This window comes from Rhizobium sp. BK060, assembly GCF_014193145.1.
Lineage (GTDB): Bacteria > Pseudomonadota > Alphaproteobacteria > Rhizobiales > Rhizobiaceae > Rhizobium.
In genome coordinates this window covers 1-56964 of the sequence record NZ_JACHYW010000012.1, presented here as the reverse complement: position 1 = coordinate 56964, position 56964 = coordinate 1, and the positions used below count along the sequence as shown (strand labels likewise).

At 60.1% G+C, this 56964-nt stretch carries 50 protein-coding genes and 7 pseudogenes; 30 read left to right on the top strand and 27 right to left on the bottom strand.

Annotation, left to right across the window (positions count from 1 at the left end; translation table 11 throughout):
• Window position 1 precedes the first annotated feature (1 nt).
• Window positions 2-1189, top strand: a complete 1188-nt coding sequence (gene uxuA, locus FHT71_RS14950; protein WP_183720591.1) for a mannonate dehydratase — start codon at window positions 2-4, stop codon at window positions 1187-1189.
• A gap of 7 nt (window positions 1190-1196) precedes the next feature.
• On the opposite strand, the gene FHT71_RS14945 is transcribed toward uxuA, so the two are convergent.
• Window positions 1197-1607, bottom strand: coding sequence for a response regulator (locus tag FHT71_RS14945; protein ID WP_132590300.1), 411 nt, complete (start codon window positions 1605-1607; stop codon window positions 1197-1199).
• 419 nt (window positions 1608-2026) lie between these two features.
• Window positions 2027-2671 carry a class I SAM-dependent methyltransferase gene (locus FHT71_RS14940; RefSeq protein ID WP_183720588.1) on the bottom strand — a complete coding sequence of 215 codons (645 nt, stop codon included), beginning with the start codon at window positions 2669-2671 and terminating at the stop codon, window positions 2027-2029.
• 417 nt (window positions 2672-3088) lie between these two features.
• On the opposite strand from FHT71_RS14940, the gene FHT71_RS14935 reads away from it, so the two are divergent.
• From FHT71_RS14935 to FHT71_RS14925, 3 genes are all read left to right on the top strand, one after another.
• Window positions 3089-8566, top strand: a complete 5478-nt coding sequence (locus tag FHT71_RS14935) for an alpha-2-macroglobulin family protein (protein WP_183720585.1) — start codon at window positions 3089-3091, stop codon at window positions 8564-8566.
• Window positions 8563-10644, top strand: a complete 2082-nt coding sequence (gene pbpC / locus FHT71_RS14930; RefSeq protein ID WP_183720582.1) for a penicillin-binding protein 1C — start codon at window positions 8563-8565, stop codon at window positions 10642-10644. Before FHT71_RS14935 ends, pbpC begins: the two co-directional genes overlap by 4 nt.
• Window positions 10645-10842: 198 nt before the next feature.
• Window positions 10843-11235, top strand: a complete 393-nt coding sequence (locus FHT71_RS14925; RefSeq protein WP_132590306.1) for a hypothetical protein — start codon at window positions 10843-10845, stop codon at window positions 11233-11235.
• A gap of 344 nt (window positions 11236-11579) precedes the next feature.
• Here the strand turns inward: FHT71_RS14925 and FHT71_RS14920 are convergent.
• The 4 genes and pseudogenes from FHT71_RS14920 to FHT71_RS14905 form a co-directional block, all read right to left on the bottom strand.
• Window positions 11580-12285, bottom strand: a pseudogene (locus tag FHT71_RS14920) (IS6 family transposase).
• A 316-nt stretch (window positions 12286-12601) separates the two neighbouring features.
• Window positions 12602-14590, bottom strand: a complete 1989-nt coding sequence (locus FHT71_RS14915) for a primary-amine oxidase (protein WP_183720579.1) — start codon at window positions 14588-14590, stop codon at window positions 12602-12604.
• A 66-nt stretch (window positions 14591-14656) separates the two neighbouring features.
• Window positions 14657-14833 carry a hypothetical protein gene (locus FHT71_RS14910; protein WP_165933107.1) on the bottom strand — a complete coding sequence of 59 codons (177 nt, stop codon included), beginning with the start codon at window positions 14831-14833 and terminating at the stop codon, window positions 14657-14659.
• On the bottom strand, window positions 14830-16275 hold the full coding sequence (locus FHT71_RS14905) for an APC family permease (RefSeq protein WP_183720576.1): 1446 nt from the start codon (window positions 16273-16275) through the stop codon (window positions 14830-14832). Before FHT71_RS14905 ends, FHT71_RS14910 begins: the two co-directional genes overlap by 4 nt.
• 114 nt (window positions 16276-16389) lie before the next feature.
• Between FHT71_RS14905 and FHT71_RS14900 the strand changes: the two genes are divergently transcribed.
• Window positions 16390-17475, top strand: coding sequence for an AraC family transcriptional regulator (locus FHT71_RS14900; protein ID WP_132590312.1), 1086 nt, complete (start codon window positions 16390-16392; stop codon window positions 17473-17475).
• A gap of 205 nt (window positions 17476-17680) precedes the next feature.
• On the opposite strand, the pseudogene FHT71_RS31675 reads toward FHT71_RS14900, so the two are convergent.
• From FHT71_RS31675 to FHT71_RS14885, 4 genes and pseudogenes are all read right to left on the bottom strand, one after another.
• Window positions 17681-17818 (bottom strand): annotated as a pseudogene (locus tag FHT71_RS31675) (IS6 family transposase); the annotation flags it as partial.
• A 169-nt stretch (window positions 17819-17987) separates the two neighbouring features.
• A complete protein-coding gene (locus tag FHT71_RS14895; protein ID WP_132590314.1) occupies window positions 17988-19232 on the bottom strand; it encodes a Zn-dependent hydrolase in 1245 nt (414 codons plus the stop codon).
• A 10-nt stretch (window positions 19233-19242) separates the two neighbouring features.
• Entirely contained in the window at window positions 19243-19887 is a 645-nt protein-coding gene (locus FHT71_RS14890; protein WP_132590316.1) for a TenA family protein, read from the bottom strand.
• A 1-nt stretch (window position 19888) separates the two neighbouring features.
• Window positions 19889-20731 carry a BtpA/SgcQ family protein gene (locus tag FHT71_RS14885; RefSeq protein ID WP_132590318.1) on the bottom strand — a complete coding sequence of 281 codons (843 nt, stop codon included), beginning with the start codon at window positions 20729-20731 and terminating at the stop codon, window positions 19889-19891.
• A 35-nt stretch (window positions 20732-20766) separates the two neighbouring features.
• On the opposite strand from FHT71_RS14885, the gene FHT71_RS14880 reads away from it, so the two are divergent.
• Window positions 20767-21666 carry a ribokinase gene (locus tag FHT71_RS14880; protein ID WP_183720764.1) on the top strand — a complete coding sequence of 300 codons (900 nt, stop codon included), beginning with the start codon at window positions 20767-20769 and terminating at the stop codon, window positions 21664-21666.
• A 24-nt stretch (window positions 21667-21690) separates the two neighbouring features.
• On the opposite strand, the gene FHT71_RS14875 is transcribed toward FHT71_RS14880, so the two are convergent.
• Genes FHT71_RS14875 through FHT71_RS14850 form a run of 6 tightly spaced genes read right to left on the bottom strand, consistent with a single transcriptional unit; the run spans window position 21691 to window position 27388 of the window.
• A complete protein-coding gene (locus tag FHT71_RS14875) occupies window positions 21691-22461 on the bottom strand; it encodes a glutamine amidotransferase (protein ID WP_132590322.1) in 771 nt (256 codons plus the stop codon).
• A 32-nt stretch (window positions 22462-22493) separates the two neighbouring features.
• The gene (locus FHT71_RS14870; RefSeq protein ID WP_132590324.1) at window positions 22494-23561 is read right to left on the bottom strand and encodes a phosphotriesterase; all 1068 of its coding nucleotides are present in this window, start codon (window positions 23559-23561) and stop codon (window positions 22494-22496) included.
• A gap of 7 nt (window positions 23562-23568) precedes the next feature.
• On the bottom strand, window positions 23569-24570 hold the full coding sequence (locus tag FHT71_RS14865) for an ABC transporter permease (protein ID WP_132590326.1): 1002 nt from the start codon (window positions 24568-24570) through the stop codon (window positions 23569-23571).
• The gene (locus tag FHT71_RS14860; protein ID WP_132590328.1) at window positions 24567-25382 is read right to left on the bottom strand and encodes an ATP-binding cassette domain-containing protein; all 816 of its coding nucleotides are present in this window, start codon (window positions 25380-25382) and stop codon (window positions 24567-24569) included. The genes FHT71_RS14865 and FHT71_RS14860 overlap by 4 nt, the downstream gene beginning before the upstream one ends.
• Window positions 25379-26329 carry a substrate-binding domain-containing protein gene (locus tag FHT71_RS14855; protein ID WP_132590330.1) on the bottom strand — a complete coding sequence of 317 codons (951 nt, stop codon included), beginning with the start codon at window positions 26327-26329 and terminating at the stop codon, window positions 25379-25381. Before FHT71_RS14855 ends, FHT71_RS14860 begins: the two co-directional genes overlap by 4 nt.
• Before the next feature lie 36 nt (window positions 26330-26365).
• Window positions 26366-27388, bottom strand: a complete 1023-nt coding sequence (locus FHT71_RS14850) for a LacI family DNA-binding transcriptional regulator (RefSeq protein ID WP_132590332.1) — start codon at window positions 27386-27388, stop codon at window positions 26366-26368.
• 384 nt (window positions 27389-27772) lie between these two features.
• Between FHT71_RS14850 and FHT71_RS14845 the strand changes: the two are divergent.
• From FHT71_RS14845 to FHT71_RS14830, 4 genes and pseudogenes are all read left to right on the top strand, one after another.
• Window positions 27773-28000 (top strand): annotated as a pseudogene (locus tag FHT71_RS14845) (penicillin-binding protein 1C); the annotation flags it as partial.
• A 69-nt stretch (window positions 28001-28069) separates the two neighbouring features.
• On the top strand, window positions 28070-30571 hold the full coding sequence (locus FHT71_RS14840; protein ID WP_132590334.1) for a heavy metal translocating P-type ATPase: 2502 nt from the start codon (window positions 28070-28072) through the stop codon (window positions 30569-30571).
• 9 nt (window positions 30572-30580) lie between these two features.
• The gene (gene cueR / locus FHT71_RS14835) at window positions 30581-30976 is read left to right on the top strand and encodes a Cu(I)-responsive transcriptional regulator (protein ID WP_007799852.1); all 396 of its coding nucleotides are present in this window, start codon (window positions 30581-30583) and stop codon (window positions 30974-30976) included.
• 63 nt (window positions 30977-31039) lie between these two features.
• Window positions 31040-31333, top strand: a pseudogene (locus FHT71_RS14830) (sigma factor); the annotation flags it as partial.
• A 187-nt stretch (window positions 31334-31520) separates the two neighbouring features.
• On the opposite strand, the gene FHT71_RS14825 reads toward FHT71_RS14830, so the two are convergent.
• From FHT71_RS14825 to FHT71_RS14815, 3 genes are read right to left on the bottom strand one after another with little or no spacing between them, the layout of a single operon-like run.
• On the bottom strand, window positions 31521-32159 hold the full coding sequence (locus FHT71_RS14825) for an NrsF family protein (protein ID WP_183720573.1): 639 nt from the start codon (window positions 32157-32159) through the stop codon (window positions 31521-31523).
• Window position 32160: 1 nt separating this feature from the next.
• Window positions 32161-32697: a sigma-70 family RNA polymerase sigma factor gene (locus FHT71_RS14820; protein WP_183720570.1), complete on the bottom strand. Its 537-nt coding sequence runs from the start codon at window positions 32695-32697 to the stop codon at window positions 32161-32163.
• A gap of 37 nt (window positions 32698-32734) precedes the next feature.
• Window positions 32735-32887: a hypothetical protein gene (locus FHT71_RS14815; RefSeq protein ID WP_183720567.1), complete on the bottom strand. Its 153-nt coding sequence runs from the start codon at window positions 32885-32887 to the stop codon at window positions 32735-32737.
• Between FHT71_RS14815 and FHT71_RS14810 the strand changes: the two genes are divergently transcribed.
• The 4 genes from FHT71_RS14810 to FHT71_RS14795 all read left to right on the top strand — a co-directional run bounded on the left by FHT71_RS14810 (window position 32886) and on the right by FHT71_RS14795 (window position 35392).
• Window positions 32886-33173, top strand: a complete 288-nt coding sequence (locus tag FHT71_RS14810; protein ID WP_007799846.1) for a DUF2282 domain-containing protein — start codon at window positions 32886-32888, stop codon at window positions 33171-33173. The genes FHT71_RS14815 and FHT71_RS14810 overlap by 2 nt on opposite strands.
• A gap of 64 nt (window positions 33174-33237) precedes the next feature.
• A complete protein-coding gene (locus FHT71_RS14805) occupies window positions 33238-34119 on the top strand; it encodes a DUF692 domain-containing protein (RefSeq protein WP_132590339.1) in 882 nt (293 codons plus the stop codon).
• Window positions 34116-34898, top strand: coding sequence for a DNA-binding domain-containing protein (locus tag FHT71_RS14800; RefSeq protein WP_183720564.1), 783 nt, complete (start codon window positions 34116-34118; stop codon window positions 34896-34898). The genes FHT71_RS14805 and FHT71_RS14800 overlap by 4 nt, the downstream gene beginning before the upstream one ends.
• Window positions 34895-35392 (top strand): DoxX family protein, encoded by a 498-nt coding sequence (locus tag FHT71_RS14795; protein WP_132590341.1) that lies wholly within the window; start codon window positions 34895-34897, stop codon window positions 35390-35392. Before FHT71_RS14800 ends, FHT71_RS14795 begins: the two co-directional genes overlap by 4 nt.
• Window positions 35393-35505: 113 nt before the next feature.
• Here the strand turns inward: FHT71_RS14795 and FHT71_RS14790 are convergent.
• Window positions 35506-35853, bottom strand: a pseudogene (locus tag FHT71_RS14790) (AhpC/TSA family protein); the annotation flags it as partial.
• A 127-nt stretch (window positions 35854-35980) separates the two neighbouring features.
• On the opposite strand from FHT71_RS14790, the pseudogene FHT71_RS32350 reads away from it, so the two are divergent.
• From FHT71_RS32350 to FHT71_RS14760, 7 genes and pseudogenes are all read left to right on the top strand, one after another.
• A pseudogene (locus FHT71_RS32350) lies at window positions 35981-36369 on the top strand (hypothetical protein).
• A gap of 93 nt (window positions 36370-36462) precedes the next feature.
• Complete coding sequence (locus tag FHT71_RS31665) at window positions 36463-36654, top strand: hypothetical protein (protein ID WP_246718011.1); 192 nt, start codon at window positions 36463-36465, stop codon at window positions 36652-36654.
• A 48-nt stretch (window positions 36655-36702) separates the two neighbouring features.
• Window positions 36703-36894 (top strand): RES family NAD+ phosphorylase, encoded by a 192-nt coding sequence (locus FHT71_RS31660; protein WP_348649306.1) that lies wholly within the window; start codon window positions 36703-36705, stop codon window positions 36892-36894.
• A 498-nt stretch (window positions 36895-37392) separates the two neighbouring features.
• Window positions 37393-37882: pseudogene (locus FHT71_RS14775) on the top strand (tyrosine-type recombinase/integrase); the annotation flags it as partial.
• 343 nt (window positions 37883-38225) lie between these two features.
• Window positions 38226-38765 (top strand): sigma-70 family RNA polymerase sigma factor, encoded by a 540-nt coding sequence (locus FHT71_RS14770; protein WP_183720561.1) that lies wholly within the window; start codon window positions 38226-38228, stop codon window positions 38763-38765.
• A complete protein-coding gene (locus FHT71_RS14765; protein WP_132590345.1) occupies window positions 38752-39519 on the top strand; it encodes an anti-sigma factor in 768 nt (255 codons plus the stop codon). Before FHT71_RS14770 ends, FHT71_RS14765 begins: the two co-directional genes overlap by 14 nt.
• A gap of 19 nt (window positions 39520-39538) precedes the next feature.
• A complete protein-coding gene (locus FHT71_RS14760; RefSeq protein ID WP_132590347.1) occupies window positions 39539-40255 on the top strand; it encodes a Bax inhibitor-1/YccA family protein in 717 nt (238 codons plus the stop codon).
• A 137-nt stretch (window positions 40256-40392) separates the two neighbouring features.
• Here the strand turns inward: FHT71_RS14760 and FHT71_RS14755 are convergent, their stop codons facing one another.
• From FHT71_RS14755 to repA, 3 genes are all read right to left on the bottom strand, one after another.
• Window positions 40393-41526 (bottom strand): RHE_PE00001 family protein, encoded by a 1134-nt coding sequence (locus FHT71_RS14755; RefSeq protein WP_183720559.1) that lies wholly within the window; start codon window positions 41524-41526, stop codon window positions 40393-40395.
• Window positions 41527-41694: 168 nt separating this feature from the next.
• On the bottom strand, window positions 41695-42678 hold the full coding sequence (gene repB / locus FHT71_RS14750) for a plasmid partitioning protein RepB (RefSeq protein WP_132590351.1): 984 nt from the start codon (window positions 42676-42678) through the stop codon (window positions 41695-41697).
• Window positions 42675-43871, bottom strand: coding sequence for a plasmid partitioning protein RepA (gene repA, locus FHT71_RS14745; RefSeq protein ID WP_183720556.1), 1197 nt, complete (start codon window positions 43869-43871; stop codon window positions 42675-42677). Before repA ends, repB begins: the two co-directional genes overlap by 4 nt.
• A 200-nt stretch (window positions 43872-44071) precedes the next feature.
• On the opposite strand from repA, the gene cobF reads away from it, so the two are divergent.
• The 5 genes from cobF (at window position 44072) to FHT71_RS14720 (ending at window position 48394) form a co-directional block, all read left to right on the top strand.
• Window positions 44072-44839 (top strand): precorrin-6A synthase (deacetylating), encoded by a 768-nt coding sequence (gene cobF / locus FHT71_RS14740; protein ID WP_132590355.1) that lies wholly within the window; start codon window positions 44072-44074, stop codon window positions 44837-44839.
• Between the two features lie 66 nt (window positions 44840-44905).
• The gene (cobG, locus tag FHT71_RS14735) at window positions 44906-46270 is read left to right on the top strand and encodes a precorrin-3B synthase (protein WP_183720553.1); all 1365 of its coding nucleotides are present in this window, start codon (window positions 44906-44908) and stop codon (window positions 46268-46270) included.
• Window positions 46271-46272: 2 nt separating this feature from the next.
• Window positions 46273-46905: a precorrin-8X methylmutase gene (locus FHT71_RS14730; RefSeq protein WP_132590359.1), complete on the top strand. Its 633-nt coding sequence runs from the start codon at window positions 46273-46275 to the stop codon at window positions 46903-46905.
• Window positions 46902-47633 carry a precorrin-2 C(20)-methyltransferase gene (locus FHT71_RS14725; RefSeq protein WP_183720551.1) on the top strand — a complete coding sequence of 244 codons (732 nt, stop codon included), beginning with the start codon at window positions 46902-46904 and terminating at the stop codon, window positions 47631-47633. The genes FHT71_RS14730 and FHT71_RS14725 overlap by 4 nt, the downstream gene beginning before the upstream one ends.
• Window positions 47630-48394: a precorrin-3B C(17)-methyltransferase gene (locus FHT71_RS14720; protein WP_183720548.1), complete on the top strand. Its 765-nt coding sequence runs from the start codon at window positions 47630-47632 to the stop codon at window positions 48392-48394. Before FHT71_RS14725 ends, FHT71_RS14720 begins: the two co-directional genes overlap by 4 nt.
• Here the strand turns inward: FHT71_RS14720 and FHT71_RS14715 are convergent.
• The gene (locus FHT71_RS14715) at window positions 48358-49128 is read right to left on the bottom strand and encodes a cobalt-precorrin-6A reductase (RefSeq protein WP_132590365.1); all 771 of its coding nucleotides are present in this window, start codon (window positions 49126-49128) and stop codon (window positions 48358-48360) included. The genes FHT71_RS14720 and FHT71_RS14715 overlap by 37 nt on opposite strands.
• Here FHT71_RS14715 and cbiE point away from each other — a divergent pair.
• A complete protein-coding gene (gene cbiE, locus FHT71_RS14710) occupies window positions 49127-50359 on the top strand; it encodes a precorrin-6y C5,15-methyltransferase (decarboxylating) subunit CbiE (RefSeq protein ID WP_183720545.1) in 1233 nt (410 codons plus the stop codon). The two genes, FHT71_RS14715 and cbiE, sit on opposite strands and share 2 nt — an antisense overlap.
• A gap of 10 nt (window positions 50360-50369) precedes the next feature.
• Window positions 50370-51131 (top strand): precorrin-4 C(11)-methyltransferase, encoded by a 762-nt coding sequence (cobM, locus tag FHT71_RS14705; RefSeq protein WP_183720542.1) that lies wholly within the window; start codon window positions 50370-50372, stop codon window positions 51129-51131.
• A 19-nt stretch (window positions 51132-51150) separates the two neighbouring features.
• On the opposite strand, the gene FHT71_RS14700 is transcribed toward cobM, so the two are convergent.
• Complete coding sequence (locus tag FHT71_RS14700; protein ID WP_183720539.1) at window positions 51151-51963, bottom strand: TIM barrel protein; 813 nt, start codon at window positions 51961-51963, stop codon at window positions 51151-51153.
• Between the two features lie 691 nt (window positions 51964-52654).
• Between FHT71_RS14700 and FHT71_RS14695 the strand changes: the two genes are divergently transcribed.
• The gene (locus FHT71_RS14695; protein WP_132590373.1) at window positions 52655-53428 is read left to right on the top strand and encodes a response regulator transcription factor; all 774 of its coding nucleotides are present in this window, start codon (window positions 52655-52657) and stop codon (window positions 53426-53428) included.
• Window positions 53429-53549: 121 nt separating this feature from the next.
• On the opposite strand, the gene FHT71_RS14690 is transcribed toward FHT71_RS14695, so the two are convergent.
• Window positions 53550-54506: a sterol desaturase family protein gene (locus FHT71_RS14690; RefSeq protein ID WP_183720537.1), complete on the bottom strand. Its 957-nt coding sequence runs from the start codon at window positions 54504-54506 to the stop codon at window positions 53550-53552.
• A 253-nt stretch (window positions 54507-54759) separates the two neighbouring features.
• Here FHT71_RS14690 and FHT71_RS14685 point away from each other — a divergent pair, with 253 nt between their 5' ends.
• Window positions 54760-55662, top strand: a complete 903-nt coding sequence (locus FHT71_RS14685) for a DMT family transporter (protein WP_132590377.1) — start codon at window positions 54760-54762, stop codon at window positions 55660-55662.
• A 16-nt stretch (window positions 55663-55678) separates the two neighbouring features.
• On the opposite strand, the gene FHT71_RS14680 is transcribed toward FHT71_RS14685, so the two are convergent.
• Window positions 55679-56347, bottom strand: coding sequence for a response regulator transcription factor (locus tag FHT71_RS14680; RefSeq protein ID WP_132590379.1), 669 nt, complete (start codon window positions 56345-56347; stop codon window positions 55679-55681).
• Window positions 56348-56964 lie beyond the last annotated feature (617 nt).

The following is a 56964-nucleotide window of genomic DNA, read 5'->3' as shown; positions in this document are numbered from 1 at the left end:
AATGTTGGAGAGTTGGCGCTGGTTTGGACCACAGGATCCGGTCACATTGTCCCATGCTCGTCAGGCCGGCGCGCGTGGCATTGTAACCGCCCTCCACCACATCTATGACGGCCGGGTCTGGAGCTCCGACGACGTCGCCGAACGCATGGCGCTCGTAAAAAATGCCGGTATGGTCTGGTCGGTCTGCGAGTCCATCCCTGTCAATTCGGCTATCAAACTGCGAAACGAAAACTGGCGCCGTTATGTCGACGCGTGGAAGCAGAGCCTTGCCAATCTCGGCAAAGGCGGCGTGCCGGTGGTCTGCTACAATTTCATGCCCGTCGTGGACTGGACGCGCACAAACCTTCTCTACCCGACCCCCGTCGGCGGCTTGGCGCTTCGCTTCGACATGATCGACTTTATTGCCTACGACGTCTTTGTTTTGAAGCGTGCTGCAGCCGAGGAAAGCTACAAGACCACGCTCGTCGAGGCGGCGCGTGAGCGACTGGCAGGTATGAGCGAGGAGACTGTGGAAACCCTCGAAAGGAATATTATCGCGGGTCTACCCGGCGGCGAGGACAGCCACACGCGCGAAACCATTCGCACGCATATTGCAGCGTTCGACGATCTCTCGGAGGCCGATATGCGCAGCAATCTGGTCGAGTTTCTGAAAGAGGTCGTGCCGGTGGCGGCCGAAAACAACGTGCGCCTGGCAATTCACCCGGACGATCCGCCGTTCTCGCTGTTTGGGCTGCCGCGCGTCGTATCAAAGTCCGAGGACATCGAGACCATCCTCTCAGCAGTCAATCACACTGCCAACGGTATAACCCTTTGCGCCGGCTCCTACGGCTCACGCCACGGAAACGACGTCGTCGGTATGGCGAGCCGTTTTGCCGAGCGCATCCACTTCGCGCACCTGCGAAATGTTACGAAGGAACCGGATGGCTCCTTCATCGAATCCGAACACCTCGGTGGAGACGTCAACATGGTCTCGCTGATCTCGGTGCTGCGCCGAGAGGAGCGCCGCCGGGCCGCTGTCGGCAGAGCAGACAGTGTCATTCCGATGCGCCCCGACCATGGCCACCTTTTGATCGATGACCAGGCGAAGAAGGTCAATCCAGGCTATTCCTGCATCGGCCGGCTCAAAGGATTGGCGGAGCTCAGGGGCGTGATTGCCGCGGTGGATCAGTTGGACGTTCAGGCTGCGTGAGTGCGCACTACCGTTCTGCCACGGCACGCGCCTCGAGCGCATGCCTTAGCGAGCGTTGCACGATCGCGGGTGTTGTCGGCTTGCTGACGATGCTCAGCGCCCCCTGAACTCGTCCGGCGACCGCTTCCGGGTTGCCGGTCATGAAAACTACCGTCACGCCGAATTCCTCGACGAGACGCCTGCCGATTTCGGGGCCTGTCGCCCCGTCTGCCAAGTTGACATCGACAAACGCGATATCTGCCATCGGCGCCAGCCTCAGCGCTTGCTCCTTGTCGGTTGCAAGACCGATCACGTCGAGCCCCATGTCCTTGACAGTCGATTCAAGGTCGATGGCAATGAGGAACTCATCCTCAACGATCAAGACGCTTTGACTGGCAACCCGGTTTGTCCGTGGTTTGCTTTCGACGTCGCTGTCCATGTATCGTCCCTTGTTCTACTCTTTTCACCGCGCTGGATATGCCCAACTGCAGGTTGGCGAAGAGGTAACGGCGCTTGGGCCGATATGTTCCGGGTTGGAGCGAAATAGTTCATGGTCAAATCACTGTTAACATTGACAAATCGTTAACAGCAAGCCGCAGCGCACGTAAGATCCGATGGATTTTGCCGGGATATCAACCGTTTGTCTCAAAGGTGAAAGCGGGTTCGCTGCGGAAATTGCGCGGAGAAGGCGTGCCTTGCGCTCTGGCGGGCTCCCATGAATGTCGGCTTGAGCTCCTCGATCTTCAGCTCACAATCAACCCCTCGCAATGCAAGTTCACCCCCCGAGAAGCAGCAACCGCTTTCGCTTTACGGCGTGCGGCACGCTCAGCGGGGATCATCGTATGAAGGAAGCGGTTCTTATCTCACGACGATCATTGATTTCGGAAGGCCGAAAAACTTCTCCCAATGCAGCTCGGCGTCCGGAAAGTACCGGCGCATCTCCGTTGCTGTGAGCAGTTGTGTCGACAATACCTCGTCGAGAGTTTGGGGCTTTGGCCAGCCCCAAGTGTGGCCTAGCGGCCACCATATTGCGGCCTTGTAGCGCAAGGGTAGGGGCAAGAACTGCATTCCCGGCAACAACCAGTGAGGCTCTACCGGGAAATATCGATAGGGGGTTTGGATAAGGTACCGCGGCGCCATCTTTCTGGCGACATGGGCAAGCTTTGACCATGCGTGATGGCCACCCACATGTTCGATCAGGCTGTTTGAAAATACCAAGTCAAAAGTCTGATCGGTAAGCAGGCGATCAGCTTCGCAGGCATCGCCCCGAATCGTAGTAAGTCTTCCCGCCTGTTCGTCGATGTCCAGATTGACGATTGTAACCTGAGGCGGTTGGAATGGCGCTTTGAGCCACCAGTTTCTGGTCCCGCCGAGGTCGAGGATTTTCATGCGAGGGAGATCAGGCATGAGCTTGAGCATCATTTCCCAGCGCTTCAGTCTGATGCGGGCTGACAGTGATCGATCGCCATTGACGAAAAGATTGCGAGCTGCGGCAACGTCCATTTTCTAGCACTCCCTCCAGAATGATGCCGAAGCTAGGGTAGCTCGCCGAAAACAGGACGTCGCCTTAGCTCATTGGATGAGTGGGGAGGATACAAACTATGGCGGAAACACCTTCTGTGGTCTGACAGCGTAATTCTGGGCTAATGAAAACGCCCAGCGGTGGCGCGGGGGCAGTGTGATCTGGCGTGCCTTGAGCTGGTCGCTCAAGCACTTGGTTCGAACTGAGCATTCCGTCGTCACTGCTGACCCTTTCTGGCACCTTCAATCAAGCAAATCAAAGGCCGGCACCTCAAGCCTATGTGAGCGCGCAACGGCACCGTGCGCCCCATTCCGAAACAACGCTTTGGCCGAGTTGACAACCGGTTGTGGAGTGCGGAGAGTGCACCCCGGACCAGCGCCAGCACCTTGGGGGGACCTATGTCTGTACGCGCGTTTTTCACCATTGCCGCCGTTGCTCTCGCATCGATCACCGCAAGCCTTCCCGCGTTCGCGGCAGACACGAGACGCGAGATCCAGACGATCCAGGACGCCGATTACTTCGGCTTCGATCTGCGGACCGAACAGAACCTTACGCTCGATCAGTGCAAGGCGTCATGCATCGGTGACAAGTCCTGCAAAGCCTTCACCTACAATCCGAAGGTGAAGTGGTGCTTCCTGAAGTCCGATTTCAAGACGATGAACGCCTTCCCGGGCGCCATCGCCGGCAAGATCGTCGAGACCACCGCCGCAAAGCAGGAGCCGGATATCGGCCCCGCCCCCCGCCTCAGCTTCCTGTCCGGCGATGTCATCCAACAGGCGCGCAACGACAAGGCCAACCTTGAAGTGGCCGACGATCAACAGGGCCAGAGCGCCGACAGCCTGATCGCCAACGGCCGCCTCGACCTGACGGCAGGCAATGTCATCGACGCTGTAAAGTCCTTCCGCAGTGCGCTCGCTCTTTCCCCCGACAACGCCGATCTCTGGCTGGAAATGGCACGCGCCGCCGACAGCTTCGCCAAGACCGACGACAACAACGGCAGCGAAATCTACGGACAGGCGGTACTGGCCGCAGTGAACGGCTATGAGTTGACGCGGACAACCTCGCGCCGTGCCGAGGCGCTTTCGGTGCTCGCTGCCGCGCTCGACAAGAACACCAATTATCGCGCCGCCCTCAACGCCTACAAGGCGAGCCTGGCACTGGTGAACTCAAGGGAGATCCAGGCCGCGTTCCTGCAGTTGAAATCGACTGAAGGCTTCCGCATTACCGAACATACAGTCGATGCAGACAGTGCCAATCCGCGCGCCTGCGCGACATTCTCCGAAACCCTGGTCAAGACCCTGGATTACACGCCCTTCGTGACATTGAACGGGGCTGCCCCCAAGGCGCTCGAAACCAAGGACAAGCAGGTTTGCGTCGAGGGGCTGACCCACGGCGAAAATTATAAGATCACCTTCCGCACCGGCCTGCCCTCTTCGGTCGACGAAGTCCTCGAGGCCCCCGTCAGCCTCGATATCTACGTCAAGGATCGCACCGCCAGCGTGCGCTTCACTGGTGACAGCTTCGTCCTGCCGTCGACGGCGCGACGCGGGATCCCGATCGTTTCCGTCAACATGACGTCGGCCAATCTCAAGCTCTACCGCGTCGGTGATCGTGGCATCGCACCGCTGTTGACGAGTTCGCAGTTCCTGACCCAGCTCGACGGCTACAGCGCACAGCGGATCGAAGACGAGAGCGGCGAACTGGTCTGGCAAGGCTCGATCGATGTTGCCAACGATCTCAACAAGGACGCCGTCACAAGCTTCCCGGTGGATGAGGCACTGCCCGAGCGCAAGCCCGGTGTCTATGTGTTGACGGCAACGGCACCGAACGCCCCGGACCAGGACTGGAATGCGCAGGCGACGCAATGGTTCGTCGTTTCCGATATCGGCATCACGACGTATGCCGGGACGGATGGCCTCAACGTGTTCACCCGCTCACTCGCCTCGGCAAAGCCGATCGCTGGCGTTGAGCTGCAGCTCCTGGCGAAAAACAATGAAGTGCTCGCAACCGCAACGACGGATGAGCATGGTCGGGCGACTTTCACGGCTGGTCTGATGCGTGCAACGGCCGCCCTGACGCCTGCTGTTATCACCGCCAGGAAAGGTGACGCCGACTACGTCTTCCTCGATATGACGCGCGCGGGCTTTGATCTCTCCGATCGCGGCGTCACTGGCCGTGCTTCGCCCGGCGCCATCGATATCCTGAGCTGGACAGAGCGCGGCATCTATCGCGCCGGCGAGACTGTGCATGCTGCAGCGCTTGCCCGCGACACAGATGGGAATGCCATCGAGAACCTGCCGCTGACCTTCATCTTCCTGCGCCCCGATGGCGTCGAGGAGCGCCGGATCGTCAGCCAGACCAGCAATGTCGGCGGCTATGCCATCGACGTGCCCGTTCAGGAAAACGCCATGCGCGGCACCTGGACGATCAACATTCACACCGACCCGAAGGGCTCGCCGATTGCGACGAAAACCTTCCTTGTCGATGACTTCGTGCCCGATCGCACGGACATGGAGATCAAGACCGAGGCGAAGGTCATCGGTCCGGAAACACCCGCGACAATCAGCATCAGCGGCAAGTATCTCTATGGCGCACCGGCTGCGGGGCTCTCGCTCGAAGGCGATGTCGTGATCAAGCCGACCCGCCAGGCAGACGCCTTCCCCGGCTACTTCTTCGGCCTCGCCGACGAGGAGGCCAGTGAAGACACACGCCAGACAATCGAAGGCCTCCCCGAGCTTGACGAGAATGGCGAGGGTATTACCGAGCTGACTGTCGGCGACCTACCGGCAACGACGCAGCTTCTCAATGCCACCGTCTATATCCGGATGCAGGAAGCCGGCGGTCGCGCCATCGAGCGTTCGCTCGTTCTTCCCGTCAAGAACCAGGGCCCGATGATCGGCATCAAGCCGGAATTCTCGGGTGACCTCGGCGAAAATTCGATCGCCAACTTCACCGTCATCGGCGTTGGCGCCGACAGCGAGAAGCAGGCGATGAGCGGTCTGCGCTGGAGGCTTTACAAGCTGAACCGCGACTACCAATGGTATCGCGACGGAACGGCCTGGAAATATGAGCCGATCTACACCGCCGAGCAGGTTGCAAACGGCAATGTCGATGCGTCTCTCGACGGAGCAAAGATATCCTCTCCCGTTGCTTGGGGGCGCTACCGCCTCGAAGTCGAAAGCACTGAGACCGACGGCCCTGCTTCAAGTGTGGAATTCGATGCAGGATGGTTCGTCCAGGCAACATCGACGGAGACGCCTGACGGGCTTGAGATCGCGCTGGACAAGGACAGCTACAAGATCGGCGAGACGGCAAAGCTGAAGGTCTCGTCGCGCTATGCGGGCGAATTGATGATCGCAGCCGGCACGGAAAATCTCGTCGCCGTCCAGAACGCGTCAATTGGCGAGAATGGCGGCGAGGTCGATATTCCGGTCACCTCAAATTGGGGTGCCGGCGCTTACGTCACCGCCACATTGTTCCGCCCCGGCGACGCCCAGGACAGCCACATGCCGATGCGCGCCATTGGCGTGAAATGGCTGAAGGTCGACCCGGCAGAGCGTGCGTTGCTGGTTGCGATCGCCGCACCAGAAAAGATGCTGCCGCGCGCTCCGCTGCCGATCACCCTTGCCGTTGCCGGTGCGGGCGCCAACGAGGACGCCTATGTGACCGTTGCTGCCGTCGACGTTGGGATTCTCAATCTGACGCGATACGAGCCGCCGAACCCCGAAGACTGGTATTTCGGCCAACGCCAGCTCGGTCTCGAGATCCGCGACCTCTACGGACGGCTGATTGACGGCTCGCTTGGCGCCACCGGTAAGCTCAGGACGGGTGGTGACGGAGGTGCCGTAGCACTTCAGGGGAGCCCGCCGACGCAAAAGCTGGTTGCCTTCTTCTCCGGCCCCGTGAAACTTGATGCCGAGGGCAAGGCGAATGTCAGCTTCGACATTCCGCAGTTTAACGGCACAGCTCGCGTGATGGCAGTTGCCTGGTCCAAGGCCGGCGTTGGCCATGCGATGAAGGATGTCATCATTCGCGATCCGGTCGTCGTAACGGCTAGCCTGCCGCGCTTCCTCGCACCCGGAGATAGGTCCGAGCTTCGCCTCGATATTGCCAATACCGACGCGCCAGCAGGCGACTTTAAACTGACCGTTGCCGGCAGCGACGCGGTGGGCGTTGACGAGGCTTTGCAGACGATCCATCTCGAGGCCGGTGCGAAGTCAGCCCTGACACTCGCCGTCACTGGCAAGCAGCCGGGCAATGGCAGCATTTCGATCAATCTCTCTGATGCAGCGGACCTGTCGCTGGATCAGACCGTGGACGTCACCGTGCGACCAGCTGTTCTGCCGATGACCGAACGCCGCGTGCTGGCGCTCAATCCATCCACCAAGCTGACAGTCGACAAGGCGTTGTTGGCAGACAGCGTGCTGCCAGGCGCCTCCGTCAGCGTCAGCGTCACGCGTTCGGCCGCCTTCGACATTCCCGCTCTGCTGATGTCGCTCGACCGCTACCCATTCGGCTGCGCCGAGCAGACGACGAGCCGTGCCCTGCCGCTGCTTTATCTGAGCGAACTTGCCAAGCAGACCGGGCTTGAAGATGACGCCGATGTCAAGAAACGCGTTCAGGACGCAATTTACCGGGTCCTTTCGTATCAAGCCTCGGCCGGAAGCTTCGGCCTCTGGGGGCCTGATAGCGGCGATCTCTGGCTCGATTCCTATGTCACCGATTTCCTGACGCGCGCGCGCGAACAGAAATATGACGTACCGGATCGCGCTTTTGTGCAGGCGCTGGAGAACCTTCAGAACGCGCTGAGCTATGACGTCAATGTCAAGGATCAGGGCGACCAGATCGCCTATGCACTTTATGTTCTCGCCCGCAACAAGAAAGCCGCAATCAGCGATCTTCGCTACTATGCCGATACGATGATCAACGATTTCCCCACGCCACTTGCCAAGGCTCATATCGCCGCGGCGCTGGCGCTTTATGGCGATGCAACCCGCTCGAAGAACATCTTCGTCGACGCTTTGCAGATGTCGGAACAGTCGATGGTTACGCGCGTCAATTTTTCGAGAACGGACTATGGCTCGATCCTGCGGGATGGCGCTGCAATCCTTGCTCTGGCGGCCGAAAGCCGGCCCGTCCCGCCCGTGGTGCCGGAACTCGCGAAGGCTGTCGCCAAGGAATGGAACCGCAGCAAATATACGAGCACCCAGGAACAGGCCTGGATGCTGCTTGCCGCGCGTGCCATCCAGGGCGGCGACGATTCGATCAAGATCGACGTCAACGGCGCGCTGCACAACGGCGCCTATATGGCGAAGATGACCGGCGACGCCTTGATGGGCAACGCACTCACGCTCACCAACCAGACCGGCGAGCCCGTCTCGGCTGTCGTCACGACGGTGGCCGCTCCCGTCGCGCCGCCGCCTGCAGGCGGCGATGGCTTTGCCATCGAGCGCACCTACTACACGATGGACGGCGAGCAGGCGAATGTCACCGAGGCGAAGCAGAACGAACGCTATGTTGTCGTCCTGCACATCACGGAAAGCAACAACTGGCCGTCACGCATCGTCGTCACGGATCTGCTGCCGGCCGGCTTCCAGATCGACAATCCAAGCCTTGTTGACAGCGCCCAACTGACGAATTTCGACTGGATCGGCGAGGTGACCGCCGCCCATACGGAATTCCGCAACGACCGTTTCGTGGCCGCGTTCAACCGCTCTGCGGACGACAATCGCGAAATCAACGTCGCCTATGTCGTACGCGCGGTCACGCCCGGCACCTATGATCATCCCGCAGCCGTCGTCGAGGACATGTATCGGCCGCAGCTTTCTGCGCGTACGGCGACCGGCAAGATGGAGGTCACCGCAGCGCCGAAATGAAAGCGAAGAAGAAGCTCGCGATCGGAAGCGTCGCCGGCATCCTCCTTGCCGGCGTCGGGCTGGTCTTGATCGACGCCGCCGACCGGGCCTATCCCCCGCCGCTCGACAGGGCAGACACGGTCTCTGCGGAAGTGATCGACGCGGATGGTCAATTGCTGCGCGCCTTCGCAACCCCCGAAGGTCTCTGGCGTCTGAAGACCCTTTCGGCCGATGTCGATCCGCAATTCCTCAAGATGCTTGTCGCTTACGAAGACCGGCGGTTCTACACCCATGCCGGTGTCGATGTGCAGGCAATCGGACGCGCCGCGGTACAACTCGTCACCAATGGCCGCATCGTCTCCGGCGCATCGACCCTATCGATGCAGGTCGCCCGGCTCATCGAGCCACGCCAGGGCCGCTCGCTGTCTGCGAAGCTTCTCCAGATGGCCCGCGCCATCCAGATTGAGAGACGCCTGTCCAAGGAGCAGATCCTCGATCTCTATCTGACGCATGCGCCCTATGGCGGCAATCTCGAGGGCGTACGGGCGGCAAGCCTTGCCTATTTCGGGAAAGAACCACGGCGGTTGACGGTCGCCGAAGCCGCCCTCCTTGTGGCGCTGCCGCAGTTGCCGGAAAAGCGTCGCCCGGACCGTAACTTGGCGGCCGCCGAGGCGGCGCGCAAACGTGTCCTGGAACGTGTCGCCGTCGCCGAGGCTGTCGGTGCGGGAGAAGCCGAGCGTGCAGAAATCGTGCCGGTGCCGTCTCAACGCCTGCAGCTTCCGGCGCTCGCACCGCATGTGGCCGAAGCAGCACGCCGCAAGGATCCGAAGACACGCCAATACCAGACCACCCTGAAGAAGCAGGTGCAGGCAGGATTGGAAGCCGTTGCGAGCGCCTCCGCCCTGAAACTCGGCCCGAAGCTGTCGATCGCCATGGTTATGGCCGATGCACAGACGGGCGACATTGTCGGCGAGGTTGGCTCGGCCGACTACTTCGACGCCAGCCGTTCGGGCTGGATCGACATGACACGCGCCAGCCGCTCACCGGGTTCCACGCTGAAACCGTTCATCTATGGCCTCGCGTTCGAAGAAGGTCTCGTAAGCCAGGAAACAATCATCGAGGACCGACCGGCTGATTTTTTTGGCTACCGCCCGCGAAATTTCGACATGAGCTATCAGGGCGATGTCACGGTGCGCGAAGCGCTGCAATTGTCCCTCAATGTCCCGGCGGTAAAGCTGCTCGACGCCGTCAATCCGGCAAAGCTGCTCATCCGTTTTCGCCATGCCGAGGTGCGTCCGCTATTGCCCCCGAACGAAACACCCGGCCTGGCAATCGGTCTCGGTGGCCTCGGCGTCACGCTGAAGGATCTGGTCCAGCTCTACACCGCGCTCGCCAACCGCGGCCAGCCTGTGCGCATCGGCGATGGCGTTAACGACCGGCCTGGCAAGATAAATGGCGAGGGCATGCTTGATCCGGTGGCCGTCTGGAATGTCGCCGATATCCTCTCGGGCGTCCTTCCGCCGGCCGGCGCGCCAAAACGGGGGATCGCCTACAAGACGGGGACCAGCTACGGCTATCGCGATGCCTGGTCCGTCGGTTATGACGGACGCTACGTGCTCGGGGTCTGGGTCGGCCGCCCCGACAATGGCGCCGTGCCGGGATTAACGGGCTACGGCACTGCGGCCCCCATCCTCTTTGAAGGCTTTGCAAAATCAGGGATCGCGACGACGCCCCTCCCCCGTCCGCCATTGGGAGCAATGCGGATCGCCCAGGTCGAGCTGCCGATCAGCCAACGTCGCTTCGCCATCAATCCAAGTGGCCTGTTGGCAACTTCCGGCCGCGAACCGGCGCCGCAGATCGTCTATCCGCCCGAGGGTGCGCATGTCGAGCTTGGGGCAAAGAGCGGCGATCTCTCGCCCCTGACGCTGAAACTGCAGGGCGGACGAGCCCCCTTCCGCTGGCTCGCCAACGGCAAGCCTTTGCCCGATATCTCCCGCCGTCGCACCAATCAGTGGATGCCAGATGGCGGCGGCTACTCAAAGCTCACCGTGATTGACGCAATGGGCAGGGCAGCAAGCGTCGGCGTCTTTGTCGATTGACCGACAAACTCGACCGTCGGGGTTAGGTGACTACATCCAAGGGTGTACGTGCCTTCAAAGATAAGTTGCGCCTATATTAGCTGAGCCTAAATCGGATGATTGCATTGGCTTTGATCACCGATCGTAGTCGGTTTTTCCTTGTTTGCGTTGTCTTCGTCCAACACTGCATCGTCCTGGTGCGGCTAAAAAGAGGTGAGCATGAGCAACAGCGAGGAGCCGCGGTGGGAGCTCGACGACGAGCTCAAGACCTTGTCGATCACCTTTCCGACAGATCCACCGGTCGCGTTCGTACTTGACGCAGATTCGCTATCAAGGCTCATCGACAGTGTCGGTCAAATCAGGGCAGAGATGCCCCCGCCGCACCAGGAGACTTGGAAAGGCGGCCAGATGGTCAATGCCGTGCTCGATCCTCGTTGGTATTCGGAACCCGACGCGTTGCTTGGAGAATCGCTTCTCCACATTCGTGACCCGCGCTTTGGGTGGCTGCACTATGCCCTGCCCCGAGAATCCGCCAGGGCTCTGGGAATCCTCTTGGTGCACCAGGCTGATGATGTGCCTGATGACGAACAAGAGCAGCCTCGCAAGAACTGATCTCTTCACCGAATGGTAGGCCCACTTACCGCTTTTGTCTGAAGTGTAATCAACGCCCGGTCGTGCTTTTATAATCTGGCAAGATGCGGAATTTGTTTCGAGTAGTATTTCAGTATCTGCCATTATCCTTGCAGTTGACTATGGCCTGCCCTCCGGCAGGCCATTTGTCTTTGTGCAGGCTTCTCCCGCCAAATTTGCCGAACTTTCCGCTTGACCTTCCAGTTGCTGGAAAGTTCATAAGGTTCTCCACTGCCTTGTCAGGCATTGGAGAATCGCATGGATAGCAACACGGCGGCAGCGTGAACTTAATGCCGCGCAGTAAATATTTGTATTGGCGGCTTGGTTCAGGCGGTACGAATAGGCGCGATTTGACGCCACGCTGCCAGGGCGGTTGCTCGCAGTTCGCGATGGTGGGCGCAGGGAACTTCGCGGCGAGGAATTCGAAAGAGATTGGCGATCGGGTCGTGGATCGAAACGAAGCGCTGAACCTGCCGAGCTGACTTGAAGCGCTTCATGATCCTTTCCCTGCGTCGAACCGGCTGACGAGAGTTTTCCGCCCGATTATTCAGCCCCTTGTGCGAGCGATGCTCGACGCCGGGCATGATCTGGCGCTTCGCTGCACCGTAGGATCGAAGCTTATCGGTGATCATCGCGCGGGGCGAACGGCCTTGCCCTTTCAGAAGCTTTCGGATCAAACGCTTTGCGGCCTTGGCATTGCGGCGGCTTTGCACCAGACGTCAAGGACGATGCCGTCCTCCTCGACGGCGCGCCAGAGCCAGTTCTTCTTGCCCGTGAGGGTGATGACGACCTCATCCAGGTGCCATTTGTCATCGAGCCTGTCGGCCGATCGCTTCCGAATATCATTGGCAAAGTGTCTGCCGAATTTCTCAGCAAAGAGCCTCGCGGACCGTTGACAGACGATGACGCCACGCGCTGCCAGCATATCCTCGACCATCTGCACTGAGCGGAATAGAGCCACACTGCATGGGCAATCACGTCCGCCGGAAACCGATGGCAACGATAGAGACGATCACGTGCAATTCTGGTCATAGAACCGGATCCCACATTGTCATCGCTTCTCTGTTAACGTTACAGCGCCGGCCTGGGAGGCTTGCGCCTGGCCGACCGCGCCCGTCCGTGCCCATCTTGCTGAAGACGATCCCTCCGCAGTTCGGGCAGCTGCAGGCAAGCTCATGCACAATCGTCTCGCTCGGAATGGCCCGAGCTCTTTTGCAAGGGCGAAGCTTCGGTTCATCGCCGAAGCAATTGAGTGGAATAGAGAACCTCTGACTACCGCCGCTTCCGCAGCGCGGTTCTTTGCATCTATTGAATTATAGACGAATTTCATCCAGTCAATTTGTGAACTTTACTCGTGGCAGCAGGAGCCGATCCCGGTGTCTTTAGCAACAAGTTGTTCGCGATTATCGACGCTGCGCGCGTTCTGGTCGGCGGGTAGGTCCATCGCAATGTTGGCGGCGAAGAAACCGTTCGGCTTTAGCGCAAAGCCCGCATATTCCGTCGGCATGATCGGAAAATCCTCGGGCTTGCAGACATGCGTGTGACCAAAGGAATGCCAGAGAACGATGTCGGCGTTCTCGATCGGGCGGTTCTGTTGGATATAGGCCGGCAGACCGTCGCCGCCGGCATGCACGTTCGGGTAATCGCCGCTCGCATATTTCTCCTTCTCATCAAAAGCGGTCACCCAGATGTGTTTCTTGGCAAAGCCGCCGCGCTGAGCAACGGTTGACTCCGGCTGGGCGAGCATGATCGGCGACGGCATGATGACAATCTTGTAGCCGGGCGCCTTGCCGACGCTGTTTGTTAAATTCGGGTTCTGCACCTTCCAGTAACGGCCGGTTTCGCCATTGGCGAGGGCGGGTGAGTCGAGTTCCCGCTTCAGTACGCGCGTCTTGGTGTCGAAGACATTGCCGTAGGGATTATCGTCGCCCCAGGGACGGGCCACGAAATCATGTTCGGTGACGGTGTTGCCGCCGCCGTCGACATCCATGTGGAGGCGCGCGTTGAAAAAATGCTGGTGGGTCGGACCTCCGAGATTGTCATCGACCATGCCGCCCCATTGATAGGTCTCGCCTGGTGCCAAGGCTGCGGTCTGAATGATGCCTGTCAGCTTGGCCTCCAACTGGATCGTACCATCCTGATAGAGGTACCAGTAGAATCCGTAATCGTAATTCCCGACTGTAGCGAAGAACGAAATGACGAGCCGGCGCGAGCGGCGCACCTCGAAGATGCCGTTGCGGAATTCGTAATGCTTCCAAAGGATGCCGTAATCCTCCTCATGCATGCAGATTGCATTCTTCATCAGGAACGGCTGACCGAAATCGTCCGCTGCCGGCACATCGAAATAGTGGATATGCCCCAGGCAGTCACAGCCGAGCGCCAGGCAGTTAGCAAGGCGGCCGAGACCGTATTCACCGGCATCGAAGGCGCTCTTCCAGTAATGGTTGGCGGTCGGGTCGGCATAGGGCACCACCATTTCAGTGACGCTTGCACGAAAGATCACCGGCCGGTGCTTGCCCTGATCTTTGATGCCGAGCTCGTGCAGCACAAGACCCTCACGTGGTGTGAAGCCAATGCGGAAACTCCAGTTCTGCCACTCAACCCTCCAGCCATCTACAGTGAAGCTTGGGCCATCAGGCTGGACGATATGCAGAGGTTTTAGATCGGCCCGGACTTCGGGGAAGGTTTCGCGGCCGTAATTGTGCTTCGTCTTCGGGACCGGAATGATTTTCTCGTCATCGACGAGATCAACCACCTGATTGGAAACCAGATCGACGACAGCAACTACACCTTCGATCGGATGGGAGTAGCCGTTATCGCGAATGTCTTCGCGCCAGTAGGACACGGCACGGACAATGCGTTTGCCCTTTTCAAAATCACGGCCGAAATAGCCGGACGAGAAAGGGTCGATCTGGATGAGCGGAATATCCTCGTCCGTAATGCCGCGCTTCTTGACGGCGGCAATCCAGCGCGGATCCGACTTCACCGTGCCTTCGACGGTTTCGAATTCGCAGAGCATGACCGGCGGTTGGCCATAGGGCATTTCATCAACGGGCAGCCGTACATAGGACGCGAGCTTGCTCGAGGTGAGATTGACGATGCCCTCGAAGGTTCCGCCGTTGCTGATATCCAACGCCAGAAGGAAGGCCAGGCGGGGAAGCGGGTCGCCGGTGCGATGGGCTGCGAGATCCGCCTTGGTTGGTTCCTCAAGCCGGATAATTGGAAACCGGACTGTCTCGGCGAGGAACTTTTCCGCCTTCAGCACGGCCACCGCGGCGGCAATTTCGGCGAGGCTCAGCGGGTCGAGCGGATGGGTGACAGCGACAGCAGCGTCCATGTCTTTGCCTTTCGTGTTGATGGAGGAGAGTGGCGCGCAAAGACGCGCCGTGTTTTCCGGGCAGCGTCAGTCCGAGGCCCGGCTTGAGCAGATTTCAATGCCCGCCATATGGTCGGCATGCATGCAGGCTAGCGAGCAGAACGCATGCGCCTCGGTAGCGATCAGCAGCGTGGCAACGGTGAAGATTGCGACCATGAGCGCAAGCATTCGGTCGGAAGGTGCGAATTGGGCAAGCGCACTCATTCAAAGACCTTTCCGAGGGAAGCGTAGAGTTCGGGGCGGCTCTTCTTGATCTGTATGGCGAAGGCGGCGCCCAGCAAACCAACAATGATCACGGCATGGGGAAAGGCCGCAACGATCAGGCTTTCGCTCCCGGAAAGAAGCGACAGGTTCGAGATGACCAGCCAGAGAGAGCCGAGCAGGCCGACAAGTGCCAGCGCCGGCGCCACCATTGTCGTCCAAAGACCATGCTTCGTTTTGGTCTTGCGGAAGAACATGATGATGGCGACAGAAACAAGGACCTGCACGGCGAGAATACCGATGACAGCCAATGCCGACATCCACGAGAAGACGACCGTATAGGGATCGGCGCCCGCGAGCAGGAAGAGGATCAGGATAGCGGCCGCGATGGCGCTTTGCACGAAACCGGCAATATAGGGAGAACCGTGTTTTTCATGCACTTTGCCCAGCACCTTGAAGACAAGACCTTCGCGGCCGAGTGCAAAGAAATATCGGTTGAGCGTGTTGTGAAAAGAGAGAATGCAGGCAAACAGGCTTGTGATCAGCAGCACGTTCATAACCTGACTTGCCCACGCGCCGAGCACCGTGTCCGAGGCGACGAAATAGAAGCTTTCGAGACTGGCCGCAGCCGTCGCTTGAACCTTGGTGGGGCCGTAGAACTGCACGATCGCCCAGGTGGAGAAGGCATAAAACAACGTGATCAAGAGGACCGCAACATAGGTCGCGCGTGGAATGGTCTTTTCCGGATTTTCCGCCTCTTCGCCGAAGATTGCTGTGGCTTCGAAACCGATGAAGGAACCTATGACGAAGACGAGAGCAACGCCAATGCCGGGCGCAAACACAGACGTAGGCGCGAATGAGGAGAGCCCCATACCTTCCGGCCCTCCGCCGGTAAAAAGGATACCGAGATCGAGCAGCAGCAGAATGGCGATTTCGGCGATCATGCAGATACCAAGGATCGCGCCGGAAAAAGCAATGTTGCGCTGACCGCAGACCATGACCACTACAAGTGTGACAAACGACCAGACCCACCAGGGCAGATCCGGCCCGAGCGGCGCGATGGCGCCAGCCATGAAGACGCCGAACAGTGCGTAGACCGCGATCTGAACGGTGCTATAGGTCAGTAGCGCGATCATGGCGCCGCCAACACCGGCAGGCTTGCCAATGCCGTGGGTGATATAGGTGTAGAACGCCCCTGCCCCACCGACATGGCGGCTCATGGCGGTGAAGCCGACGGAAAAGAGCAGGTAGAGTACGCCTGCAAGGACGAAGGCGCCGGGAACACCCGCACCGTTGCCAAAGGCGAAGGCCGCGGGCGAAGCGCCAACCACGGCTGTGAGCGGCGCGGCGGCGGCAACGACGAAGAACACGATATGGGCAAGGCCCACCGAGTTCTTCGCCAGACGACCGGGTAAGTTCACGGGTATGCTTGCTTCCACTGACATGACGAACCCCTTTTTTGCTTATCAATTATCGAAGAGGGTAGGTGCTCCTGTTTGGCCTCGAAATTGCAGATTGTGCCAATGAATCGATAATTCGCGCCACAGGGTGTTTGAGAGATGGCTAAAACGGCAACTGCATCGCATTTGATCAACCGTACGTCGGCGATTGCTTCAATTCGTGCCTCTGTCCTGATCCCACTGGTTCAACAAATTGACAAAAAATCAGGGAAAGCAGACTTGCTGCTGGCCTCGCACGGTATTTTGCGCTCGCAACTCGAAGATCCCTATGCTGTCGTGCCGATGGCGCGCTATGTCGCGCTGTTCGAGGACGCCGCGACGACAACCGGTGACGCCGCTCTCGGCGCGCGAATGGGAACAGGTTTCAAGCCCGCCGATATCGGTCCCACTGGCATGCTCTTCGCACTCTCGCCAACCATCCGGCAAGCCTTCGAGCGGCTGTCGAAATATGTGAACGCCCTTCAGGGTGCCACGAGTTCGGCCGTGTTCGAGGAGAATGGTGATGTCGTCTGGAGCTATCGGATCGTCGATCCGTCGATGTGGCCGCGCCGCCAGGATAGCGAATTCACGCTCGCAGCCTCCTGCCAACTCGTCCGGTCTTGCTTTCGGCGCGGTTGGCAGCCGATCGAGATCCAGCTTGAACATCAGGCGCCGCGCGATGCCAACGCGCTCGAACGCATTTTTGGTGGACCTATTCTGTTCGGACAATCCGGAAATCGGATTGTGATGAGCAGGACCGAGGCTGACCGCGTTCACCGCCATGAGGACAAAAGCCTGGTGGCGATACTGGAGCGGCATATCGAGGATCTTGTCGAAAAGACTGCCACAAGTGATTTGGTGACGGAAAAAGTCCAGGCATTGATCGGCATCTATCTCGGCCACAAACGGATAACGGTTGGTGCTCTTGCCGCTGACCTCAAGCTGTCGCAACGCAGCCTCCAGCGAAAGCTGGCGGATGAAGGCGTGTCGCTGCGCGATCTTGTCCGGCAACACCGTCAGACGCTCGCGGGTCAATATCTCGGCGACCGGACCATATCAATGTCAGAGGTCGCACGGGCGCTCGGTTATGCGGACAACACGGTGCTCTGGCGTGCGTTGCGCTCCTGGGGAGGAAGCGCGAAATCGATTGACGGAAGGACGTCGAAGGGCAACCGGATTGCAAGCGAGCGAAAACCCATTAGATAGGTGGCTTCCACACCTATCGGCGCCGGGCCATGCAAGCTAGCATCCATAAATGACCGCATAGCCGCGCATCAGCAATGAATTTCCCATCGCGGGCGGGTGCCATCATTCCACGAAGCCATGAGCGAGCAAGGGTTCTATTGCCAGACTTGACGGGCCTGTTGCAAAGATTGAGGTATCCGCAAGGCCAGGCGATTTCTGCGGCTGCTTAGATCGTGGCAACGAGCGTTGCAAACTGTTTGGCGATCGGCAGGCTGGCAGTATGAGCGTCTTGCAGTTGGTGCTTGCGCAGCCTGTGGATCATCTCGACGCCAGACAATGTTGCTACCGCGGATCTGAAAGACTGAAGCCGAGCTGACCGTAAAGCGCTTAGTGCGGGAACCAACCCTCGGAGGCTCCCTTAGCACAGGCCGCGGCGCTCGGTATTCAGAATGTCGACGATCGCCATCATGGCCTCGACGTGATCTCGCGCGGCACATTCCGCTTCGTCCTCATCCCGGCACTCATCGTGATGTTCAAGCACTTGTCGGATTGGCGAGAAGCAACGTGGCTTGGGCCAGCACCACGCAGCCGGCGACGGCATGTTCAGGTTCGACATATTCCGCCTCGTTGTGGCTCAGTCCGTCCCGGCACGGAACGAAGATCATCGCCGCTGATGCGACACGATTGACGAACAAAGCATCGTGGAACGCGCCCGACAACATGCGAGTACTTTTGAAGTTTACCACCGCTGCGGCCTGTTCGATCACCTGCTGCAGATCCGTTGCGAAGGTGCAGGGCGCCATGTCGAACGATCGCGAAAAACCAACCGAACAACGCTGCCGGTCGGCCTCGTTCTCTATGGTCGATACAACCAGTTGCTCGAGTTCATCGAGGCGTTGAGGATCAGGATGGCGAATGTCGACCGTGCAGCGCGCCTCATCGGGGATAGCGTTCACCGAGCCGGGTTCGACCGCAATCCGTCCGATCGTGAAACGCGCATCCGGATCCGAAGGCATGGTCGTTTCATAGAGGCTCGAAAGCGCAGCGGCAAGCGCGTGCATAGGGTCGCGCCGATAGCTGAGCCCCGTCGTGCCGGCATGCGCGGTCTGGCCGGTCACAGTAACGTTCAACCAACGCGTGCCCTGAATACCGCTCACGACGCCGATCGGAATGTCGTTGGATGCAAGCGACGGCCCCTGTTCGATATGCACTTCGAGATAGGCATGGACCGGAAAACCGAGCGGAAGGATCTTTGCTTCCGGCAGACTTTCGATCGTCGCCGTCAGTTCGTCGGCAAATGATGCCCCCTCGGTCGCAACCTTCCCCTGCCATTCGGCCGGGATCTCGCCGGCGGCAAACGCCATGGAACCCATGCAGCCCGGCGCGAAGCGGCAACCTTCCTCATTGGTCCAGGCCACTGCGACGACCGGATGCTCGGTCTCAATACCGGCGTCCTCCAGGCTTTCCAGCACCTCGAAGGCCGACAGCGTGCCGAGTGCGCCGTCGAAGCGCCCGCCGGCCGGCTGGCTGTCGAGATGGCTGCCGATCACCAGCGGTGGTAGGGTTTCGTCGCGCCCGGCGCGGCGGATGAAGAGATTGGCCATGGGGTCCTGGAGGACCTCAAAACCTCTCGCCCATCCAAGCTCCGCCAGCAGCCGCCGTGCCCGACGATCTCCCAGGGTCAACGCCTGACGATTGACGCCGCCCTTCGGCGTGGCGCCGATCGCCGCGAATGCCTCGAGCCTGGCATTGAGGCGGTTGCCATCGATCTCGACCATGCTTTTTCCCTCAGAGGTAGGGCGCGTCGTGAAACGCGATTTCGAGGGCCTGCGCCCGGCCGAAGATGGCGCTCAGGCGCGACCGCTCTTCCGGGCCCATCGCCTCGCCCGCAGCGTCGAGCTCGGCCTTGAGCCAACGCGCCTGAGCGGCGAAATCCTCATGCGCATGAAGATCCACCCATTCCTTAAGCAGCGGGTCACTCATCTTGTGCTGGGCGGCCTCTTTCGACCAGGTCCAGTACATCCACTCGGCGGCGAACATCGCGGCCACCGTATCCAGATAGCCCCCATCGCGGGAGATCGCTAGCATGCCGTCGCGGAAGGCCGCAACCTCCGGAATGGACGTATCGCAGGCCGCCGGATCGATGCCGCGCTCGGCGAAAGTCTTTTCGAAATAGGCGACCTGCTGGTTGGCGAGCGCATCGAGCACGCCGCTCAGCCACCGTTTCTGGGCGATCGTTTCGGCCTTGGCCGCCGCAAAGGCGAAGATCGAGATCGCCGTATCGACGAACGCGCCCTCGAACACGAGGTAGCGTTCGAAGACGTCCTTCGGCAGTTTGTCGGCCTTGATGTTTTCGACGAAACGGTGCCCGACCATCGCATCGAAGACGCCCTTGTTCTCACGCAGGATCTGCTCGGAAAGCGTCTCGACCATCTCAGCCCTCCAACGCCGGACGGGCGACTTCGACGAAGGCCTTTACACGGGCGGGTTCGACCGGGTTCCACCAGACGCCGCCTTCCTTCAACGAGGACGCGACGATGACGCCATTGGTGCGCTTCAGGATCTCAACGATATTCTCGTTGGTAACACCGGAGCCGACGAGCAGCGGTAGATGGGTCGCCGCGCCGATCGTCTCTATCTCCTCGACGGTCGCCGGATTGCCGGTGCGCTGGCCGGTGGCGATCACCGCGTCGGCATCGAAGAAGGCAAGATCTCGGGTCAGCTCCTCGATCGTGCGGTCGGCAGTGATCGCATGCGCCCCATGCTTCACATGACTGTCCGCGAAGACCTTGATGTGCTCGGCACGCAGCAGCGACCGGTAACGCATCGCCTCTGCCGCCCGCCCCTCCATGAAACCCTCATTGGCGACGTAGGCATTGGCCCACTGATTGACGCGGATGAATTTCGCGCCACCTGCCATGGCGATAGCGAAAGCCGGAATAGGTGCGTTCGCCAGCACGTTGATACCGATCGGAATACCGGTCGCGCGGACGATGCGATCGGTAACGACGGACATGAAGGCGGAGGTTTCCGGCCCTATGTCCTCCGGCTTGGAGAAGGGAATGTCGCCGTGGTTCTCGACAATCAACCCGTGCATGCCACCGTCGATCAAAGCCTCGGCGTCACGCATGGCAGCGTCGTAGATCGTGTCCATCGCCGCACCGCGATAGCGGGGGGCGCCTGGGAAGGTGTGGCAATGGATCATCCCGATCAATGCCTTGTCACTGCCGAATATTTCCCTTATGGCGCTTGAATTGTTGTCCGATATCGTTTGCATTTTCATCCTTTCGAAGGCCAGCCATGTCTGCCCAAATACGTGCTCATGTCATCGGTAACGTCGCCGTCGACGAAACCATATCTGTGTCCACCATGCCGGAAGCGGGGGCTTCGATCCTCGGTCGCGAAGAAACCCGCGACCTTGGCGGCAAGGGCGCGAACCAGGCCGTGGTGATGGCCCGCTCCGGCCTTCCCACGACATTGGTCGCCGCCGTGGGCGAGGATTTCCGCGCCCAGACCATTCGCAATCAGCTGGCATCGGAACCGGTCGAGGCAAAGCTCCTTACCCTCGCAGGCCGCTCCAGCGACTTCTCCATCATCTTCACCACGCCGGATGGCGAAAACGCCATCGTTACCACCACCGATTCTGCCGGCTCGCTGACGCCAGATGAGTCGATCGCCGCGCTCGACACTGCCGCTTTCGGCGACCTCATCGTCCTGCAGGGCAATCTCAGCGAAGCGACTACCCGCGGCCTGCTCGCAGAAGCCAGACGCCGCGGCCTCGTCACCGCCTTCAACCCCTCTCCGCTCCAGCGCTACTTCAGCGATCTCTGGCCCCTGATCGACATCGCCTTCCTGAACCGAGGGGAAGCACAAAGCCTCACCGGATCATCGGACACGGCGGCGGCCGAACGGCTGTTACAATCCGGCGTGCGACACGTCGTACTGACGCTCGGCGGTGACGGTGCCCTGCTCGCAAGCCACGGAGCAGCCATAGCCACAATCCCGGCTGTCACCACCAGCGTTATCGATACGACGGGTGCAGGCGACACCTTCATGGCAGTGGCGCTAGCCTCTGCTGCATTGCGCGGCGTCGATCTCGACACCCGTGCCATTAGGCATGCCGCCGCTGCCGCCGCCCTCACCGTCAGCCGCCGCGGCACCCGGTCGGCCTTCCCGACCAGCGACGAATTGCAGGCGATCCTGGCGCGCTGAGGCACGCCAGAAGCCAACACTGCCTCAGCGCGACGCGCTTAGCCAACCGAGGATATTCTTCCAGAGGCGGCCATAACCTTCCCAATCGCAGAATGCGGGCGACAACCAATGCGGTCCGATGTCGGAGGTCCAGGCAGCGCTGCGGCCCTGGCCGAAACTGCCGGTGACGAGCAGCGGATGACCGCCTTGGTCCTCAGGCAGACGGGCGACAACCTCGACATCGGCGCGGTCGCGCACTTCCACCTCGTTGACGCCGAGCAACAGCGGCCATTCTCCACCCATGCCGGCCACGGTCGGATGGTCCGCCTTGGTGACGACAGCAGTGGCCCCTTCGGGGATTTCGACACGATCGTCATAGGGAAGGCAGGTCACCGGCAGCACGTCTTCGACGGCCGTACGGCGCCAGCGTGCCTTGCCGTCGATACCCTGAAAGGAGAAGTAGCCGCCGACCATCAGCAGGCCGCCGCCCTTTTCGACCCAGGCTTTGACCAACTTCAGGCGGTTCGGCACGGTCTTGGAATGCAGCCAGACTGCCGGCGGCAGCAACAGCGAATTCGCCCCGATATCCGAGAGGATAATGACGTCATAGGCGTCAAGACCTTCCATCTCGAAAGGGAATTTCTCCACTGCGTCATGGGCCGGCATGTAGGTGAGCTCGTATTCGCTGCCTTCCAGCGCCTTCACCAGCGGTTCGGCGCCAAGGTGAAACGTGACGCTGCCGAACTGGTCGAAACCTTTGTAATGAGTGGCGGAGCTGATCCAGCTCTCGCCGACGAGGAGGACTTTCTTGGTCATGTTCTTTCCATTTCTGTAAATTGCTCCGGCAGTCAGGGTCTGGCCTCGAATACCGATCTCGGATTGTCCCGCATGAGAATATCGAGCTGCGCGTTAGTGACCCCATGCCGCCTCAGTCGTGGCAGGAAGTGCTTGGGGATGTAGGCGTATCCGTTGCCACCGTACTTCGTCAGCATCATCTTCAGGAAGACGTCGTGGGAGAGCAGGATGCGATCGAGATGCCCGCGTTCGATCAGCTTGACGATCGCGCGCGCCGCCTCTTCGTCGCTCGGGCACTGCACCTGCTGATCGGCGTAGAAGAAATCCATTCCGATCATGTCGTATTCGAGGAAGGCGTCCCGGGCGGCAAGCTCGCCCTGATAGCCGAGGTCGTCATGCGAGGGGTTCATATGGCAAAGCACAGTATGGCGAAGCTCCGCTCCCTCCTCCTCCGCGATATCGAGCACCTTGTGACCGAGGCGTAACCAGCCGGGCAGATGAACCATCAACGGCAAGCCGGTGCGCATTTGGGCGCGTGCCGCCGCCCGCAGGGACTTCTTTTCCTGGTCGGTGAAATCCGACGACACGCCGATCTCGCCGATCAGCCCGACCTTGATGTCGGTGCCGTCGACGCCGACGGTCGCCTCTTGCACGATCTCGTCGGCGATCTCGTCGATCGTCATCCCGGCCACCTTGGCTGGATGCGAGGAGCCGAGATAATAGCCGGCACCCATGACGATGTTGAGCCCGCAGGCCTGCGAGATACGCTTCAGGGCACGTGGATCGCGGCCGATCCCCTGGCAGGTCGGCTCGACGACCGTGTGGCCGCCGTGCCTCGCGAAATCCTTAAGTTCCGTGATGGCGAGCGGTTCGTCATCGAGCGTGATGTTGTGCTTGTTGACAAAGGGATCCTGACGCAACTCGCTCAATATCTCGATGCAGACGAAGCTGTCGGCGAGGTACTGCCGCTCAGGCGTCTTCGGCGCATGCCACCAGCAACGGCAGTCGTTGAGAATGTGCTCGTGCATCAGGGTAAGGCCGAGATCGGGGGCGGCAATAGCCCCCGTCACAGTCATCACCTTGCCCGAACGGACGTGGGCTTCTGATAGATCCTGCGTCATGATCCCCTTACGCCTTCTTTCCGCCAAGACGGAAGTTGGTGGTGAAGATCCGGGTGTTGAGCCAGATCGCCACGAGAATGATCGCGCCCGTCACGATCTGCGTGAAGAAGGGCGAGATATGCATCAGGATCAACCCGTTGCCGATGACGGCGATGGTCAGCGTGCCGAGCACCGTTCCGAGAATGCTGCCACGACCGCCCATCAGCGACGTGCCGCCCAGAACCACGGCCGCGATGACCTGCAGTTCGAAACCGACCGCCGCATTGGACGAGCCAGACCCAAGGCGAGCCGCGATCAGAAGGCCTGCCAGCGCGCAGGCGATGCCAGACACCATATAGACAGATGCGACGATCCATTTCGCGGGCATGCCGACACGACGGGCGGCTTCGAGATTGGAGCCAACCGCAACGACCTGGCGACCGTATTTCGTATAGGCGATTACCGCATAACCTAGAACCGCAACGAAGACGGCGATAAGCGCTGGAACGGGAAGCCCCAGAAATTCGCCGCGCCCGAGCCAGAAGAAGCCGGGGACATCTTTGATGGGGATCGAATAACCCTGTGTCAGGTAGAGTGCGAAGCCGCGCAGGATCGAGAGGCCGGCAAGCGTCACGATGAAGGCCGGGATGCCCTGATACGCAACGAACCAGCCCTGCGCCATTCCCATGAGTGCGCCGAAGGCGACCATACCGACCGCCACGACCGGCCAAGGGTAGCCCATGGCGAGGATGATCGCCGCGACCGCATTGACAAGTGCCACCTGCGAACCGACCGACAGGTCGATGCCTCCGGTAATGATGACAAGCGTCATCGCCACCGCCACAACGAGGATCGGAGCTGCCTGTCGCACAACGTTGAGGACATTGCCGAGTGTCAGGAACGTGTCCGTGGTGAGGGAGAAAAACACGAGGCACGCGAGGAAGAACACGGTGATCGAAAGGACCTGCGCGTGTTCGGAAAAGAAGTCAGCGATCGGGGAACCGGCAGCACGTTCGGTATAGGCGGTCAATGCTTCTGCCCTCCAACGATCAACTGCACGAGGTCCTGCAGATCCGTCTTGCCGATGTCACGCTCGGCCACCTTGGTGCCTTCGTACATGACGGCGATACGATCACAGACGCGGAAGAGATCCTGCAGGCGGTGGGTGATCAGGATCACCGAAACGCCCTTGGCCTTGACCCGGTTGATCAGGTTGAGCACGGCCTCCACTTCAGCAACGGCCAGAGCGGATGTCGGTTCGTCCATGATAAGGACCTTCGGGTTGAAAGAGGCCGCACGTGCGATCGCAATCGCCTGACGCTGGCCACCCGAAAGTTTCTCAACTTTTGCGCCGAGCCTGGGAATGCGGATTTCGAGCGCATCCAGCATGGCGCGGGCCTCGGACAACATCCGAGAGCGATCCAGAAACGGTCCTTTGGTCAGCTCGCGACCAAGGAATAGATTACCGACGACGTCGACATGGTCGCAGAGACTCAGGTCCTGAAACACCATCTCGATATTGCGCTCGCGGGCGTCAGCCGGCCCGCTGAAACGGACATCCTGCCCCTCGATCGAGATCAAGCCATCATCCGGGAGATAGGTCCCGGAAATGATCTTGGTCAGCGTCGACTTACCAGCAGCGTTGTCGCCGACAAGGCCGAGGCATTCGCCCGGGTAGATGTCGAGATCGACGCCACGCAGCGCCTGATGCGAACCGAATGTCTTACGAATACCACGAAGCGAAATACGCGGCTGGCGAATTGCGCCCTCGCCGGATTGCCGGGGGAGATCTCTTCCCCCGGCCCCTGCGACAGCGGTTGAGTGCTGTCCTTTAGTAATCATTTGAAGACGGCCCGGTAGGGTTCAACGTTTTCCTTCGTTACGATGGTGATCGGCACGGAGATCGTCTTCTCGACGCTGCCACCGTCCGAAACTTTCTTCAATGCATCGACGGCTGCCGCACCCATGGCGGCCGGATCCTGCTGGATGACGGCGGTGACATAGCCCGCATCGATACCGGCAATCGCCTGGGCGGTGAGATCCCAGCCGAAGATCTTGACGTTGGACTGCTTGCCCTGGCTCTCGACAGCGGCGATTGCGCCCATGAGCGCCGGCTCGCCGGTGGCATAGACGGCCGTCATGTCGGGGTTGCCGGTAATCAGATTTTCGGCCGCGGCGAGAGCGTTGTCCTGGATATTCTGGCCATCGACGACGCCGGCGGTGGTAACGCCTTCGGCGTCCTTGACGGTCTTTTCAAAGCCTTCCTGACGGACGTTCTGGATGAAGGAATTCAGCGCGCCGACAACGCCGTACTTCACCTTGCCGCCCATGTCGCTCTTCACGTAATCAAGGAAGAACTTGCCCATGTCTGCGCCGGCCTTGGCATTGTCGACACCGATCTGCGCTTTTTGCGGACCTTCCGGCAAAATAGCGTCGATAGCGACGACCGGAATTCCCGCGGCAGCCGCCTGCTGTACGGCCGGCATGATCCCATTTACGTCGATCGCGACGACAGCAAGGCCGTCGACCTTCTGCTGGATATAGGTTTCGATCGCGCTGTTCTGGGCTGCCGGATCATTGTTGGCATTGAAGATCACGAGCTTCGCGCCTGCGGCATCGGCGGCCTTCTGGGCGCCTTCATTCATCTGGTTGAAGAATAGCGCCTGCTGGTTGATCTGCACAAGAGCGAAGGTCTTGTCAGCAGCGTGGGCCATGGAGCCGAAGGTAATGCCCGCAAGGGCGGTTGCGGCTAGCGCTGTGGTCAACATCCTGCGTTTCAGAATAGTCATGTGTTCGTCCTCTGGTTTGGTTCATGGTCGTTGCTTTTATGGTTTCGACGGCGGTGCAACGGAATCCCGCACGACGATTTCGACCGGCAGCAGTTCTTCGCAAGCGAGGCTTTCCGGATCCTGCCAGTTTGTTTCCAGGAGTATTGCCAGCGCCCGCGCGCCGAGTGCCCGGACGGGCTGTCGTATCGCGGTCAGCGGCGGTGAGAAAAGGTGGAGCGGCCCGACGTCGTCGAAACCGACGAGCGAGATTTCACCCGGGACAGAGACGCCTTCAGCGCGCAGGACATCAATGAGGCCGATTGCGATCTCATCGGAGCTGGCAAAGATTGCCGTAGCCGGCATTCCTTCATCAATGAACCGGCGCGCGGCCTGTCGGCCAAACTCAACCGTATAATTGCCCTCATATCGCAACACCTCGAACGGCTCGCCCCGCTCCCTCAGCGCGCGCTCAAGCCCCTCTGAACGACGGAGGGTACTGATCATCGCCTGAGGGCCACCGATATAGACGACCCGCCTGTGACCGTGATCCGCAAGATGACGCCCCGCAAGGTAGCCACCCATCTCGTTGTCTGAGAACAGCTTAGGCACCACCGCGTTCGGCACGTCTTCATCGACAATGACGACCTTTCCCGTCTGGTTGATTAGGGACGCGAGTTCGCCGTTGTCGGGATGGTTCGTTATGAAGAGAAGGCCGTCGACATGGTTACGGCCAAGCGCCGTCACGTAGGAAATCTCGCGGCCAGGGCGGTTAAGGGTCGCATGAAGCGACAGCGCGAGACCACGCTTGTCTGCCTCTTCTTCAACCGCGGAGACAAGCGTTGCGAAGAAGGGATTGGCGATGTCCGGGACGACGAGACCGATCGTGTCCGAACGACCTCGGCTTAGACGGCGAGCATGAGGGTTAGGCTCGTATTTGAGAGCCTGGATCGCACTGTCGATGCGTTGCTTTGTTTCGGGCGGAAGTTGGAGCGATCCGTTGAGCAGGCGCGAGACGGTCGCCACCGATACGCCAGCTGCATCGGCGACGTCCTTTAGACTAGTGGCACGCCTGTTAGACATGATGTCTCTCTAGCCCAATCGTTATGGCCCATCGTTAGTAAAGCGTTTTACTAAACCGCTTTACAATGCCACGCATCGACGAGCTGTCAAGCTGAAAAGCAAGGAATTAACGGCGGAACGCTCAGCAAACCTGGAAGTAACGGGTATCCATCTCCCCCAATGGTGTGTCTGGCTACATCGGCATCACAATGGGGCGTGCTGACCGAAGGCACATCAGCTATCGCGCTTGGCGCCCGTGGTCGAGAGCACATTGAACCATGCTTTCGCAAAGCCCCAGTCAGATCTGCTTTCAGGGCTTGTCGACCAAAAGAGGAGCGTTCAACGGTTTTGGCTTGTCAGGGCCGCGCTAGTTGCTGCTTTTCGAGCAGTAGCGTCAACGAGCGGCCAGGCAAGATCGACGGTGAAGCCCCGCCGGACCCGGTGGCCGTCTGGAACGTCGCCGATATACTCTCCGGTGTCATGCCGCCGCCCGGCGCTCCGAAACGGGGGATCGCTACCAGACCTGCACAAGCTACGGCTATCGCGATGCCTGGTCCGTCGGCTACGATGGACGCTATGTTCTCGTGTGTCTGGGTCGCTCGCCCTGATAATGGCGCCGTGCCGGATCTTTCCGCTTGACCTTCCAGTTGCTGGAAGGTTCATAAGGTTGTCCACTGCCCTATTGGGGCAAAGGAGAACAGCATGGACGGCACGCAGAACCATCCCCACCACGATCATCACGGTCACAATCTTGATCATGCAGGCACTGACGCAGTTGTTCGCGATCCCGTCTGCGGGATGACGGTCGATCCCACGGCTGGCAAACCCTCGCTTCAGTACGGCGGGCTGACCTACCATTTCTGCTCGGATGGCTGCCGGCGAAAGTTCGAGGCAATGCCACGGGACTACCTGACCGCGAAGGATCCTGTCTGCGGAATGACCGTCGACCGCGCCAGTGCAAAGCATATGCTGAAGCATGAGGGCGAAAAGCTCTACTTCTGCTCGGCCGGTTGCAAGGCGAAGTTCGAAGCAGACCCCAGCGTTTATCGAAGCGGCAAGAAACCCGCCGAGAAGCCGATGCCGAAAGGCACACTCTATACCTGCCCGATGCATCCCGAAGTCGTCAGCGATCATCCGGGCGACTGCCCGAAATGCGGCATGGCGCTGGAACCGATGGGTGTTCCACCGGCTGATGAAGGCCCGAATCCGGAATTGGTGGATTTCACCCGCCGCCTCTGGGTGAGCGGCACACTCTCGATCCCGCTGCTTGCAATCAGCATGGGACCGATGATCGGTCTGCCGCTACGCGACTGGATCGGCGAACCAGAGGCGACGTGGATCGAACTTCTTCTTGCCACGCCGGTCGTTCTTTGGGCCGCGCTGCCGTTCTTCCGACGGGCACGGGCTTCGCTCGTCAATCGTAGCCCCAATATGTGGACGCTGATCGGGCTCGGCGTTGGAACGGCCTACGTCTATAGCGTCGTTGCGGCGATCGCACCCAGCATCTTCCCGCATACCTTGCGCGGTCATGGAGACACCGTTCCCGTCTATTTCGAAGCGGCTGCCGTTATTGTGGCTCTGGTCTTTGTCGGCCAGGTTCTGGAATTGAAGGCCCGCGAGAAGACTGGTTCGGCGATACGCGCATTGCTTGATCTTGCACCGAAGACGGCGCGACGCATCAATGCGGACGGCTCCGAAATCGACGTCGCTGTCGATGAAATACAAGTCGGAGATCGTGTCCGTGTTCGCCCGGGCGAGCGTATTCCGATCGACGGTTCCGTCACCGAAGGGCAGTCGACCCTCGACGAAGCCATGATAACAGGCGAACCGATCCCGGTCGAAAAACAGAAGGGTGATGCGGTCACCGGCGGCACGATCAACAAGAACGGAACGCTCGTGATGATCGCCGAGAAGGTCGGTGCCGACACGACGTTGTCGCGCATCGTCGACCTGGTCGCAAAAGCCCAGCGTTCGCGTGCGCCCATTCAGGGAGCGGTCGATCGCGTTTCCGCCATCTTCGTTCCCGCTGTTGTCGCCGCAGCTATCATCGCTTTCATCGTCTGGAGCCTTGTCGGCCCCGAGCCCCGCATGGCACATGCGTTGCTCGCCGCCGTTGCTGTTTTGATCATCGCCTGCCCCTGCGCACTCGGCCTGGCGACACCCATGTCGATCATGATCGCGACGGGCCGCGGCGCTCAGGAAGGCGTTCTGATCAAGGACGCGGAAGCGCTTGAACGCTTCGCACGCGTCGACACCCTGATCGTCGACAAGACAGGCACCCTGACGGAAGGAAAGCCGAGACTTACGGATGTCGTTTCCCTTGGCGGCGTCGCGGAAACTCGCCTCCTGAAGCTCGCTGCCAGCCTTGAGCGTGGATCCGAGCACCCGCTGGCCGAGGCCATTGTATCCGGCGCGCAGGAGCGCGGGATCGATCTGAGCGACGTCACCGGCTTTGAAGCAAGAACCGGCAAGGGTGTGGTGGGCAAAGCCGACCGGACCATTGTCGCGCTTGGCAATGCCGCAATGATGCACGATCTCGGTGTCGACGTTACACCTCTTGCCGAACAGGTTCGGTCGTTCCGGGATGAGGGCAAAACCGTGATGTTCCTGGTCGTCGATGAAAGGCTCGCCGGCTTCGTGGCGGTTGCCGACCGGATTAAGCCGACCACGGCAGCTGCAATCAGGGCGCTGCACGAGAACGGCCTGACCATCATCATGGCCACAGGCGACAATGAACGCACCGCGCGCGCCGTGGCAAAAAGCCTTGGCATCGACGAGGTACGCGCCGACATCCTGCCCGAAGGCAAGAAGGCTTTGGTCGACGAACTGCAAGCTAAGGGTGCAGTCGTCGCCATGGCAGGCGATGGCGTCAACGATGCGCCTGCGCTCGCCGCGGCCGACGTAGGTATCGCGATGGGCACCGGTGCTGATGTTGCAATGGAAAGCGCCGGCCTGACACTCGTCAAGGGCGATCTGAATGGGATCGTTCGTGCAAGGCGGCTCGCGATGGCCGCCATGCGCAACATCCGCCAGAACCTCGGCTTTGCTTTCGGTTACAACGCACTTGGCGTACCGCTGGCAGCGGGTGCGCTCTATCCTGTGTTCGGATTGCTGCTGTCGCCGATGATCGCTGCTGCCGCCATGAGCCTGTCGTCTGTGTCGGTCATCGGCAATGCGCTACGACTGCGGCTCGTCAAGCTATAGGAGATCGCCGTGAATATAGGGCAAGCATCGGAACGCTCCGGATTGGCGCCGAAAACGATCCGCTACTATGAGGATATCGGCTTGATCCGCCCCGACCGGGGCGGAAACGGCTATCGCGACTATGCCGAGAGTGACGTCCACAAGCTGCACTTCTTGCAGAGATCGCGCGGCCTCGGCTTTTCCGTGGAAGAATGTCGTCAGCTGCTGGCACTCTACGAAGACAAGAGCCGGGCGAGTGCGGATGTAAAGGAACTGACGCAGGCGAAGTTGACGGAAATCGATCGCAAGATCCGGGAACTCACGGGGCTGCGCCGGACGTTGGAACATCTGGTCCACGCATGCCATGGCAACGACAGACCGGATTGCCCGATCCTTGAGGAACTGTCGGACGGTCGGCCCGGGTAGCTCCGGTCAACTCGATACGGTTTTGCACGAGCGTTGTCGGCTTCCGCGAGCCGTCTATCACTGATTCTTGTTCGAAATTTTCTCGACGGCTGGAATAATACGTCGCTCGCATCCGGCCCATTCGATGTCATCGGCCAGCTTGCAGCGCTTCGGTGCTATACGCGCTCGCTCGTGCGCAATTCGGATGATGCGGAAGATCTCGTTCACGATGACGCGCTGCTGCGGGCCTACGAAAAGAAGCAGAGTTTCCGCCGTGGTAGTGACCTGCGGACCTGGCTGCCATCGATCATGTACAATGCTCACATCGATCGCATCCGCCAAGATCGCTCTTTGGCACGTCGGCACGAGGAAGCCGCTGCCGCGCGAGCTGTCGTTCGAGAGCGGCTGGCTCGGTCGCGCCGCCTCTTCCCGTCTTTGGAACATACAAAACAGCATGACGAGAACGAAGGCTCAGCAAAGTCACGCGCCAAACTGGCCCTATTGCAACACTTCGGTGGCGGTAAAGGGAGGAGGAACGCTTGCGTTCCCTCCCGTTGGGGAGACTTCACCAGCGCGCAACACGGCGGCCGAGGATTGTGCCGAGCACCACAAGCCCCGCGATCGCTATTGAGTACCAGGTCGCGACGAACAGAGGCGAATCGTCGGTGCAGTGGGCCGCGTAAAAGGTTGCGGCGATGCCACCGGCAAGCAAACCAGCGACGGCGCCTGCCGGACCGGGGCGCGTCGGCGCGCCGTGACGCAGTGCCACGAGAAAAATGGCCAGCGGACCGAGACCGATCAATGGGATGAAAGTCAGGCAGACATAGACGTTGCTGCCCCACCAGACTGTAAGCAACTGATCAGTGGGCACGACGAACAGCTCGGCCACGACCGCGGCGCCGAGAAGGACCGGTGTCAGAACGAGCCAATACGCGACACCTCTGACGTTTGAACCGGGTCGAGACAACACCCGCAAGAGCCCAAAGGCGACGACGGTGAGCGTGAGGGTGACGATGAATTTTAACAGGAAGCGGAGCGTATGGGCGGCCGCCGCGAAGTCCGGGCGCGGACCGATCAGCACGAAGAACGCGACCGCCGCAACGATCGTCGCAGCCGCGATCGCCACCCACCACGCATGGCCAAGCGGCATCGCCTGCTTTGCTGCATCTGCCTTCAGGGCATTGATGAGGTCGTTGGTCTGCATTTCAGCTCCGTCCAAACTTTCTCGCGATCGATCGCAAACCCCGGTGCAGCGCCACGCGCACCGCCGTCTCGGTCATACCGAACTTCTCGGCTGTCTCGCCGATCGAGCGCCCCTCGACCGAAATCGCGGCCACGACCGAACGCTGGCCTGGCGCCAACCCATCCAGCGCACGGCCGATCTCGCGGTCGCTCACCGTCTCGGCCTCCGGCTGGGCGATCGTCTCGGCGATGTCACCGATCTCGATCTCGACGCGGCGGCCACGCTTGCGAAAGGCGTCGATCAGCTTGAAGCGCGCGATCGCATAAATCCAGGGCAGGACAGGCGCGTGGCTGATCCATGTATGGCGCTTCATATGAATTGCCAGAAGCGTTTCCTGCACAATGTCCTCGGGATCGACGCCGCCCTGCACAATCTTCCGGCGCGCGAAGCCGCGCACGATGGCAGCGGTGCGTCCCAGAAATGCCGCATACGCCCCTTCGTCCCCTGCGATCGCAGCGCGCAGCAACGTGGCAAGTTCTTTTTCGGCGTCGCCGTTCAACCCTTGTCTCTCCAATACGCGCGTTGAGGCCGCTTTGTTACGCGCCGCCCGAAATAATGTCCAACCAAGCCGCCCCGTCGATCACGAATTCGTGTTTGTTGCCATGCGTAACAGAAGTCTTCGCCAGACCGAAGGGAGGATTACGCGGCCGATGATCGGCACGCGTAACTTCCAAGAGGAGATCATCCATGAACCGTTCCACGCTCACACTTACCCTCGCCGGCTCGCTCGCCACCGCTCTTGCATCGGTTGCCTTCGCCGCACCGTTGCCGGCTGAGAAAATGGTCGGCAACGAGAAATGCTATGGCATCGCGCTCAAGGGTCAGAACGACTGCGCCGCCGGCGCCGGCACGACCTGCGCGGGCACCTCGACGACGGACTATCAGGGCAACTCCTGGAAGGCTGTCCCTATCGGTACCTGCACGACCATGAACGTCAATGGCCACATGGGCAAGCTGGAGCCGATCAAGGGCTGACTGTCAGGCGGGGCCCGGCTGCACGGGCCCCGCCGGTTGTCTGACAAATCCGGGGAGAACCGCGATGTCCGCTTCAAAAATCCCAACTACCGCCCTGCCCGCGCGTGCCGGCCTTAGCCTCAAGCCCGAGCACTACGAGACCATTCTGGCCAATCGGCCGGATGTCGGCTTCTTTGAGGTGCATGCCGAGAATTACATGGGCGCGGGTGGGCCGCCGCATCGCTACCTGGAAGCCATCACGGAATTCTATCCACTTTCGCTGCATGGCGTCGGCTTGTCGATCGGCGCGGCGCGCGGGCTCGACAAAACGCATCTGAAGCGGCTGCGCAGCCTGATCGATCGCTACCGGCCGCAGAGCTTCTCCGAACATCTGGCTTGGTCGACCCACGACACGGGCTTTCTCAACGACTTGCTGCCGCTTCCCTATACACCGGAAACCCTGGCGCGCGTCATTGACCATATCGACGAAACGCAGCAGGCGCTCGGGCGACCGCTGCTGCTCGAAAACCCCTCGACCTACGTGCTGTTTACCGACAGCACGATCGATGAGGTGGACTTTCTCGCGACGATTGCGGAGCGGACCGCCTGCGGCCTTCTGCTCGACGTCAACAACGTAATGGTCTCGGCAGTGAACCACCGGCTCGATGCCACCACGTATATCGACCGTTTCCCGGTCGAGTTGGTCGGCGAGATCCACCTTGCCGGTTACGACGAAACCATCGATGACGCCGGCGACCGGTTGTTGATCGATGCGCATGGTACGGCGGTGAAGAGTGACGTGGTGGCGCTCTACGAACACACACTTGCGCGCAGCGGACCGTTACCGACGTTGATTGAATGGGACAACGACGTCCCGGACTTCGCCACCTTGCATGCGGAGGCGGCACGCGCCGATGCGATGCTCGCCGCCGAAGCGCTCCGCCGCGACCAGATTCGGGCGGCATGACCATGGGATTCGCTGTCAGCCAGAGCGCCTTCGCTGCCGCGTTGCTTAACGCCGACCGACCAGTGCCGGACGGCATTACCACCGCACGCGGCGAAGCCGACACAGCGCGGTTTGCCATCTACCGCAACAATGTCTTCGTCGGGCTGACAAAGGCACTGGCGCAGCACTTTCCGGTGACCGAGCGGCTCGTTGGAACGGAATTCTTCGTGGCAATGGCGCGGGCCTATGCTCAGGATCACAAACCGGCTTCACCGTTGATGATCGAATATGGCGGCGACTTTCCGGATTTCATTGCAAGCTTCCAGCCGGCGAGGGAGCTTGCCTATCTGCCGGATATCGCCCTGATCGAGGCCGCCTGGATGCGAAGTTACCACGCGTCGGACGCCGTGCCGATCAATCTTGCGGTACTCGCAGCTGTGGCGCCCGAAATGCTTGCGGACTTGCGGCTCGTCCCGCACCCTTCGGCGGCCTTGATCCGGTCGGAATACCCCATCGGCTCGATCTGGGGCGCGCATCAGCAGGAGATGGTAACACCGGTCGCCGACTGGCGGCCGCAGGCTGTCCTGGTCGCACGGCCGGAGATGACGGTCGAAGTTCATATCCTGCCGCCGCAGGACGTCATCTTTGCAAACTCCTTGTTCGACCATGCCACCCTTGGCGAGGCGGCAGAGGCGGCATTTGCCTCTGGCCTCCAATTCGATTTCGGGGCGGCGCTGGCTGGTCTTGCAAGTCTCGGCGCTTTCAGCGCCCTCCAACAGGATGAAGGAAACGTCCCATGAAGACCGAAGCCGCACCCTCCCACGGCCTTGGCGCAGCCCTTACCGCCCTGATCATACGCGCCGATGGACTGCTCGCCTCCGTTCCCCGGTCGTTGGCGCTGCTCGCGCTGCGTTTTGCGCTCGCTGTTCCCTTCTTCAAGTCGGGATTGACGAAATGGGACGGGTTCCTAACGCTTTCGCAGGGCGCAAGATATCTTTTCGAGCAGGAGTTCAAACTCCATATCTTCGGCAGCGAAATTCCTTACCCGTTTCCACTGGCGATGGCGACGGCAGCCGGGATTACGGAACTGATCCTGCCGATTTTGTTGATCCTTGGCTTGGCGACGCGCTTCGCAGCCCTCGGCTTGCTGCTGATGACCGCGGTTATTCAACTCACCATTCCGGACGGTTGGGCGAACTTCCATTTGCCCTGGGCGGCGATGGCGCTGGCGCTGGTTGTGTTCGGTAGCGGCAGGATCGCGATTGATCCGCTTGTCATGCCACGCCTCAAATGACCTGCGCTCGCAACTTGTTCGGGTTCACCGCCCACCTGGCGGCCATGCTGAGTGAGCGATCGGCTACGCGATGAGCGCTTTGCCGATGGGGTCGAATGCCCGACAAGACTTGTTCACACGGCGCCCGCGTATTCGCCTCTCGCCGGATAGTCGTTTTTGATGATGAAGTCCAAGGCTTGCACCATTTCACTGGAATTGGGCCGGACAAACGGCATCGATTGCACTAAGAGATAGTAGATCGTTTGGTCGGGCTTGACCAAAAACACGCCAGGCTCTGAGAACAGTGGAGGCTCCTCGATGCCGATCGATGTCTTTCCGCGCGACGTCGAAATATGAAGACCCCATTCGCGGGCCTTGCTCAATTGCAAACCGTAGCCGACCCGCAGGCTATTTGCGGCGATCTTTTCCGCCATCTGCCGCGCCCGTGCTTCCCCGTTCGAACTGATGGCGATCGTCATGACGCTGCCAATCTCGTCGTTACCGGTTCGGGCAGTAGCAACTCGCTGTGATAATCGTCGAGGAGAAGGCACTACTCGTCAAAAAACTTGATGTGCATATACTGTGCTTTGAAGTGAGCGGAGATTAGATATGGCACAGGCTCAGATAGCACATCCTTACGCAGTCGTTTCCGGGTTTGTCGATAGCCTTCAGGAGCCGCGGACACCTTATATTTCGCGTCGCGCCTGTCGAAGGCGCTCGGCGTCAAGGTGGCCAACCTTGCGGAGTTGACCGGCGTTCATCGCAATACCTTGCGCAATCCATCCTCCGAGCGCTTGCAGGGCAGGATGCGGGAAATGATCAAAGCAATCTCGGCTGCAGCCGAGCTGAGCGGCGATCTTCAGAAGGCAATCTATTGGTATCGAAACGAACCGATTGCTGACTACGGACATCGCACAGCCGCAGAGCTTGTTGCGGACGGTGAGATCGAGGCTGTGTTAGCGTATATCCGGGACCTGGAGAATGGAGCGCGCGGGTGAAGATCACCCGTATTGGCCCAAACGCGGTCATTCATCGCTACCTGACACCGAAATGGGCATTTCTTCCGACCAGCGGAGCCGGCGCCGCCATTGATGGCGGCCGCTTCAATCGCCCCGGCGTGGGAGGCTCTCTATCTTTCCCTGGCACCCCAGACCGCGCTCGAGGAATATCGACAGGGCGCGAGCATCACACCGCCGGCTACGCTTGCCGCGTACAAGATCACGCTTGACGAGGTCGCCGACCTTTCGGAAGGCTTCGATCGGCTTCAATGGGATGTCGCTTGAGCTCGATGGGACTGTGCATGGCGAAAGATCGCTCGGATCGACAAGAAGGTGCCTCCGTCGTGGAAGCTGGCTGACGAGGTCATTTCGGCCGGCTGTCGGGGGCTTCTTTTTCCATCACTCCGGCACGCCGGCGGAACCAACCTGGTAATTTTTCCGGCCAATCTCGCTGCTGGCGATGAAGTAAGTGTACACGATCCAGACAACCGATTGCCGCGCGATCAGTCGTCTTGGCCGCACTAGCAACGACTCTCCAACACCTCACATCTATCGCGGATATCGGCCGGTTTCGGGGCAGGGGAATGAAGCGCATCCATGACGAGTGGATGCGTAATCTTGCCGCCGACACACATGAATTGCCCATACAGCGCCTGATAGCCACGCGTGACAGGATGAGGGCCGTCCTGCCGGAGGCAGACGTGGCGAACTATCGCCCTTGATCGCAGACCTTAAACTACCAGACTTGGACGATCGGCATGTCCTCGCAGCCGCCATCGCCGGGAAAAGCCTCCATCATCGTCACCTGGAACCTCAAGGATTTTCCGGCACCAGACCTCCTCCACTACGGCGTGACCAGGCAATCTCCGGATGATTTCCTGGTCGACCTGCGCGTTGCGTTTCCCGACGCACTCATCTCCAGCGTTAAGCGTGCGCGGTTTAATCTGCGCAAGACAAGGCCATCGGTCCGGCAGGTCGCGCAACGTTTCCATGCCGAAAGCAGAGAGAAAGTGCTTCGTCGTCATGCGCCGCTCGGAAATCACTGGCTTGGACCTCGGCCGCGACCAGACGGACGACGGACGCGGCTGGATCGAAATCTTTGACAACGGCCTACTCGTCACCCTGCGCGGCAAGACTGGCTGGCGCGAGGTGGAGATCGGCCGCGGCTCGTCCGACGCCACCTGCCCGGTTGCGACCGCCGAAACCTGGATCAAGTTTGCCAAACTCGCCAGAGGTCCCCTCTTCCGTCGTGTGACCGGCCAGGGCAAAAATGTCGCCCCGGACCGCCTCAATGACCAGGAAGTGGCCCGCCTCGTCAAGAAGACGGGGTCGCCGCCGGCATACGCGGTGATCTTCCCGATATCGAACGGGGACTGAAGTTTTCAGGCCACTCGCTGTGCGCCGGCCTCGCCTCGTCGGCCGAAGTCGACGAGAGCGCTACGTCCGGAAGCAGCTCGGACATGCCTCCGCCGAAATGACCCGCCGTTACCAGCGGAGTGAACCTGCTCCTTAATTAGAACTGGTGCGCTGATAACCGACCTGGGCGTTCTGGTCGGGAGAGGAGAATGAAGCAAACTATTTGCGGAAGCGGCGGTAAGCATAATGCCAAAGCGTTGCATGATCTCATGTTGAACATGTCCGGCGCTCCACGCCACGTATCCACGCGTGCGCCCGCGGATACGCGGATAGTGGTAAGCCAATTGGCGATCTCGTGTTCCTGGGCCTTGGGCAAATCACGCGCGCGCGTTGTCGCGACACAACCTTGTCGGCTTCCGCGAGCCGTCTATCACTGATTCTGGTTCGAAATTTTTCTCGACGGCTGGAATAATTCGTCGCTCGCATCCGTATACTCAATCATGGAACGGAAAGAACGCCCATTCGATGTCATCGGCCAGCTTGCAGCGCTTCGGCGCTATGCGCGCTCGCTCGTGCGCAATTCGGATGATGCGGAAGATCTCGTTCACGACGCGCTGCTGCGGGCCTACGAAAAGAAGCAGAGTTTCCGCCGTGGCGGCAACCTGCGCACCTGGCTGCTATCGATCATGCACAATACTCACATCGACCGCATCCGCCAGGACCGCTCTTTGGCACGTCGGCACGAGGAAGCCGCCGTCGAGACAGAACAATCGCTGCAAGCCGGCCAGGAACACGCCGTCCGTCTCCAGCAGGTGCGAGACGCATTCTTCCATCTGCCGGAGGAACAGCGAGAGGCGCTCCATCTGGTCGCGATCGAGGACCTTTCCTACCAGGAAGCAGCGGCAGCCCTCGGGATACCGATCGGCACCTTGATGTCGCGCATTTCGCGCGCCCGCGCGCAGCTTCGTGAGTTCGAGGAGAACACGCCACGCGCTACGCACTTGAGACTAATCGGAGGGAACGGCAATGAAGGTAATTGATCCTGTCATCGACGCTGATCTCGATGCTTATGTCGACGGAGAACTCGACGTGGCGCGCCGCATTCAGGTCGAATCCTTCCTTTCAGAAAACCCCGCCATTGCCGCGAAGGTCATGGCTGACCTGAGCATGAGGGGTGAATTGCGCCTCGCGCTCGCCAGCGAAAGTGCATTCGGTCGTCCGGAAACGCGCGACGCAGCTCGACGCCTGGAGCGCGGCCTCACCTATGGTCGCATCTTCCATTCGATGCAGCGGATTGCGGCTGTCGTCATTCTGGTCGCCGCAGGCTGGGTCGCGCACACCTCCTTCGGCGCATTTACAGCAACGGAGGTTGCCGCCTCGGTGCCTGCCCCGGCCTATGTTGAGGATGCGGTACGCGCCTATCAGACGGCAATGCTGCGCCAGTCGGTGCCGTCTCAGTCTGTGGCGAGCTACAAGCCAGAGGACATTCGTGCGGCAACTGCGATCGTCATGCCGCAGCTGCCGGAAGACTGGACGATTTCTGACGTGCAGATCTTCCCGTCCGAGTTCGGCCCGAGCGTCGAGATGGCTATCAAGACGGCGGACAGCAAGCAGCTTTCGCTGTTTGCCGTGAGACCCGGTGCATTCGCAGTGCAGTCCGTAAGCCACGTCGCGCTCGACAAGGCAGAAGCTGCCTACTGGCAGATCGGCGATGTGGCCTATGCGCTCGTGGCCGGCGATCGCGAAATAAATCTGGATGCGGAGGCCGATCGGCTCGCCGGCACCCTTTATTAGTTCAACCGAGGAGATCAGTATGAACCCGACCAATCCGCGTTTTGGCTACGGCTCAGCCGCCGGCTCGCAGGCGCTCTTCGACGAGGGCCTGCGCCAGCATATGCTGCGCGTCTACAACTACATGGGCCTCGGCCTCGTTATCACGGGCATCGTCGCCTTTATCGTCGGCAGCACGCCGGCGCTCTATGTGCCGATCTTCCAGTCCCCGCTCAAGTGGGTCGTGATGCTCGCGCCGCTCGCCTTCGTCTTCTTCTTCTCATTCAAGATCCAGACGATGTCGGCCAGCGCTGCACAGATGACCTTCTGGGCCTTCTGCGCAGTCATGGGCCTTTCGCTCGCATCCGTCTTTCTGGTATTCACGGGCACGAGTATCGCACGCACCTTCTTCATTGCCGCGACCATGTTCGGCACTACCAGCCTTTACGGCTATGTGACCAAGCAGGATCTCTCGCGTTTCGGCTCGTTCCTGATGATGGGCCTGATCGGCGTGATCATCGCAAGCATCGTCAATATCTTCCTGGGCTCGAGCGCCCTGCAGTTCGCGATCTCGGTGATCGGTATCCTCGTCTTCGTCGGTCTGACGGCCTACGACACGCAGAATATCAAGACGCAGTATTCCGAGAATTACGATCAGGAATCGAACCAGAAGCTTGCCGTCTTCGGTGCGCTGTCGCTCTACCTGAACTTCGTCAATATCTTCCAGCTGCTGCTCAATTTCACGGGCGAGCGGGAGTAAAGATAAGCGCTTCTGGGGGCAAAGGAAGCGCTAGGGCGCCCGGTCCGCACTCTGTGACAGGATGCGCGGATCGGGTGCTCACTCAACGAAAGCGGCCCGGGTCTCCACACCCGGCCGCTTTCGTTTTTGACCTCCGATCAGATGATACCCCAGGCACGGTAACGCCCTCGCCCGGTGATTTCGCGGATGCCAATGTCATTCAGCAGATTGAGCGCGCCGCGGCTCGTCACCCGCAGCTCGCGGGCCACCATTGCCGAGGAGACCATCGGCCGCGACAGAACGAAGTCCGCAAGCTGCGGCAGGCTGCTGTTCGAGCGACGATCCCTGAAGCGGATTTCCATCTGCGTGCGCGCCAGCGAAAGACGGTCCATTTCCTTCAGGCCCGCGGCAGCGCTCTCTACCATTGCCTCAAGAAACGCCTGCAGCCGCGTCAGCCGGTCACGCGCACGCCGTCGCTCGTGGCGTATTGTCTTGAGGCCGGCATAGAAGGCAAAAAGGTGCGACGTGACCTTGCCGCGTGCGCGCAGATAGCCGGCAACGAGGAGACCTCCGAGCCAATGCTGCCGGCGGAGAGGTTCGATCCTCTCCCAGGCATCAAATATCAAAGCTGCGCCAAGCGTCGCGGGTAAGCCGTCGGCGATGACGACAGTTTTACGCCATGCGCGAAGACGCGCCGGCTCGTCCCATTCCTCATCATCGAACAAGCCGAGGGGATCGTCGTTCCGCTTCTCACGAGCGCGGTCGGATGTGTTACTCAGTTCGGGAGCGCCGAGACGGTTATGACTATCCAATAGTCGCTGCGATCTCTCCAGGATCGCATCGATCTCGGCCAGTTCAGCGGAGAGAAGGCTATCCGTCGCACCATCTACATCCTCATCGACCAGGAACCTTGCGCTCTTGATCTCCAGGGCTGCCCCCTCCCCTTCTATGCCGCCGGCCAGGGCCGACAGTCCCGAGGGACCGAGCGCCCAGTCCGGCGCTGCCGTCCAGATGCGACGTCGCACACGCAGGATCGAATGGGCAATCGTCAGTTCGTGGCTTGGTGTGCGCGTATCCATATGGGCGTCGTGCAGGACGAGGTCCTCGACGTGGATCAACTCACCAGCGACCCAGAGGGCACCGACGGCATCGAAAAAATGCCGGCGCTCGGCAAAGCCTTCTGCGACCGCTGCACGTGCCGCCCGCTCATCCAGCCTCGCCAAGCCATCCTCGGCCTCGACAATCGTCGGCAACAGGCTGACCAGCAACGGACTGTCGATTTCATAGCGCATTGTTAGTTATTTTGATTTCCCTGCAACGGAACCCAAATCACGCTTAACTTCCGTCATGTATGGCATGATTGATCCGCGCATTCAAACCGCCGGACAGCAAAAATTCCCTCTAAATGCTTGTGAGGCGGCGTTGATTGGCAGGGTCAGCGTCCGTGCCGGCTTCGGAGGCTATTTTCCACTCTTGAACGCCTCGTAGAGTTCGTCGAGGCGGCGCGAGATGTAGTCGCCAAAGTCCGCCGCATCGCCCGTCTTCAGCGCGAGGGTGAAAGAATCGCCGGCGCTTTTGATGCGGCCTTTGATCTTACCCGATTGCTTCGGGGACCATTCGTACTCGGTCACCGCCTGCCTGTCCGGCCTCCGTGCCAGTTCGGTGACGACGAGTTCAAAGCGGCGATCGCTGTCTTGAGCAGCGAACTGTGCCGAGCCAAGCAGACCCCGCAGGCGGGACGCCGTCGCATTGGTCCAGCCCTGCGCGAGCGCAATCCATTTGCGCCGTCCAGCGGCCGGCGCGGCACCTATGGCCATAATCACATCCATCGGTATGCTCTTGGCAACCGAGATCAGTTTCGACAATTCCGTCTTGTCGGTCGAAAGCGCCTTCATGATGACGGGTCGCTCGAAGCCCTTGCTCTCGAGATTGAAGGCAAAGACGGCGCGTTCAACATAGGACAGGTTGCGCCTTGCGGAATTCTCGATGCCTTGCGCGATGACGACGTCGACATCGTCAAGTTTCCGGATGATCGCTTGCACCTTACGCCCAAGCAGCCGTAGCGCCTGAAGCCGCCGGTGCCCATAGACGACTTGAAAGCGCGTAGCGTTCTCGGGATGCTGCCGAACGAGAATGGGGACCTCCTGTCCATTCTCCTCGATCGACCTCACCAGTTCGTCGGCAAGATCCTGCGGCAACTCGGCCAGTCGATCCCTGACAAAGGACATGTCGACGAGGTCCGGATCGAGCTCAACGACGCGCTCGCCGGAGAGCAGCGCCTCCTGCATCGCCCTACTTTCTTCTTCCATGCGCCCGAGCGTCAGCGCCATCGAACGAACCGGACCTGCGGGGCCGCGCAGCGGCGTTTCATCGTCCGGGTTGGCCGCGGCCAACTCCTGCGCGGTATCGTCGAAAAGCCCCTTCAGTCGATCGCGTCTGCTCATGTCCGGCCCCATGCTTTGTGAATTCCCGCCAGCACTTCACCGTTCGCCGCGTTCACCGACTCCAATGCTCGGTCATAGGTAGAACGCCGGACCTGCCCTCTCTCGATCTCGTAGAGCGACTGCTTCGTCAGCCCTGCATCGGCGATCGCCGTGGACTTTAGGATGGTCGCCGTCAGCACGTCGTCGCTGAAAAGGTTGCGCAGCAATGCCACGATCTGCGACTGCGGGGCATCGAACGGTTCGTGGCGCGTGACCACGTATTTGATGAAGTCATGTTGCAGGTCGCCCCCGGCCTTGCGCACGACGGACAGCAGATCCGATGTCATCAACAAAAACTGCGACATCGACGCAACGTCGACCATCTGCGGGTGGATGGTGATGAGAAGCGACGTTGCCGCGCAGACGGCGCCGAGCGTCAGATAACCAAGCTGCGGTGGGCAATCGATGACAACGACATCGTAGTTGGCCTCGACTTCTGAAATGGCAACGCCGACACGCCGGAAGAACACCTCCCCGGTCCGCTGGCGATCACCGAGCGCGCGCGGTGTCTCGTGCTCGAACTCCATCAATTCGAGATTTCCTGGCACGAGGTCGAGCCCGTCGAAGTAGGTCTTGCGCACCACGTCCTTCAGCGAGCGGCGGCTCGCGTCATAGCGGATCGCGCCGTAGAGCGTATCGCCGTCAGCCAAATCGAACTCCGGCTGGACTCCAAGCATGGACGACAGAGATGCCTGAGGATCGAGATCGATTGCCAGCACACGGTAGCCGTTCAGCGCCAGATATTGAGCGAGATAAAGGGTGGTCGTGGTCTTTGCCGAACCGCCCTTGAAATTCGTCACCGCAACCGTCTGCAGCTTTTCGCCTGGCCGCCGCCATGGAAGATAGGACAGCGCATCCTTCGGCTTGATCCGCACCATATGGTGCCGCAAAGCGTTGATCTGACCGAGCGTATAGGAACGCCGGCCATTGAGGGAAACCTCCGGCTGCGGCCCCTTGCCGTCGAGCGAGAGCTGGCGCAGATATCCGTCGGATACGCCGATCATCTGCGCGGCCTCCCCGGATGTGAAAGTCCGCAATGTCTTCTGTGACAGTGGCGGAAAGAGCTTCTCTCGAAGGAGCTTCAGCTGACGTGAAAGTTGGTTGGCGTGCCGCTCGATGCGCACGTCCGTCGTCGATACGCTAATGTTGTCCAAAACACCCGATCCCTATCAATGCGCTTTTCTATCAACATCGCGCTAAAAAGCGTATCGAAGATGCCATGATTCGCGAATCGCGACAATAACAGCCATGGCTGGCAGACATGCGCGAAGTTGGCCGCGGCCAACTTCGGCCCGGGCACTTGCGGAGACGGGTTGGCTGCGCCAGAAACGACCAGAATTGAAGGGGAAAAGGCGTGCGACACATCCACATCATCGGCATCGGGACGGGAAATCCCGAGCATTTGACCGTCCAGGCGATCAACGCGATGAATGCCGTGGATGTGATCTTCATTCCGACCAAAGGTGCTGAAAAGGACGGACTTGCCGCTGTCCGACGAGAAATCTGCAACCGCTACGTCACGAACAACAAGACTGAGATCATCGAATTTGCGGTGCCCAAGCGCACCACAGCCGACCGGACCTATCTCGAAAGCGTGGATGCCTGGCATGCCGCCATTGCCGAGACCTATGTCAGGCTGATCGAGGGCCTGCCAGAAGCCGGTACGGGTGCCTTCCTGATCTGGGGCGACCCCAGCCTCTACGACAGCACCATTCGCGTTCTCGAGCGTGCCCGGCAAGCCAGTCGTATCGTCTTCGAATTCAGTGTCATTCCCGGCATTACAAGTGTCCAGGCGCTTGCCGCAAGCCACCGTATTGCGATCAACCTTGTTGGAAAACCGCTTGAAATCACCACGGGTCGGCGTCTTGTCGAGCAAGGCAATCGGGCCGACAGCACGGTCGTGATGCTCGATGGCGAACTCGCCTTTTCAAAGATCGATGACCCCGACGCGGAGATCTTCTGGGGTGCCTACCTCGGAACTCCGGACGAGATCACACGCGCCGGCCGATTGGCGGACGTTGCTGACGAGATCGTCGCGCTCCGGGCCGAAGCGCGGGCGCGTCACGGCTGGATCATGGACATCTATCTGCTGCGCAAGGGGCATGATTTCGACGATCTTTGACATGGATCATGGTTTTGCGATGATCGCGCCGATCATGTAAGGACGTGATCGAAGGAATTGGCGACGATGGCATTTGGCGAACAGACGGCGCGCAACAGTCGGGAAGAGGCCCCCTCGGCCTGGATGCGCCGTGGCGCCTGCCCAACGCTCGCCAAGCCGATGCAAACCGGTGACGGTCTCCTGGCACGGCTGCGGCCCGCCGGCGGCATTCTTTCCATCCCGCAATTCATCCAGTTGGCCGAGGCCGCCCAAAGACACGGGAACGGAATCCTCGAGATCACGGCGCGCGGCAGCCTGCAAATCCGCGGCCTGCGACCGGAGACCGTCCAACCGCTCGCCGCAGATCTCGACACCGCCGGTATCTCGGTTCCCGCCGGCCCCGTGATCGAGCTCTCGCCGCTGCATGGCATCGCGCCTGACGAGATCGGGAAGCCAGCTAAGATCGAAGCGCTGCTGCGCGAAGAACTCGCTGCGGAGCTTCTTTCGCCCTTGCTTGCGCCGAAGCTGTCAATCCTGATCGACGGCGGCGGCACGTGTGGCCTTGCTGCACTTACCGGTGACATTCGTGTGACCGCGGTTTGCGCTGGCGTCTGGCGGGTTGCCATCGACGGCAACGAGCGAACGGCCCTGCCATTGTTGACGGGAAACGCCGATACGGCAGTTCGGGCGGTGGGAGATCTGCTTCATCTGCTCGTTTCGCTTGGCCGTCACAAGCGGTGCCGTGATATCGAGCGTGAGCATCTGCGGTCAGCTTTCCCTTCGATGGAGGCCATGCCGCTTGCAGGTACGCCCGAGTGCAAAAGTCCTTTGGTCGGCACCCTCGCCCTGTCCGACGGTTCCGCGGTTCTCGGCCTTAGGCCTCGCTTCGGCCAAATGCACGCCAGCGAGCTTGTTGCATTCCTTGGCGCCGCCGAAGCGCTCGGCGCAACGCAAGTCAGGCCAAGCCCTAAGCGCGTCTTATTTTTGGCTGGGCTTTCTTCTCAGTCAGCCGCAACCCTTGCGCAAATGGCACCCCGGTACGCTCTGTCTGCCGACATCGATGATCCGGCGATGCATATCGCTGCGTGTGCAGGCGCCGGTGCCTGCGCTTCAGGCCGTTTTCAGACCAAGGTTCGCGCCGAGAGGTTGGTCACGATCGCTCCTGAATTGCTGGACGGTTCGATGGTTGTTCACCTCTCCGGCTGCGCCAAGGGTTGCGCCCATCCACGACCCGCTCTTTGTGTTGTCGGCGCCGAAGATGGTTACCATCTCATACTGGACGGCGTAGCGTCGGATATTCCCGATGCACAGATTGCTAGCGGCGACATCGATTCCGCTATAGAGAAACTCGCTCGCCTGATCAAAAACGAGAGACAAGCTGGCGAATCGGCTGCCGCATGCCTTAGACGGATCGGCAAACACGACGCCATAAGGGCGCTGCGACAGGGATAGGAATGCCTGACTACGACTACATTCACAGCGGGGACGCGATCTACGAGCGATCCTTTGCGATCATTCGCAGCGAAGCTGACCTTTCACGGTTTTCTGTTGAGGAAGCCGATATTGCCGTGCGGATGATCCATGCATGCGGGCTCGTTGAAGCAGCAGAGCATTTCGTGTTCTCGCCCGGCTTCGTCAGCGCCGCGCGTGCCGCCCTGCACGACGCAGCACCGATCTTTTGTGACGCAGAAATGGTGGCACACGGTGTCACGCGTAAGCGCTTGCCGGCCCACAACGACGTGCTCTGCACCTTGCACGATCCGCGCACGGCGGAGCTTTCAAAGCAGACCGGCAACACGCGCTCGGCAGCAGCGCTCCACCTTTGGCTGGAGCGGATGGCAGGCAGCGTCGTCGCCATCGGCAATGCCCCGACAGCCCTCTTCCATCTGCTTGAACTGCTTCGAGACGGCGCGCCGAAACCGGCAGCGATCATCGGCATGCCGGTCGGCTTCGTCGGCGCAGCAGAATCAAAGGATGCCTTGGCGCAAAACTCCTACGGCGTACCGTTTTCGATTGTGCGTGGCCGCCTCGGTGGCAGCGCGATGACGGCAGCCGCCCTGAACGCTTTGGCGAGAGCTGGCCTATGAAGAATTCTGGCCGTCTTATCGGCGTCGGCACTGGTCCCGGCGACCCGGAGCTCCTGACCGTCAAGGCTGTCAAGGCGATCGAGGCAGCACATGTCGTTGCGTATTTTGCCAAGCAGGGCAGGGGCGGTAACGGCAAGGCGATCGTCGAGCATCTGTTGAACGCAGAAAAGACGCTCCTACCGCTCTACTATCCGGTGACGACCGAGATCGAAAAAACGGACGAGGCCTACCAGGGTCAGATTACTGCCTTTTACGATCAATCAGCGGCTGCAGTGGCCAGGCACTTGGAAAACGGTCGCACCGTCGCCGTGCTGAGCGAGGGCGACCCCCTGTTTTACGGCTCCTACATGCATCTGCATGTACGCCTGGCAAACCGCTATCAGACCGAAGTCATTCCCGGGATCACCGCGATGTCAGGATGCTGGTCGCTCGCCGGCATTCCAATCGTCCAGGGAGATGACGTGCTCTCCGTACTGCCGGGAACGATGGCTGAGGCCGAGCTGCAGCGCAGACTATCGGACACGCAGGCCGCTGTGATCATGAAGGTGGGACGCAACCTTCCGAAGATCCGCCGCGCGCTCGAGGCATCCGGCCGGCTCGCCGAGGCCGTCTATGTGGAGCGGGGCACAATGGTCAATGCGGCGATGACGAAACTTGCCGACAGGCCGGATGGTGATGCGCCGTACTTTTCGCTGGTGCTCGTGCCCGGTTGGGAGGCCGCCCGATGACCGGGAAGCTCTTCGTGATCGGGACGGGCCCGGGCAATCCGGATCAGATGACACCGGAAGCTACCGACGCCGTTTCCCAGGCAACGGAGTTCTATGGATACGGACCCTATCTCGACCGGCTGCGCCTCAGATCCGATCAGCGGCGGCAGGCATCCGACAACCGGGAGGAGCTGGATCGAGCAGCGGCCGCTCTGCATGCCGCAGCAACCGGCGCGACCGTCTGCGTCGTTTCCGGCGGCGACCCGGGCATCTTTGCCATGGCCGCGGCCGTTTGCGAAGCCATCGATAGCGGTCCGCAAGAATGGCGCGCCGTTGATCTGGTCGTGCTCCCGGGGATTACCGCCATGCTTGCGGTCGCCGCCCGCATCGGGGCGCCACTCGGCCACGATTTCTGCGCAATATCACTCTCTGATAACCTAAAGCCTTGGAATATAATAGAGAATAGACTTTCTGTGGCTGCGCAGGCGGGCTTCGTCATCGCGCTCTACAACCCGATCAGCAAGGCACGGCCCTGGCAATTGGGCAAGGCGTTCGAACTGCTGCGCTTAGCGTTGCCCGCAACAACGCCAGTGATTTTCGGCAGGGCTGCGGGACGTCCCGACGAACGCATCACGATCCAGCCACTTGCCGAAGCCGACGCTGCGACCGCGGATATGGCAACCTGCGTCATCATTGGCTCGCCTGAGACGAAGGTGATCGCCCGAGACGGCAAGCCGGACCTCGTCTACACGCCGCGGTTCATCGCAGGGGAAAACAGGTGATCGATCGCCGCCAGCATCGCTTCGATCGTGGTGACCGTCTGCAAGGCAGCGGCCGGCACGCGCACGACCATGATCACCTCGATACCGAGCCTTCGCGCCGCCTCGATCTTGGCATAAGTCGCCGAACCGCCGCTGTTCTTGGTCACCAAGGCGTCGATGCGATGACTGCGAAGCAGCGAAACTTCGCTTTCGACATCGTAAGGGCCGCGATCGAGGACCAGCTGAACGTCGGGAAGGACAAGCGGCGGCTCGACAGGATCGACGCTACGCACGAGGTAAAAGTGCTGGGGCGCGACTTCGGCGCGATGCGCTTCCTGGCGACCGATCGCCAGGAAGACCCGGCGAGGGGAGGGGCCAAGCCTCTCAATGGCTTCTGTGACGGTCGCAACATGCGTCCACCGATCACCAGGTTCAGCCACCCATTCTGGCCGGCGCAGCGCGAATGCGGGAATGCCGATCGCCGCCGAGGCCTCGCTGGCGTTTCTGGAGATGCGAGCTGCAAAGGGATGCGTTGCGTCGATCAGGAGGTCGAAGCTACCATCACGCAGAAAAGCAGCCAGTCCGTCGACGCCACCAAAACCGCCGATGCGAACAGGAACTGGTTGATCGCACGGTTTTTCCGTTCGGCCAGCGAGCGAGAGCAACACATCGTACCGGCCGGTGTTCGTGAGCGCTTGGGCGAGGGAGCGCGCTTCGCCGGTGCCTCCCAGCATCAGGATGCGGATTTTGCCCATGTCTGATATGCCTTCCGCTCCCAGCCAACGCTGGCTGACTATTATCGGCATCGGCGAAGATGGTCCAGCCGGGCTAGGTGACGAGGCCAAGCGATTGATCGCTGCCGCGTCCGTCGTCTTTGGCGGAAGACGGCATCATGAGCTGGCGGCAGCAATCATCACCGGCAAGAGGCTCATCTGGGAAAGCCCCTTCGAGAAGTCCGTTGAGGCGGTCGTTGCGCACCGTGGCTTGCCGGTCGTCGTCCTCGGCTCGGGCGATCCGTTTCTTTATGGCGTTGGCGCGACGCTATCGCGACGCATCGGTGCCGAGGAAATGCATGTCATCCCGGCCCCATCCTCTTTCAGCCTGGCTGCCTCGCGGCTCGGCTGGCCACTGCAAGAGGTGGCCAGTGTTTCGCTACACGGCCGCCCGTTGGATCTGATCCGACCGCACCTGCATCACGGCAGGCGGATCATCGCATTGACGTCGGACGGCGAGACACCAGACCAACTCGCGGAGCTTCTCCGCGTCTCCGGCTTCGGCCAATCCGAACTGCACGTTCTTGAGGCGCTTGGCGGGGAGCGCGAGCGGCAGCGTCACGCGCGCGCCGATCGCTTTGACCTTGCGGAGATCGACCCGCTGAACGTCTGTGCGATCGAGGTTGTGGCAGGGCAGGGGGCGCGGACGATTGTCTTCACACCGGGGCTCGATGACGCCCTTTTCGAGCACGATGGCCAGCTAACAAAGCAGGACGTCCGTGCAATCACGCTTGCCGCGTTGGCCCCGTGCCATGGCGAACTGCTCTGGGACATCGGCGCCGGCTCCGGCTCGATCGGCATCGAATGGATGCTGGCCGACCCATCGCTGCGGGCGATCGCCATCGAGCAATCGAGCGAGCGGGTCGCGCGCATCGCAAGAAATGCACTTGCCTTCGGCGTCCCCGGCCTTGCGATCGTCGAGGGAACCGCCCCCGAGGCGCTTGCGAACCTGCCGGAACCCGACGCGATCTTCGTCGGCGGTGGCGGCAGCGAGGCAGGCGTGCTCGAGGCAGCGCTTGAGGCCCTGAAGAGGGGAGGGCGTCTGGTTGCCAACGCCGTGACGCTTGAGATGGAGGCAATGCTGCTTTCGCTGCACCGGCAGTACGGCGGCACGCTGACCCGTATTGAAATCGCACGCGCAGCACCCCTCGGCGGCATGAACGGTTGGCGTCAAGCCATGCCCGTCACGCAGTGGCGCTATGGAAAGAAGTGAGACAAAGCAGATGACGACAGTGCATTTCATCGGCGCCGGGCCGGGTGCGGCGGACCTGATTACGGTGCGCGGCCGCAACCTCATCGGCAAATGCCCAGTCTGTCTCTATGCGGGCTCGATCGTGTCCCCGGAACTACTGCAATACTGCCCGTCTAACGCGCGCATCATCGATACGGCACCGATGTCGCTGGACGAGATCGAGGCTGAGTACCTGCGGGCCGCCGCAGCCGGCGAGGACATTGCGCGATTGCATTCGGGCGACCTTTCCGTTTGGAGCGCCGTTGCCGAGCAAATCCGCCGGCTCGAAAAGCACAACATCGACTACACGATGACGCCCGGCGTGCCCGCCTTTGCGGCGGCAGCCGCCGCCCTTGGCCGGGAACTGACGATTCCAGCCGTCGCGCAAAGCCTGGTGCTGACGCGCGTTTCGGGTCGTGCGTCGCCGATGCCGAACAACGAAACATTGGCGCGATTTGGCGCGACCGGCTCAACATTGGCCATCCACCTTGCCATACATGCGCTCGAGCAGGTTGTCGCGGAACTGACGCCGCTCTACGGCGCCGACTGCCCCGTCGCGATCGTCGCCAAGGCCTCCTGGCCGGATGAACGGATCATCCGGGGGACGCTTGGCGACATCGAGGCAAAGCTGAGCGCCGAGCCGATAGAGCGAACAGCGATCATCTTCGTCGGCCCGTCACTTTCGGCCAGCGATTTTCGTGAGAGTTCGCTCTACGACGCCGCATACCAGCGACGCTTTCGTGGCAGAGGGTGAGGGGGAGGGGCTACGCGGCTCAGACCTGCGCCGAAAGGTAGTCCATGCTCGCCCGTAACGCCTTTGCCGGATCCTTGAGATGGTGCACTTCGGCAGCGAACGGCTCGAAGGAGAACGGTCCGGCATAACCCGCCTCTACGAGTGCACGCATCTGCCCGGCATTGTCCAGACGATCATCTGCCGCCACCAGCACGCGGTGAGGATCGCGCATATCCGCGATCGAAACGTCAGGGTCGCTGACACCAGAGATATGAACCAGCCCGGTCAGGTCGGGAATGAGCTGTCCTTCGCCGGCAAGATGATGATGGAACGTGTCATGGACCAGCTTGAACGTCGATCGGGCCGACAGGGCATCGATCGCCGCCGCGGCCTCCGCCTTTGACCGTAGGGAACAGATCTCGAAGCCCAGCGGCTCCACAAGCCCTATGATCCCGGCGGCCTCGAGCATCGGCTTCAGTGCCGCCAGCGAATGGCGCAGATTCTCCTGACGCTCGCCGTCGGCTCGGCCGGTGCCGTCGTTCTTGGGAACAAGAACGAGCGCCTTTGCGCCGCACGCTTTCGCAAAGCTGATCAACGCCTGCGCTTCCTCCGCGCGCGCAGCGTTCCATTCATTGAAGCGCTGCAGCGCATTGATCGAGATAATGGTCAACGCGTGTTGTCGTGCCGCCTGCGCGATCACCTCTGGTGTGGTTCCATCGAGGATCGCATTGCCCGTGAGATCATTGCGTATCTCGACTGCATCGATGCCAAGCGACGTGGTCAGCGCAAAGAAATCTTCGATCGGCAGCGACGGCGCCGCCATGTGGTTGAGGGCAAAACGAAGCGATGACATTTCCGGGCTCCTCCTTAAGCCTTGAACATCCCGGGAGGGTGCTCTTGCCTTTAGTTTCTCTACCCGACTTCCCGATGCGATCCACCTCTTTGCATAAATCCCCACTTTCATCCTTGAGAGAAAATCACCCCCGATGATGTAATGACCTCACACGATGAGACTGAACGCACTCCACAGGGAGCACAGTGAACACTTGACGGGAACGTCGATAGTGGGACTGCTACGACAGCAACTGCAGCCTAAATATCAACGGCTGAAACCGGCACAACTCGCAGCTACGGCCAAACTTAAATGCGCCTGATAAGAGTAGTTTCATTGAAGCAACTTAATTTCAATAACATCTGTAAGGAATTTTATTCCTTCCAAGATCAATACCACTCACTGCATGCCGATGTACTTTCGCTACTGAGAAAATACATTCCGAGTTTTCCGAAAAGAAAGCATATTTTTATATACTCCAACTCTCAGCATTAACCGTCTGAAATATTTTTGTATTGCTTATTAGCATCCATGTATGTAGTTTCTTAATAAAGTAGAAACCATGCGATCAGCAGACTTGTGATTGATCATACGAAGTACTTCTACTTTGGAGGCATACTAAGGGGATCATCAAATCGTTCCGGGGTCGTCGCAAAGTATTGCATTCATTACGCACGACTATTCTCCGGAACTCTAGGGGTATGAGGCTAGTATGAATTACGTACCTTCGGAATTTGAAAGCGGACGGATACCACTGAATAGGCTTCGGCATGATGCGGTGACATCAAGGGCGAAAGCGGACTTCGAGCATTCTGACGGGGCGCAAGACGATGATCGCTGCGTGCTGATTATCGACGCCAGAACACTTGAACGTCAATGCCTTGCAACAACGCTGAGGGCGAATGGTCTGCGCATGGACGCCCTGACCGTTGCTTCAATTGGAGAGTGGCGCGAAGAGAAAGACAAGGACCAGCCTGTTGGTGCGGTCCTGCTCAACATCGCCGGTCGCAGGATGGATGACGCCACCCTGTACGATGAGATCAAGCACATAACGTCGGAAGTCGCGCCAGCGCCGGTTATCATTTTGGCGGATGGTGACGACCTGAACCAGACGTTGAAGGTCCTTCAATACGGCGCTCGCGGTTTCATTCCAACCTCTGTCGGGATCGAGGTCTGCGTCGAGGCAATTTCCCTGGCGATCGCAGGCGGGACCTTCATTCTCGCAAGTGGCGCCTTCTGCCCTGGTGCAGCGGCCACAGTTGACCGGAACCAGCAGCAGCGGCCGAATGAACTATCGCGCCTGTTTACGCTGCGGCAAGCCGAGGTCGTGCAAGCGCTTCGCAAAGGCAAGGCCAACAAGATCATCGCCTATGAACTCAACCTGCGCGAAAGCACGGTCAAAGTTCATATCCGAAATATCATGAAAAAGCTGAAGGCGACCAACCGCACGGAAGTTGCCTACAAGCTCAACGACATGTTCCAGTAATTATGGAAGATTAAGGCAGGGAGGCGCGCAGCTGTTGTCTGCGCGCCTTCTTCGATTGCGCGACTTTATCTGCAATAACGAGAGTATCTGCAATAAAGAGTCGCAAAAACGCTGCCAGATCTTACTCATACGCCGTGTGTTCCTTTTGGGGCGCGACGGTCGGCTGCGGCTTGTGGCGACGTCCTAGTATCTGTCTGAACCCTCTCGCCGAAAACGGTTGAACGAGCTGGGCAACGAAGCCCTCGGCAATCCGTCCACTGATCCCGATCTCAGCCGGCGGTCTGCGAGGCGGATTGAAATACGTCCCGAATATCTGATCCCATAAAACGAGATTCTCGCCGTAGTTGGTGTTTCCCTCGGAAAGCACCTTCGAATGATGCCAGCGGTGCAAGCGCGGGGTGCTGAAAATCCGGTCGAGCGGGCCTGTCCTGACATCCATGTTGCAGTGGGTGAGAAGGCCGATGAAAGCTGTCACCGCGCTGATCCAAAGGAAAACGGGGAGGGGCGCCCCCAAGACATAGAGCGGGATTTGGCTAAGCGCGATCTTGAAGAGCGAATCGACGACGTGAAAGCGGCCGGTATTGACAACCCACAGGCGTTCGACGCTGTGATGCAGGGCATGAAACCGCCACAACGAAAGGATCTCGTGCGCGGCGCGGTGCGCGACATAGAGACCGAATTCGGCGATGACCAAACCCAGCGCGACCTGGAAGGCAAGGGGCCAGTGGTCCGGCCATACCGCCGCAGGCGACGTGACCGCTGGCTGCACGACTGTGGCAATCGCCATTGGGGCAGACGCTCCAATGGCCGCGGCAAGTTGTACGCCACCCTTGGTCAGGAGCGTATGTGCGATGTCGTTGAAAGTTTCGCCATCATGCTTCAGCCATTCCTGCTCATAGGGCATCAGCCGCTCGAAGCCTGCGATCGCCGCGACGATCGACAGATAGACGACGTTGAACCACAACAGCGGCGCGCCTGTATGAAAAGCCCAGCCGGCCCCACTCAATCCCGCGGCGAAGAGCGCTGGCCACAATGCCCACGACGTCGCCATGTAAAGTGCCGACTTGCCCTCATTCATCACGCGCACCCTCTACCTTGCCTCTGACGTCTTATGATACACCGGACTTGGGTGCGTCAGGCAAGGCCCGAAGCGACGATCTGTCATAAGGCCACACCCTTGAAGCAACTGACAGGCGCGGACCAGCCGGATACGTCGAAAATGCCTGCTGGCCGCCCGACGGCAACTTTGCCGTGTTGATTTCTTGCGATTGTCACGCGGCGGGCTTCTTGATAGGCATCATCCATAAGATGTAATCCCCCGCCACAGGCCAATGCTCCAACGATCCCATGACCACGCCGCGAGCCCGCTCGTCGGAATTGCGCTTGCTTCTTCCGGCTATTCGCTATTTGCCATTCAGGACGCGGTGGTGAAGTGGCTGGTGGCCGATTACGCGGTTCCGCAAATCCTCTTCATGCGCAGCATCATGATCGTGGTTATTGCCGGCGTCATGGTTCAGCGGCTGCGGCATCCTTCAATATTAAAAAGCCCGCACCGGAAGTCCCTGCTGTTGCGCGCAGGGCTCATGCTTGCGGCATGGATGGCCTACTATTCTGCTGCACGCCACCTCGGCCTCGCCGAGATCACCACGATGTATTTCTCAGCGCCTATCATGGTGGTCCTGCTATCGATCCTCGTCCTCAAGGAGAACGTCGGGCCGATGCGATGGTTCGCATGCATAGGCGGCTTCGTCGGCGTGCTGCTCGCCGCCAATCCCGCCGAAGCACCAAGCCTTGTGCCCGCCGGGATGGTCATCTTCGCGGGTTTCTGCTGGGCGTGGAGCACCGTGCTTGTTCGCCTCGTCAGCCGCACCGAAAGCACCGCGAACCAGATGATGGCAACAAGCTTTGCCTTCGTTGTCGCCTGCGGCGCGACGCTGCCGTGGTTGTGGAAGACACCGGATCTTTTCGGCTGGATGCTGATGATCGGCCTCGGCTTCGTGGCTGCAGCCGGCCAGTATCTGCTCTACGAGGGTTTCCGCCATGCACCTGCTTCGACGCTGGCGCCGATGGAATATAGCGGCCTCGTCTGGGCGTTTCTTTACGGCTATCTCATCTGGTCGGAAGTCCCGACGGTCAATGTCGTGGCAGGTGCCGGGCTGATCGTCGCCTCCAGCCTCACGCTTGTATGGTGGGAGCGTCGGCAGATGCTCTGCGCCACCCGGCTGTCTACGTAGGGCGCCGGCCACGCCGTCAAGTGTAAGCCCTCTGCACACTAGCCTCGTGCGCCACGCTCAGCTTCTGAGCGGCCAGCACGACTTCGAGCCGGTTTCGAGCGTCGAGCTTCTGCATCAGGACGGTCATATAGTGCTTCACCGTCTTTTCGCTGATGTCGAGACAGCTCGCAATCTCCCGGTTGGTATTGCCACGCATCAAGTAGCCGACGATCTGCTCTTCGCGGGCGCTCAACCGGAGATGCACCTGCGTCTTTCGACGTAGCGCCTCGGTCTTCATCGACATGATTACCTTGGTGGCGAAACCGGGCGTGATGAAGGTATTGCCGGCATAGACCGTGCGGATAGCCTCATGCAAATCAGAGGCGGTGCTGCCCTTCAACACGTAACCGGAAACACCCAGACCCAAGACCTGGATCGCCGACTCGATACTGGAGCTGGCAGTAAACACGATGATGCGGGTACGCTGATAGCGCTGCAGCATGATCTCGATCGCGGAAAGCGCGTCGCCAGGCATGCTCAGGTCGACCACAATCACATCAGGGTCGAGTTCCTCGACAAGCTTCAATGCGTCAACCGCATTCTCCCCTTTGCCGACAATCGCCAGATCTTCCTTGTTTGAATAGAGACTGACCAATCCTTCGAGTAGTATTGGATGATCATCGACGAACGCTACTGAAATCGCCATCCCGCTCCCCTCTCATTTTAAGTACTACCCTAGCGCACCAACACGTGTTTTTGAAGATAATACTTAAGTGATAGTTAAATCAGTCTACGATGGGACAATGTCTCTTTCACTACACATTTCGTTTCAGTAGTAAAATCGCGCTACCCCCCGCCAATACTTTCGTCATCCGGTCAGGAATAGCTGAATCGGCATGAGAAGGCCGAAAATGTGGGCGCGAGCTAGCGGAGACAACAGGCAAGGCGCTCATTTTGAGCAAGGACCAAACGGCACTATCTCGAGGATAAACCAGCACCCCTTAATACCTTGGAGACCTCTAATAATAGCATCCGCCGCCGTGTTAAAAAATGGTTAACATCCATCCCACTCCTACAACGATAGAGGTATATATTATTGCAATACATGGCGCGGCAGACAACAGCCTGCAATTGAACTTGAAATGCTCCGTCATCCAGCACGGTTGCTGTGTCGGTGGTCGTTGCCGACCTGATGTCAATGCCGCCCTAGTCCCCTCCTTGCTACTCCTCCCTGAATGCCTTCATCATCTGGTCGGTGAATGGCTTGAGGAGGTATGAGAGAGCGGTTCGTTCGGCGGTCTGGACGAAGACTTCGACGGGCAT

Excerpts from the sequence above, each read along its gene's own strand:
- FHT71_RS14885 (WP_132590318.1), bottom strand. The coding sequence starts at position 20,731 with ATGCAAACGATATCGGACAACAATTCAAGCGCCATAAGGGAAATATTC.
- FHT71_RS14825 (WP_183720573.1), bottom strand. The coding sequence starts at position 32,159 with ATGCAGACCAACGACCTCATCAATGCCCTGAAGGCAGATGCAGCAAAG.
- FHT71_RS14770 (WP_183720561.1), top strand. The coding sequence starts at position 38,226 with ATGGAACGGAAAGAACGCCCATTCGATGTCATCGGCCAGCTTGCAGCG.
- cobM (WP_183720542.1), top strand. The coding sequence starts at position 50,370 with ATGACGACAGTGCATTTCATCGGCGCCGGGCCGGGTGCGGCGGACCTG.
- FHT71_RS14915 (WP_183720579.1), bottom strand. The coding sequence starts at position 14,590 with ATGGACGCTGCTGTCGCTGTCACCCATCCGCTCGACCCGCTGAGCCTC.
- FHT71_RS14935 (WP_183720585.1), top strand. The coding sequence starts at position 3,089 with ATGTCTGTACGCGCGTTTTTCACCATTGCCGCCGTTGCTCTCGCATCG.
- FHT71_RS31665 (WP_246718011.1), top strand. The coding sequence starts at position 36,463 with ATGGCGGCCGCTTCAATCGCCCCGGCGTGGGAGGCTCTCTATCTTTCC.
- FHT71_RS14725 (WP_183720551.1), top strand. The coding sequence starts at position 46,902 with ATGAAGAATTCTGGCCGTCTTATCGGCGTCGGCACTGGTCCCGGCGAC.
- FHT71_RS14760 (WP_132590347.1), top strand. The coding sequence starts at position 39,539 with ATGAACCCGACCAATCCGCGTTTTGGCTACGGCTCAGCCGCCGGCTCG.
- cobG (WP_183720553.1), top strand. The coding sequence starts at position 44,906 with ATGGCATTTGGCGAACAGACGGCGCGCAACAGTCGGGAAGAGGCCCCC.
- FHT71_RS14890 (WP_132590316.1), bottom strand. The coding sequence starts at position 19,887 with ATGGTCGAGACGCTTTCCGAGCAGATCCTGCGTGAGAACAAGGGCGTC.
- FHT71_RS14940 (WP_183720588.1), bottom strand. The coding sequence starts at position 2,671 with ATGGACGTTGCCGCAGCTCGCAATCTTTTCGTCAATGGCGATCGATCA.
- repB (WP_132590351.1), bottom strand. The coding sequence starts at position 42,678 with ATGAGCAGACGCGATCGACTGAAGGGGCTTTTCGACGATACCGCGCAG.
- FHT71_RS14860 (WP_132590328.1), bottom strand. The coding sequence starts at position 25,382 with ATGATTACTAAAGGACAGCACTCAACCGCTGTCGCAGGGGCCGGGGGA.
- FHT71_RS14755 (WP_183720559.1), bottom strand. The coding sequence starts at position 41,526 with ATGCGCTATGAAATCGACAGTCCGTTGCTGGTCAGCCTGTTGCCGACG.
- FHT71_RS14850 (WP_132590332.1), bottom strand. The coding sequence starts at position 27,388 with ATGTCTAACAGGCGTGCCACTAGTCTAAAGGACGTCGCCGATGCAGCT.
- FHT71_RS14910 (WP_165933107.1), bottom strand. The coding sequence starts at position 14,833 with ATGAGTGCGCTTGCCCAATTCGCACCTTCCGACCGAATGCTTGCGCTC.
- FHT71_RS14690 (WP_183720537.1), bottom strand. The coding sequence starts at position 54,506 with ATGAATGAGGGCAAGTCGGCACTTTACATGGCGACGTCGTGGGCATTG.
- FHT71_RS14945 (WP_132590300.1), bottom strand. The coding sequence starts at position 1,607 with ATGGACAGCGACGTCGAAAGCAAACCACGGACAAACCGGGTTGCCAGT.
- FHT71_RS14720 (WP_183720548.1), top strand. The coding sequence starts at position 47,630 with ATGACCGGGAAGCTCTTCGTGATCGGGACGGGCCCGGGCAATCCGGAT.
- FHT71_RS14805 (WP_132590339.1), top strand. The coding sequence starts at position 33,238 with ATGTCCGCTTCAAAAATCCCAACTACCGCCCTGCCCGCGCGTGCCGGC.
- FHT71_RS14685 (WP_132590377.1), top strand. The coding sequence starts at position 54,760 with ATGCTCCAACGATCCCATGACCACGCCGCGAGCCCGCTCGTCGGAATT.
- FHT71_RS14700 (WP_183720539.1), bottom strand. The coding sequence starts at position 51,963 with ATGTCATCGCTTCGTTTTGCCCTCAACCACATGGCGGCGCCGTCGCTG.
- FHT71_RS14900 (WP_132590312.1), top strand. The coding sequence starts at position 16,390 with ATGGCTAAAACGGCAACTGCATCGCATTTGATCAACCGTACGTCGGCG.
- FHT71_RS14855 (WP_132590330.1), bottom strand. The coding sequence starts at position 26,329 with ATGACTATTCTGAAACGCAGGATGTTGACCACAGCGCTAGCCGCAACC.
- cbiE (WP_183720545.1), top strand. The coding sequence starts at position 49,127 with ATGTCTGATATGCCTTCCGCTCCCAGCCAACGCTGGCTGACTATTATC.
- FHT71_RS14810 (WP_007799846.1), top strand. The coding sequence starts at position 32,886 with ATGAACCGTTCCACGCTCACACTTACCCTCGCCGGCTCGCTCGCCACC.
- FHT71_RS14925 (WP_132590306.1), top strand. The coding sequence starts at position 10,843 with ATGAGCAACAGCGAGGAGCCGCGGTGGGAGCTCGACGACGAGCTCAAG.
- FHT71_RS14815 (WP_183720567.1), bottom strand. The coding sequence starts at position 32,887 with ATGGATGATCTCCTCTTGGAAGTTACGCGTGCCGATCATCGGCCGCGT.
- FHT71_RS14840 (WP_132590334.1), top strand. The coding sequence starts at position 28,070 with ATGGACGGCACGCAGAACCATCCCCACCACGATCATCACGGTCACAAT.
- uxuA (WP_183720591.1), top strand. The coding sequence starts at position 2 with ATGTTGGAGAGTTGGCGCTGGTTTGGACCACAGGATCCGGTCACATTG.
- FHT71_RS14905 (WP_183720576.1), bottom strand. The coding sequence starts at position 16,275 with ATGTCAGTGGAAGCAAGCATACCCGTGAACTTACCCGGTCGTCTGGCG.
- FHT71_RS14715 (WP_132590365.1), bottom strand. The coding sequence starts at position 49,128 with ATGGGCAAAATCCGCATCCTGATGCTGGGAGGCACCGGCGAAGCGCGC.
- FHT71_RS14795 (WP_132590341.1), top strand. The coding sequence starts at position 34,895 with ATGAAGACCGAAGCCGCACCCTCCCACGGCCTTGGCGCAGCCCTTACC.
- FHT71_RS14680 (WP_132590379.1), bottom strand. The coding sequence starts at position 56,347 with ATGGCGATTTCAGTAGCGTTCGTCGATGATCATCCAATACTACTCGAA.
- pbpC (WP_183720582.1), top strand. The coding sequence starts at position 8,563 with ATGAAAGCGAAGAAGAAGCTCGCGATCGGAAGCGTCGCCGGCATCCTC.
- FHT71_RS14895 (WP_132590314.1), bottom strand. The coding sequence starts at position 19,232 with ATGGTCGAGATCGATGGCAACCGCCTCAATGCCAGGCTCGAGGCATTC.
- FHT71_RS14875 (WP_132590322.1), bottom strand. The coding sequence starts at position 22,461 with ATGACCAAGAAAGTCCTCCTCGTCGGCGAGAGCTGGATCAGCTCCGCC.
- FHT71_RS14765 (WP_132590345.1), top strand. The coding sequence starts at position 38,752 with ATGAAGGTAATTGATCCTGTCATCGACGCTGATCTCGATGCTTATGTC.
- FHT71_RS14730 (WP_132590359.1), top strand. The coding sequence starts at position 46,273 with ATGCCTGACTACGACTACATTCACAGCGGGGACGCGATCTACGAGCGA.
- FHT71_RS14870 (WP_132590324.1), bottom strand. The coding sequence starts at position 23,561 with ATGACGCAGGATCTATCAGAAGCCCACGTCCGTTCGGGCAAGGTGATG.
- FHT71_RS14695 (WP_132590373.1), top strand. The coding sequence starts at position 52,655 with ATGAATTACGTACCTTCGGAATTTGAAAGCGGACGGATACCACTGAAT.
- FHT71_RS14800 (WP_183720564.1), top strand. The coding sequence starts at position 34,116 with ATGACCATGGGATTCGCTGTCAGCCAGAGCGCCTTCGCTGCCGCGTTG.